The following is a 57,671-nucleotide window of genomic DNA, read 5'->3' as shown; positions in this document are numbered from 1 at the left end:
TTGAGCGATCAATCCTGTGCACAGATGGATAAAGATAATCAGGTTGCGCCCGCCAACAGCGAATATCAGCAGCGCCTGAACAAAATCGCCGCCGCGCTGGGCGACAACATCAACGGCGTACCGGCAAACTACAAGGTCTATCTGACTAAAGACGTTAACGCGTGGGCGATGGCCAACGGCTGCATCCGCGTGTACAGCGGATTGATGGATATGATGACCGACAACGAAGTCGAAGGCGTACTGGGGCATGAAATGGGCCACGTCGCGTTGGGACACACGCGCAAAGCGATGCAGGTGGCATTCGCAACGACGGCTGCCCGCACCGCTGCGGCTTCAGTTGGAGGCGTAATTGGTTCGTTGTCGCAGTCGCAGTTGGGAGAAATGGGCGAGAAATTGGTGAACGCGCAGTTCTCGCAAACGCAAGAATCGCAGGCTGATGATTACTCGTTTGATCTGATGAAGAAACGCGGCATCGATCCTATCGGCTTAGCCACCAGTTTTGAAAAACTGGCAAAACTGGAACAAGGCCGTCAAAGCTCAATGTTTGATTCGCACCCCGATTCAGAAGCGCGCGCCCAACATATTCGCGATCGCATCGCGGCAGGAAAATAATATCACTCGATCAACTCCCTCTCCCGCATGCAGGAGAGGGAATATTTAGGTGGCTGTTATATCTGCACCCTGCTCGGTCTGCCCCTTCTCCCGCTTGCGAGAGAAGGTTGGGATGAGGGGATACGAGCACACTACCGCTTAAACAAGCCATCCACCATCGCACCCAAATCCTGAGTGTTCGACGTATCCACATGTCCTTGCGGCGACAGCTTATCAATCACCTGCGGCAACAAGGCAGCCAACGTACCGGATGCGCCATTCACATCGGTGCCCAGCTTATCCGCCAGCGACTGAAGCTGATCCTGACCAAACGCATTTTGAATCTCGCCGCTATCAATCTGTTGGTTGCTGCCGTTGCTAAGCCAGCTATTCAGCACCTGCCCTAGCCCGCCCTGCTGGAACTTTTCAAACAGCACTTCCACGCCGCCCTGTTCCTGCACCCAATTCCAGATCGCCATCAGTTGCTGTAGTTGATTGCCCTGCCCGCTTCCGCCAGCACTGCCACCACCAAGTGATCCGACTAAATCGTCCAGTAAGCCCATAATGACCTCCGCAGATTAATTGACCGCCAATAAGTGTAGCGGCAAGTGGCTAGATTAACCTTTATTCGCCGCCTGCACGTGCAGCATATCCAGCGCCAGGGTCGCCGCCGCCAGTGAGGTCAAATCGGCATGATCATAACCCGGTGCTACTTCCACCAGATCCATGCCAACGATATTCATGCCCTGCAAGCCACGAATCAGCTTGGTGGCTTTATCGCTACTCAAGCCGCCAATCACTGGCGTGCCGGTGCCCGGCGCGTGTGCTGGATCGAGGCAGTCGATATCAAAGGTCAGATACACCGGCAGATCGCCAACGGTGCGTTTCACTTCCGCCAAAATATCGTCAACGCTGCGATCGTTAACCTGCGCCGCATCCAATACGTTAAAGCCGAGGCTCTTATCAAATTCAGTACGGATACCGATCTGCACGGAATGCTGCGGATCGATCAAACCTTCTTTTGGCGCGGTGAAGAACATGGTGCCGTGATCGAACGTCGGGCCGTTGGAATAGGTATCGGTATGCGCATCAAAATGCACCAGCGCCATTTTACCGAAGTGCTTAGCGTGAGCGCGCAGCAGTGGCAGCGTCACGTAATGGTCACCACCAAAGGTCAGCATGCGTTTACCGTTAGCCAGCAGCTTCTCAGCGTGCGCCTGAAGTTTGTCAGATAGATCCTGCGAGTCACCGAAGGCATACACCAGATCACCACAATCCACCACGTTCAAACGCTGACGCAGATCGAAATCCCACGGCCAGCGGCAGCCTTCCCACGCCAGATTGGTGGAGATCTGACGAATCGCACCCGGCCCTAAACGGCTGCCCGGGCGGCCTGACGTCGCCGCATCGAAAGGTACACCGGTAATCACCCACTCCGCATCGCTGTCATAAGGCTGGAAATTAACCGGGAAACGCATGAAACCGAAGGCGTTAGAAACCAGGGAGTTGTCGTACTGATTGCCCAGGGTGTTATACATAACTTGTCCTCTTGAGATCCGTGAGTCGATTAGCCTGTTAAGGTATAGATGAAAAAAATCCCCTCCGCGTCGTTAAACCCGACGAGGAAGGGATTGATTAGGCGCGATTATCGCGGAGATTGTTGCGCCCTGCAATCGACGCTTTAATGACAAGATGGATTAGAAGTGGAAGCTAAACTGTGCCACTCCGCCAATATTACGCATACGGCCAGCGATGGCGGTTAAATCGAACTGCATCGCATCAGTCGGTGTCACGCCAAGACCTGCGGTGAAGACACGGTGATCATTACCACGCATATCAACGCGATAACCCGCTCGTACTTGCACCCATTCAGCCGCACGCAGCTCGGCTCCTGCACCAATATATTGGCGCTTATCAAGATTTTCGAAACCGCTTACCGGGCTTAAATCAACATCGGAGCTCAGGGTGATCGGCCCTTTAGTCCAGGCTGTGCCCGCTGTCACCTGCGGACGAATAACAAACGCGGTGCGGGTACCATTCACTTCCTGCGAATTGACACGATTTTGAATTAGGTTCTGCGCCGAGAGAGCGACGGTCCAATCCGGAAGTAAATCAGCATAAAAACCGGCGTCAATATTGCCGCTCAGTGTTTGACGCTGCCAGTTACCGTCTTTGAAATCTGACGAATCATAATTGTTAATGCCAACATTGTAGTTCCAGGTTTCGATGCGCTGGATTTTTGGCGTCACACCGAAGGCCACTGGCACATTCGCCACGCTAAACGGATGGGCAATGGATACGCCATAATCGGTTACCAGCGCCACCATGCCTTCTGCACGCGACGTGAGCTTATCAAGATCGTCTGGCATTGGCATGATCGAACCATTACTGACACCTTCGAGATAATCCATATCACTTTGGCTTACCAAGCCACGCGCAGTCCCTTGTCCCCAACTATTGATCGATAACGCCACTGGCAGCGTTTCATCCGGCACTGCCAGCACCATGGCAACACTTAATGATGCGTTGGCACTTTTACCGGCCACGCCAGCCATAATATCGTCCAGTTCACCCGCAGCACTTGCCGCGTTACCCGCTTTAATGGCGCTATCCAGCTTATCCCAGGCCGGCTTAACATCATCAAAGATCTCGATTAGGTGGCCTTCATCGTCGGCATGCGCGCCCAGTGCAGGCGCAATTAAACTCAATTTGCCATCAGCCGGCGTTTTAGCCAGTAAGGCCGGATTAATCAGTGGTGCCGAGCCAAATTTAGCGGCCGCCACCCCGGTGTTACCCATCGCGGCAACACGCGCATCAAAACTATTGGTAGAGGCATGAACATTAGAGAGGGATGCAACAACGCCTGCCGCAATCAGGCCGCGCATAATCAAAGTGAAATTCATTATAATTCCCAGAGGTAGGTAAGAAAAAAACATCAAATAAACGAAAAGGTATTAACAGATATCACGATTAAACTATTCAGCTTAAATCGTCATTTTAAATCACCAAAACCTTATCATTATTTATCGACTTACAATCCTCTGAAAAACAACAACTAATGAAATTCATCGCCATTATAAAAAAATATCAAAACTAAATAACATCAATGCATTATCTTTATTGACAGGAATCAAGCTGGATGAGCGAATGAATAATACGTTGATATAGTGACGATAATGGCCGCTATTCTTAATATTAAAAAAATAATCCCGGCGCACAACTGTGTACGCCGGGATTATGATTTTCGTAGGATCGCCATTCATGGTGACCGACGTTTAGCTACGCAATTAACGTTCGCGCATCGCCTCTTTGGCTTTATTAAACGGTTTGATCAGATAATCCATAACGGTTTTCTCACCGGTTTTGATATCCACCGTGGAAACCATGCCGGGACTGATCGAATAGCGCTTGCCGGCTTTATTCTGCACGTAATCATGATCGGTGCGGATAAACACGCGGTAATAGTAAATCTCCGGCTTCACCTCGTCCTGAATAGTATCGGGCGAGATGCTCTCCACCACGCCGTTAAGGCCGCCGTAAATGGCGTAGTCATAGGCCGAGATCTTCACCACCGCGCGCTGGCCGGGATGAATAAAGGCGATATCGCGCGGCGACAAGCGCGCTTCAATCAACAAGCGATCGTTCATCGGCACGATGTTCATCAACTCGCCGTTTGGTGGCACCACGCCGCCCACCGTCGAGACTTTGATGTTTTTCACGATACCGCGCATCGGCGAACGAATGGTCAGACGCGTCACGGTATCTTCACGCCCTTTCACCACTTGCGCCATGCTATCGGCTTCGGCATTGGCTTTCGCCAACTCTTCACGCGCCTGCACGTAATATTGCGAGCGCATATCGGTGAGTTTCAGCTCCAGATCCGATTTGTCACGCTGCAAACGCAGCACTTCCACGCTACTTGCCGCGCCGGTTTTTGCCAGCCGTTGGGTGATGGCTAATTCACGATTCGCCAGCGCCAGCGATTGGTTGAACTGCGCGGTGGCATCACTCAACTGCGCGCGGCGGGTTTTGTACAGCCGCGCTTCTGAGGCTTCCAGATCGGGGAATTTGTCCAGCTCCGCCGGGAACTTGAGCGGCTGATCGTTAACTTCCGCCGTAAGTCGCGCTGACGCCGCCAGCGCTGCACGATAACGTGCCGCACTTTCACCGACGTTGGATTCCGAGCGTGTGGCATCCAACCGCGCCACCACTTGCCCCGCCTGCACCTGATCGCCTTCGTGCACATACAGCTCGGTGAGAATCCCGCCTTCCAGCGATTGCAGCACCTGATCGCGCGAACTGGGGATCACTTTGCCGGTGCCGGTGGAGACTTCATCCAGCACGCCAAACCACGCCCACACCAGCGTCACCAGGATCAACGCGGTGCTGATGACGATCAGCCGCACCGCGCCGGTGTAATGCGTTTCGGATCGCAATTCGCCCAACAGATCGTCGGAAGAATCGACTTCAGCGGCGGTGACCAAACGCAATCTTGCCGGTAATTGTTTCATCATGCGTTTGCCTCCGGCTGGCTGCCATTGGCCCGCGGCGCAGGCAAGGCATTCTCTTTCGGACTATCCATCACCAGTTGCCCATCCTTCAACACCAGCACGCGATCCACTAACGCGAGGATCGCCGCGCGGTGCGTGGCGACGATCAAGGTGCGACCATTCAGCCACTGGCCGAGACGTTCGATAAACTCTTTCTCGGTGTGATCGTCGAGTGCTGCCGTCGGTTCATCCAACAGGATGATGTTGGGATCGCGCAACAGCATGCGCGCCAGCAGCAGCGATTGGCGCTGACCGCCAGACAAGCCCACGCCGCCTTCCATGATCGGGTGATCGAGGCCGAGCGGCAGACGGCGAATAAAATCAGCGCCGCCGCTCACGGTCAGCGCGCCAAAGATCGCATCGTCAGTGGCATGCGCCGCGCCCATGGTGAGATTTTCGCGCAGCGTACCGTGAAACAGGCGCGCATTTTGCGTCAGCAGCCCAACGTTGCGCCGCACATCCGCCACATCAATGTGCGGCAAACTGAGGTTATCGAGACGCAGTTCACCGCCGATCAAATCTACCCCGCCGCTTAACGCTTGCAGCAAGGTCGATTTGCCGGAGCCGTTGCGCCCCAGCACCGCAATGCGCTCGCCGGGTTTGATGGTCAGGCTTTTAATGCGCAGCGCAATGGTCAGCGAATCGGTGTAATAGCGGAACATCGCGTCAGTGAATTGGTAGTGACCAAACAGCACCGGACTGTGAATGCGCGTCTCATCTTTGCTGTTTTCCACCGGCAGATTCATCAACGCATCGAGGCTGCCTTTAGCGGCTTTCACCTGCTGCCAGCGCGCCAACACGCCACACAGCGTGGCCATCGGCGCAATCATGCGTGAAGAGAGCAGCGACGCCGCGACAATCGCACCGGTAGTGATATCACCGTTGATCACCATCGGCGCACCCACCACGATCACGCTGGCATACACCAAACCTTGCACCGTTACGCCCCAGGTAATCAGCGAATGCATGACCTTGCGCATCTCAACGCCAGACTGCGCGGTGATGCGAATGTAGCTGTTCCACTGTTGCAGGAAGCGATCTTCCGCCTGCATCAACTTGATGTCTTCTAGCCCTTGCACGCTCTCCACCAGCACCGCATTACGCAGCGTCGATTCCTTCAGGTTTTGCTGCGCCAGCTTCGACAGTTTTTTCTGGCTCAAAAAACCCGGCAGCACCATCAGCAACACGGCGATCGGCGGGATCCACGCCAACTGCGGCGCAATGATCGCCATCACCAGCATGAACAACAGGAAGAACGGCATATCGACAATCGCTGTCACCGTGGTTGAGGTGACCATTTCGCGGATCGATTCCAGCTCACGCAGCTGCGAGATGAATGTCCCGGTGGAACGTGGCACCGCGCTGCTGCGCAAACGCAACGCGTGACCAAATACCCGATCGGAGACGCGCATGTCGGCGCGTTTACCCAGCAGATCGGTAACGTGATCGCGCCCGACGCGCAGTACGTAGGTGAACACCACCGAGATGATCACGCCGATATACAGCACATACAAAGTCGGATAGGACTGCGCCGGGATCACGCGGTCGTACACCTGCATCGAGAAGATAATGCCGACCAGCGCCATCAAGTTGATCAGGAATGATCCCAGCATCACGTAACCGTACGGCCGCATATCCTGCAACACCAACCTGCGCAGCCAATCCGGCTTCACCGCCGCTAAATAGCGATCGACGCGGCTATCTTTGGCCGCGGTAACCGGGCGCAGCGCGGCGGCAAAACGGATTTCCGGCAGCAGCGTATCGAGCGCAATCGGCGCAGGTTGTTCATCACCGGCAAAGTGCACACGCACCTGATCGTCGCCATCAAACTGGGTGATCACGCCGACTTGCCCATCCGCCAGTTCCACCGCCAGCGGCAAGCGCCAACTGGTGATTTCCCATTTATTTTCTTCGTACAGCTGGAGCGATAAACCGGCCTGGCGAGCCAGATGGCGCAGTGCTTTGTCGCGCGGCTGTTTGCCCTGCCATTCGGCAGCGGCCATGATCATGCCCGGCGAACAGGGCAAGCGATAATGGGTGGCAATCAGGACGATCGCGGTGGCCCATCCGTGTAAGGGCACGTAGCCACCGGCCGCGCTGTCTGGCTGGCCTTCCGGCGTATCGGGAATTTGTAACTGCGTCATGGCTGGATCTCCACGGACTGGATCCGCTGATTATTCAAAGCAAACGCCGAGCGCATTTGCCCGGTGCTGTAGAGGCAATCAAGTTGCAGGGAACGCAACTGGCTGATGGTTTGCTGGAGGGTAAATCGGGTCTGGAACACTTCCTGCTCGGCGTTGAGCACATCCAACAGCGGACGCGTGCCGAGTTGCAGATATTGATCCTGATACAGCGACTGGGTTTTCTCGCCCAGCGTTTGCTGTCGTCCCATGATGGCTAAGCTGAGCGCCAGGCTTTGCGCTTCGTTCTGCGATTCGCTTAACTGCTGACGCGCTTTAAGGCGCGCAGAGTTCACCGCCGCATTGGCCGCATTCACCGCATTGGCGGCCGCATCACGTGCTGCGGTGATGCCGCCGCCTTGGTAAATCGGCATTTCCACTTTAACGAAGGCGGAATATTGTGTGCGATCCAGTGATTCGCTGCCGGAATAGTGATTGTTGAGATAATGCGTCACCTGCGGTTCCAGCGAGATGGTGGGCATATTCTGCGCGTTGGCGTTATCCAGTTTCGCCTGCGCCTGATTGGCTTGTGCCCACGCCGCCAGCACCGCCGGATTGAGCTTGTCATCGGCTTTCGAGACCTGACACGAACGCGTGAGATTGACCGGGAAATCATCGCTGACTTTCTTTACCAGCGGCCAGCCGAGATAGGTCGCCAGCGTGGCGCGCCAGCGATCAAGGTTGGCTTGATATTGCGTTAAGGTGGTGCGCGCACCTTCAATACGCGCATCGGTTTGCGTGGCGTCGGACAACGATGCCGCGCCCTCTTCATTACGTTGCCGTGCCAGATCGCCAATTTTACTCAGCGCGTTAAGCTGCTCGCGCGCGATCTTCACCAACTGCTGATAACCCTGCACTTCCACCAGCGCGGCGGCGGTGTCGTGCGCCACGGTATCAATGCTCACCAGCACGTTAGCCTGCTCTTGCGCCACGCCCGCTTCGGCAGAACGCACCGAACTGCTGACCTTGCCAAAGTCATACAACATCTGGGAAACCGACAGCACAAACGATGGGCTGAAACCCTTTTCGGTGTAGGCGTTGCTGTAACCGTTGTTCATGCCAGCGCTGACTTGCGGATAGTATTTGGCTTTCGCCACATCAACCTGGTTGGCCTGCTCCAGCATCTTGCCGACCGCTTGCGCAATGTCGGGATGCCACTGAATCGCCCGTTGTACTGCCTGATTGATGGTTAAGAAATCGGGAACATGCGCCAGCGCCGGTTCTGCCACTTCACCGGCGAGTGAAGGGAGTTCCTGCTGCTGCGCCAAACCCGCCGAAGTAATGCTTCCGGCTTGGGTTACCGCATCACTGGCGGCGAAAAGTTGAGAACAAGGAAAAAACGCGATGCCAGCGCAAAGGACACTGAGCTTAGAGATACGGCGAGTTGTTGCGCCTGATTGCATCAAATCCATCGATAATCCACCAGTCTTAAAAGAGAAAGGGGCACATCCCTGTGCCCTACAGCATCCCTGCGTCACATAGCGATTTAAGCCGTGTGGTTTTGGTGCGGTTGTTGCAGCAGTTCCTCCAGTGAAACGTTCACACCTTCCAGCGTAATCAATTGGGTGCTGCTGTAACCCGTTCCGGTACCATCACGGTCTATTGAGACCACCGTATTGCCATCTGAAGTATGATCCACTTTCACGAAATCATTAATATTACTTGTGGAATCATTCCAACCAATTAGCAAGTTACTGACATCAATTTTGTCGCCTTGCGCAACATTGAAGTCGGTCCAGGTATCGTGACCGTTACCGCCGGTAGCATCTGCACTCGCCAACAAGTGATACACCAACGTATCCGCACCCGCGCCACTGGTGATGGTGTCGTCATAAGCACCACTGGTTAGCGTGTCAGCCCCTGCGGTGCCTGTGATGGTTGGATGGAGATCAATGGTGAACGAGTGCGTGGTGATGGTGCCATCGGTCGCCGCCAGGGTGTAACTGAACACCTCTTTATGCGTCAGCGATTGTCCATCTACGCCCGCATTCAGTGAGTAAGTGTAGTTACCGTTGGCCGCAATACTCAGCACGCCAAAATCACCGGCAATCGAGGTATTCCCCACGCTGTGAACCGTAGTAATATCACCGTGTTCATTAGTGATGCTCAAGGTTCCGGTATGGGTACCGCTCGATGTACCGTAGATGCTGCCGCTGGCATCGTGATCCGTCGTGGCTTCAGCAAACAGACTGTTTGCCGTCAGCAACGTGGTCGCCGGGCCGTTATGCAACGTCACGGTCAAGGTGGCTGAAGTCACTACGCCATGCGAATCCGTCACGGAATAAGTGAAGGTATCGGTCGTCGGCAGTGAAGAGACCGACAGCCCGGCTTTCAGCGCATAGGTGTAGTTACCGTGCGAATCGATGGTCAAGGTACCGTAGGTGGTGTTGATCACCGTGTTGCCCGACGCCGCCACGCCCTGACCAGAAACCACGCTCACCGCCGTACCGGTTGGCACCGTACCAGCCACCGAACTGGTGTCGTTGGCCAGCAAGTTGCCGGTAACGGTGGAGGCCACGGTCACTGCCGCCAAGGTGGTATCGGTAACCGTGGTGATGGTGGTGGACGGCAACAGCGCAATCCCGCCGCTCGAACCAATCACCACTGCATAGTTACCGGCTCCCAAGCCGCTGTAGCTGATGTTGGCACCGGTTTGCGTACCAATCGACAGCAAGGTGGTGGCGAGGTAGTTGTTGGTGACGCTTTTCAGCAACCACGTGCCATCAGACTGTTGTTGATAGAGGTACATCGCATAGGTGGATACCAACGCAATGCCGCCAACCGAACCATGCAGCGTGACCGAACGGGTATCGCCTGAACCGACGTTGAAGGTATAGGCGTTACCATTGGTCAGCACGCCAACACCCAGCACGGTACCGAGGTTGACGGTGGCCAGCGCAGCGTGGGAAACGCTGGTGGTGCCGTTGTTAACCGTGGCGGTGGTGGTGCTGTAATCGACTTCGCTGGCGTCGTTGGCGGCGACGATTTTAATCGCACCAATCAACGAAGCGCTGCTCGACACGTTACCCGCGCGGTCCGTTTGGGTGACTGACAGTGAAGCACCGGTGGTTTGTGCGGTACTCAGGCTCACCGACCAGCTGCCGCCGCTGCCTACAGTTGCGGTACCCAGCGCGTTACCGCCAGAATCACGCACCGTGACGGTTGCGCCCACTTCACCGCTACCGGTCACCGTAGTACCAGTGTCGTTGATCGCCAGTGCAGTGACTGCCGCCGGTGGAACGGTATCGATATTCACCGTTACCGCAGTGTTGCCGGTGCTGACGTTACCCGCCGCATCAGTCACCGTCACGCTAAGTGGATGCGCGCCGTTAGCCAGTACCGCCGTGGTGTAACTCCATGTGCCGCCTGCGCCGACCGTCACGGAACCGAGTGCCACTGCACCATCGTAGATGGTAACAATCGCGCCGACTTCCGCCGTACCGTTCAGTACTGGCGTGGTGTCGCGGGTGTACGCGCCATTGGTCAATGTCACCGGCGTGCTGCCGCTGTCATCCCTGATGGTGAGCGTACTCGCCGCCGGCGCCACAGTATCAATGGTCAAGGTGGTTGAGGCGTTCGGGCTAACGTTGCCCGCCGCATCGGTTTGCGTCACGTTCAGCGTATGCGTGCCGTTGCTCAGCGTACCGGTGATGAAGCTCCATGTGCCGTTGCTGCCCACTGTGGTGGTACCCAGCAAGGTACTGCCGTCATACACGCTGACGCGCGCCCCCGCTTCGCCGTTACCGGTCAACAGCGGTGTGCTGTCGTTGGTGACGCCGTTATTCGGGATGGTGATCGCCGTGCTGCCGTTGTTGTTGGCTGCCACCAAACTGGTGACCGCTGTCGGTGCCACGGTATCGATAATCACCGACGCCGAAGTGGTGCCGCTGACGTTACCCGCAGTATCGGTCACGGTGACGTTGATCGGATGCGTACCCTGTGTCAGCGTGGCGGTGGTGAAGGTCCACGCGCCGTTGCTGCCCGCAATCACCGTACCCAACAAGGTGCTGCCATCGTAAATCGACACGCGACTGCCCGCTTCCGCCGTTCCGCTCAGCGTTGGCGTGTTGTCGTTAGTGGAACCGCCGCTCGGCACCACGGTGTTGGTGATGTCGTTGGTGATCACCAGCGTTGAAGCATTCGGTGCCACAGTATCCACGGTGATGGAAACCGTCGCCGAGGCAGCACTGGTGTTGCCCGCTGCATCGGTCACCGTCACGCTCAGTGGATGCGTACCGTTGCTCAAGGTCGCGGTGGTGAAGGTCCACGCGCCGGTGTTGCTGGCGGTTACCGATCCCAGCACGGTGCTGCCATCGTAGATGGTAACAATCGCGTTGGCTTCAGCCGTGCCGCTCAGGGTTGGCGTGGCGTCATCGGTGACCGCACCGTTCGCCAGTGGTCCCTGAATGCTGCCGACGTCATCGGTGATCACCAGATTGTTGACCGGATTCGGTGCCACGGTATCGACGGTGAGCGTGGTCGAGGCGTTCGGGCTAACGTTGCCCGCCGCATCGGTCGCCGTCACATTGATCGTGTGCGGACCGTTAGCCAGCGTGGTAGAGACGAAGCTCCAGGTGCCGTTGCTGCCCACCGTGGTGGTGCCCAACAGGGTGGAACCGTCATACACGCTGATTTTCGCGCCAATCTCACCCGAGCCGGTCAACAGCGGCGTGTTGTCGTTGGTGACACCATTATTCGGAATGGTGACCGCCGTACTGCCGTTGTTGTTGGCGGCCACCAGATTGGTGACTGCCGCCGGAGGCGTGGTATCGATAATCACCGACGCCGAGGTGCTGCCGCTGACGTTACCGGCCGCATCGGTCACCGTGACGCTCAATGGATGCGTGCCGGTGGTCAATACTGCGGTAGTGAAGGTCCACGCACCGTTGCTGCCCGCAATCGCGGTACCCAACAGCGTGCTGCCATCGTAGATCGACACGCGACTGCCCGCTTCCGCCACACCGCTCAGGGTTGGTGTGTTGTCGTTGGTCGCGCCACCGCTCGGCACCACCGTGTTGGTGTTGTCGTTGGTGATCACCAGCGTCGAAGCATTCGGTGCCACGGTATCCACGGTGATGGAAACGGTGGCCGACGCCGCGCTGGTGTTACCGGCGGCATCTTTCACCGTGACACTCAGTGGATGCGTGCCGTTGCTCAAGGTGGCGGTGGTGAAGCTCCACGCACCGGTACCGCTGGCAGTGACCGATCCCAACACCGTGCTGCCATCGTAGATGGTGACAATGGCGTTGGCTTCTGCGGTACCGCTCAGCGTTGGTGTGGCGTCATCGGTGACAGCGCCATTGGCCAGTGGTCCCTGAATGGTGCCGACATCATCGGTAATCACCAGATTGGCAACCGGAGCCGGAGCCACCGTATCAATGGTGAAGCTGATAGAAGCATTCGGGCTGACGTTGCCCGCCGTATCCACCGCCGTCACATTGAAGGTGTGCGCACCGTCAGCAATCGTTGGTGCGGTGAAGCTCCAACTGCCGTTGCTGCCCGCCGTGACGGAACCGATGATGCTGGTGCCATCACGGATGATCACCGTGCTACCGGCTTCTGCCGTGCCGCTCAACGCAGGCGTATTGTCATTGGTGCTGCCACCCGCGGCAATCGCCACTGGCGTACTGCCGTTGTTATTGGCTGCGGCCAGGCCAGAAACCGCCACCGGCGGCACGGTATCAATAATCACCGTGGCGGCGGTGCTGCCGCTGACGTTACCCGCCGCATCCGTTGCGGTCACGCTGATAGGGTGTGAACCCTGGCTCAGCGTGGTGGTGGTGAAGGTCCATGCGCCATTGCTGCCAGCGATCGCCGTGCCCAACAGCGTGCTGCCATCGTAGATGGAAACACGGCTGCCCGCTTCCGCCACACCACTCAGGGTTGGCGTGCTGTCGTTGGTGTAACCGCCATTCGGCACCACCGTACTGGTGTTGTCGTTGGTGATCACCAGCGTTGAGGCGTTCGGCGCGACGGTATCCACGGTGATGGAAACCGGCGTGGTCGCTGCGCTGGTGTTGCCTGCCGCATCTTTAACTGTGACGCTGAGTGGATGTGTGCCGTTGCTCAAGGTAGCGGTGGTGAATGTCCAGCTACCGTTGCCCGCTGCAACCACCGAACCAATCGCCGTTGAACCGTCGAAGATGGTGACAATCGCGCCCGCTTCTGCCGTACCACTTAATGTCGGTGTGGCATCATCCGTCACTGCCCCATTCGCCAGCGGTCCATTGCTGGTGCCGACATCGTCGGTAATCACCAGATTGGTAACCGGATTCGGTGCCACGGTATCCACGGTCAAGGTCAGTGAAGCATTTGGACTGACGTTGCCCGCCGCATCTCTGGCGGTGATGTTGAAGGTGTGCACACCATCAGCCAGCGTAGGCGTTGTGAAGCTCCACGCGCCGTTGCTGCCCGCGACCACCGAACCAATAATGCCGGTGCCATCACGGATAATGACCGTGCTGCCCGCTTCGGCGGTACCGCTCAGCGCTGGTGTGTTGTCGTTGGTGCTGCCACCAGCGGCAATCGCCACAGGCGTGCTGCCGTTGTTGTTGGCTGCGGCCAATCCGCTAACCGCTACCGGTGCCACGGTATCAATAATTACCGTAGCCGCCGTGCTGCCGCTGACATTACCGGCGGCATCCGTGACCGTCACGCTGAGTGGATGCGAACCTTGCGTTAAGGTTGTAGTGGTGAAGCTCCATGCGCCGGAACCGTTGGCAATCGCGGTGCCCAGCAGCGTGCTGCCATCATAAATCGACACGCGACCGCCCGCTTCCGCCGTACCGCTCAAGGTTGGCGTGCTGTCGTTGGTGGCACCGCCGTTTGGCACTACCGCGCTGGTGACATCGTTAGTCACCACCAGCGTGGCGTTGGCCGGAGCCACAGTATCAACGTTGACGGTGAAGTTGGTCGCGGTGCTGGTGTTACCTGCGCCATCGCGCACCGTCACACTCAGCGGATGTGAGCCTTCGCTCAATGCCGCCGTGGTGAAGGTCCACGCGCCGGTGCCATCAGCCACCACCGAGCCAAGCACGGTGCTGCCTTCCGAGATCACCACCACATTACCTGCGGTGGCCGTACCGGTCAGCGTTGGGGTGTTATCATCGGTTGACGCGCCGTTGGTTAATGGCCCCTGCGTTGCGCCGACATTGTCAGACACCACCAGGTTCGCCACCGGCGTTGGTGCGGTAGTGACAATGGTCAGCGCCAGCGACGCATTCGGGCTAACGTTGCCCGCTGCATCAGTCGCAGTGACGTTGAGGGTATGCGGACCATCGGCCAGCGTGGTGGAGGTGAAGTTCCACGCGCCGTTGCTGCCCGCGGTGACAGAACCGAGCAGCGTGCTGCCATCGTAAATCTTCACGATGCTGCCCGCTTCGGCAGTACCGCTCAGCGCTGGCGTGTTGTCGTTGGTGCTGCCACCCGCGGCAATCGGTACCGGCGTGCTGCCGTTGTTGTTGGCCGCGGCCAATCCGCTAACGGCGGTCGGTGCCACGGTATCAACAATCACCGTTGCAGTGCTGGATGCCACACTGGTATTACCGGCGGCATCTGTCACGCGCACGGTCAGTGGATGGCTGCCTTCACCCAATACGCCAGTGGTGAAGCTCCATGCGCCAGAACCGTTGGCAATCGCAGTGCCCAGCAAGGTGGTGCCGTCGTAGATGCTGACCGTACCGTTAGCTTCTGCGGTACCACTCAGCGTTGGCGTGTTGTCGTTGGTGGAACCGCCGTTCGGCACTACGGTGCTGGTAACATCGTTGGTGACCACCAAGGTCGAGGCGTTTGGCGCCACAGTATCGATGGTGAGGTTAACCGCTGCCGAACGCGCGCCGACATTGCCCGCCGCATCGGTGACCGTCACGCTCAACGCATGCCCGCCCTGGCTGAGGGTTGGCGAGGTGAAGCTCCACGCGCCGGTGCCGCTGGCGGTGGTAGAGCCGATCACGGTGTTGCCATCATAAATGGTGACAATGCCATTCGGTTCAGTGGTACCGGTCAGCTGCGGCGTGCTGTCGTTGGTGCTGCCGTTATTTGCAATCGGGATCGGCGTGCTGCCATTGTTATTGGCGGCTGCCAAATCGGTTACAGCGGCTGGCGCAACGGTATCGACGTTGATGGTGATCGCTGGCGATTGCACACCATTGTTGCCTGCCGGATCGGTCACCAGTACAGAGATTGAGTGCTGACCATCAAGCAAGGTTGGCGTAAAGGTCCACTGACCATTTGCGCCCACTGTTACACTGCCGATTTCCGTCGAGCCATCGAGAATCCTGACGATATTTCCTTCAGTGGATTGCCCGCTCAGCACTGGCGTGCTGTCTTTGGTGTTCGCGCCGTTGGTCAGATTAACCAGCGTGCTACCGCTATCATCGGTAATCTCCAACGTTGAGGTTGCTGGTGGCAGATTCGCCTCGATATTTAGCGTAAACGCCGGACTCACCGAACTGACGTTACCTGCCACATCGGTGACGGTGAAGGTAAAGCTATGCACCCCGTTGGAGAGCGCAGTGCCTGGCGTGAAGCTCCAGTTGCCGCCGGTAGCGGTAACCGTACCCAACAGCGTGCTGCCATCGTAAATCGACACTTTGCTGCCCGCTTCAGCCGAGCCACCAAAGGTCGGCGTGCTGTCATCGGTGGTTGCACCTGAAAGCAGTGGACCCGTTGTGCCCCCCACATCATCCGTTGCGGTAACACCGCTCACTGGATCGGGTGCCACGGTATCAACAATCACGGTGATAGCAGACGATGCTGGTCCAGTGGTGCCCGCGGCGTTGGTCACTGACACCGTGAAGGTGTGTGAACCTTCGCCACGCACGCTGGTTTCGTAGCGCCACACGCCGTTATCCGCCACCGTAGTGGTGCCGAGCAGCGTTGAACCGTCAAAGATATTGATGGTCGTGCCCGCGACGCCGGTTCCGCGCAACACTGGCGTGTTGTCGTTGGTTTCGCCGCCGTTCGCGACCTGTACCGCCGTGGTATTGGCGTTGTTGTAGACGCCAAAGGTCAGCACCGCAGCTGGGGTTGAGGTATCAACCGTCAGCGCTATCGAGGTGTTGGAACTGACGTTGCCCGCCGGATCGGTCACTGACACATTCAAGGTATGTGCCGCGTTCGACAAGGCGGTGGTGGTGATGCTCCACGAGCCGTCACTGCCCGCGACCACCGAACCGACTGCGGTCGTGCCGTCATACACGGTGACCAGTGCGCCAGCTTCTGCCTTGCCGCTGACCACTGGCGTGCTGTCGTTAGTGATACCACCACTTGGAATGGTCACCGGCGTGCCGTTGTTGTTTTGCAGCAACAAGTCCGTGACCGGCTGCGGCGGTGTAGCATCAACGATCACCGTAAAGCTTGAGCTAGGCGCGCTGACGTTGCCAACTTCATCGGTAACGGTCGCCGTCAGCGTATGGCTACCATCGGTTAAGGCCGGAGAGCTGAAACTCCAGGTTCCGCCGGTAATCGCCGTGGTAGAACCAATAATCGTGGTGCCATCATAGATAGTGACAATGCTGCCCGCTTCGGCGGTCCCACTCAGCAACGGCGTGTTGTCGTTGGTCAGCGCACCGTTCGGCACATTGACTGGCGTACTGCCATTGTCGTTCTGCACCACCAGCGTCGCGACTGCTGGCACGGTGGTATCGACGGTGAAGCTGATTGCCGGTGACGCTGGGCTGACGTTACCCGCCGCATCCACCACGGTGGTGGTCAAGCTGTGCGGACCGTCATCCAAGGTCGGCGACATGAAGCTCCATTGCCCGTTGCTACCCACCGAGGTGCTGCCCAGTACGGTCGCGCCATCGCGGATAAACACTGTAGCGCCCGGCTCAGCATTACCGCTGAGGAATGGCGTGTTGTCATTGGTGAAGCCGTTGTTGGCAATCGCTACCGGCGAAGTGCCTTCGTCGTTGCTGACCACAATGCTGCTGGCGGCAATCGGTGCGGTGGCATCGATGACTGCGCTGATAGTGGTTGGCGCGCTGACGTTGCCGGCGCTATCGGATGCCGTGACGCTGAAGGTGTGCGTGCCATCCGTCAAAGCAGCCGGCGGCGTGAAGCTCCAGGTACCGCCAGTGCCGACGGTGACCGATCCCAGCACACCATTCTGATCAGAGATGGTGATGATGCTGCCCGCTTGTCCTGAACCACTCAGCGTTGGCGTGTTGTCGTTGGTCAGACCGCCGTTCGGAATGTTGACCGGTGAGGCGGCATTATTGTCGTTGGTCAGCGTCAGCTCAGATGCGGCTGGCGGAGCCACGGTATCCACGGTGACAGTAATGGTGCTGCTGGGTCCGCTGGTGTTACCCGCCGCATCACGTACGGTGACGCTGAGGTTATGCGTACCGTCGGTCAGCGTTGGTGAGAAGCTCCAGCTACCAGAGGCATTGGCGGTGGTGCTGCCCAACACGTTGCTGCCATCCGAGACAATCACGATGCTGTTGGCTTCCGCCGTACCGCTCAGCAACGGCGTGCTGTCGTTGGTGGTGCCGTTATTAGCAATCGGCAGCGGCGTGCTGCCGTTGTCATTGCTCAATGCCAGGCCAGTCGCCACACCCGGCGCGACGTTATCGACATTAATGGTGGTGGTTGGCGAGTTGGCGCTGGTGTTACCGGCCAAATCGCTGACGGTGACGCTCAGGTTGTGCGCGCCCTGACCCAACGTTGGCGTAGTGAAGCTCCAGTTGCCGTCGCTGCCGGTGGTCACTGAACCGAGCAAGGTGGTGCCATCGTAAACTTTCACGATGCTGCCCGCTTCGGCCGAACCGGTCAGCTGCGGCGTGGTGTCGTTGGTCGCGCCGTTATTGGCAATCGGCACCAGCGAACTGCCTTCGTTGTTGTTGACGGTCACGCCCGCAGCCGGCGCTGGCGTCACGGTATCGACGTTGATGGTGACCGCAGGCGAATTCGGGCTGACGTTACCGGCCGGATTGGTCACGGTGATGCTCAATGGGTGACTGCCATCCAGCAAGGTGTTGGTGGTGAAGCTCCATGCACCTTGCGCGTTGGTGGTCACGCTGCCAATCGCATTGACGCCATCGTAGATGGTCACCACGCTATTCGCCGTGGCGGTACCGCTCAGCGCTGGCGTGTTGTCGTTGGTGTAGCCACCGTTCGGCACCAGCACATCGGTCTGACCGTTGTTATTGTTGACGACAAAATCAGTGGTCGGCGGCACAGCGGTGTCCACTGTTACCGAAATCACGCTGCTGGCTGGCCCGACGTTGCCCGCCGCATCGGCAGCCCGCACGCTGAGGTTGTGCGCGCCATCGGTCAATGGTTGGGTGGTGAAGTTCCATGCGCCGGTGGTGGCGTTAGCCTGCACCGAACCAATTGCCGTGGTGCCATCGTAGATGGTGACAATCGCGCCCGCCTCCGCGGTACCGCTCAGGGTTGGCGTGTTGTCATTGGTCAAGCTGCCAATGGTGGTACCGGCGTCATTTTTCGCCACCAAATCAGTGACGGCAACCGGTGCGACGGTATCAACGGTAAAGGCAATCGCCGTTGAAGCCGGGCCCACGTTGCCCGCCGGATCGGTCACCGTCGCCGTCAGGCTATGGCTGCCCTCACCCAGCGCGGTGTTTGGCGTGAAGCTCCACTTGCCATCGCTGCCGACCGTAGCGGTGCCGAGAACGGTGCTGCCGTCACGAATGGTGACGGTGCTGCCCGCTTCAGCCGTGCCACCAAAGGTTGGCGTTGAGTCGTTGGTGCTGCCGCCCGCCGCAATCGCGACCGGCGAACTGCCGTTGTTGTTGTCCAGCGTAATCGCGCTTGGTGCCACCGGCGGCGTGAGATCGACGGTGAAGTTAAGCGCCGCCGATGGTGCGCTGACGTTGCCTGCGGCATCGGTGACGGTGGTGGTCAAACTGTGCGCGCCTTCACCCAATGCCGGTGAAGTGAAGCTCCATTGACCGCTGCTGCCCACCAGCACTGAACCTAGCGTGGTGCTGCCATCCGAGATGCGCACCACGCTGCCCACTTCGGCAGTACCGCTCAATACTGGCGTGGTGTCATTGGTTGATCCACCAGCGGCAATCGGCACTGGCGTGCTGCCGCTGTCATTGCTGAGTTGCAATTCAGCCGCCGCCGTTGGTGCCTGAGTATCAACGGTGAAGGTGATCGCCGTAGAGGCTGCGCTGCTGTTGCCCGCCGCATCGGTCACGGTCGCTGTCAGGCTATGCGAGCCTTGGCTGAGTGCCGGTGTAGTGAAGCTCCATGCGCCGCCGGTGCCAACAATCGCCGTACCAAGAATGGTGCTGCCATCGCGAACCGTAACGGTGCTACCCACTTCGGCGGTGCCGCTCAATACTGGCGTGGTGTCATTGGTCGCCCCACCAGATGGGATTGGCGTTGGCGTGCTGCCTTGATCGTTATTCAACACCACATCGGCAGCCACTGGCGGCGGCGTGGTATCGACGGTGAAGGCCAGCGCTGGCGAGGTTGGACTGACGTTACCTGCCGCATCGGTCACGGTGGTGGTCAAACTGTGTGGACCGCTGCCCAACGGCGTAGCTGGCGTGAAGCTCCAGTTGCCATCGGTGCCCACCGTTACGCTGCCAAGAATGTCGCCATTATCGCGTACCGTTACCACGCTGCCCGCTTCCGCTGAACCGCTTAACACCGGCGTGGTGTCGTTGGTTCTGCCATCGGCGGCAATCGCAACTGGCGTGCCGCTGCTGTCATTGCTGAGTTGCAGTCCGCTGGCTTCTGCTGGCGCAGTGGTATCTACGGTGAAGGTGATCGGGGTTGAAGCCGCGCTGCTGTTACCTGCCGGATCGGTGACGGTGGTGGTCAGACTATGGCTGCCATCGCCCAACGCCGGATTTGGCGTAAAGGTCCAGCTGCCGCCCGCGCCGACAACGGTGCTACCGAGAATGGTGGTGCCATCACGTACCGTAACGGTGCTGCCCACTTCCGCCGTACCACTGAGGGTTGGCGTGCTGTCATTGGTCAGCCCGCCCGTGGCAATCGCCGTACCGCCATCATTGCTGAGTTGCAGATCGCCGGAGGTCGCCGGAGCCTGGGTATCCACCGTGAAATTAATCGCGGTGGACGGATCGCTGACGTTGCCGGTTGGGCTCGTCACCGTGGTGGTCAAGCTGTGCGCGCCTTCGCTCAACGCAGGCGTGTTGAAACTCCAGGTGCCACCGCTGCCTACCACGACGGTGCCGAGCACGGTGCTGCCATCAAGAATAGTGACGGTGCTGCCCGCTGCGGCGGTTCCGCTGATCACCGGAGTGGTGTCGTTGGTGGCTGAACCCGAAGCGATAGGCACCGGCGTGCTGCCGTTATCGTTGTTGAGCGCCACGTTACCTGCCGCTGGCGGCTGCGTGGTGTCGATAGTGACTGCAATTGGCGTTGATGTCGGACCGACGTTGCCCGCTGCATCGGTCACCGTGGTGGTGATCGAATGCGGACCCGCGGCCAACGGATCGTTAGGTGTGAAGCTCCAACTGCCGTTGTTGCCGACGGTCACACTGCCGAGCACGGTACTGCCGTCACGCACGATAACAATACCGCCCGCTTCCGCCGTGCCGCTCAATACTGGCGTGGTGTCGTTGGTGGTACCGCCTGCGGCAATCGGCACTGGCGTGCCGCTGCTGTCATTGCTGAGTTGCAAGCCCGCCGCCGCTGCGGGTGGCGTGATATCCACCGTGACCACGATTGGCGTGGATGGCGAACTGGTGTTACCTGCAGGGCTGGTGACGGTAGCCGTCAGGCTGTGGCTGCCTTCATTCAGTGCTGGCGTAGTGAAACTCCAGCTGCCATCGGTACCGACAGTCGCGGTGCCCAGCACGGTGCCGCCATCAGAGACGGTGACGGTACTGCCTGCGGCGGCCGTGCCGCTCAATACCGGCGTGGCATCGTTGGTGGCCGTGCCGGTAATAGGCACTGGCGTACCGCTGCTGTCATTGCTGAGCTGCACGCCGGTCGGCGCTGGCGGCGCAGTGGTATCAATGGTGAAGACGATTGGCGTACTCGCGGTGCCGGTGTTGCCCGCCGCATCCGTCACGGTGGTGGTCAAGCTATGCTGACCAGCATCCAGTGTGGGTGAAGTGAAGCTCCAGTTACCGTCATTGCCGACAGTCGCAGTGCCGAGCACGGTGTTGCCGTCAGAAACGGTAACGATGCTACCCGGCTCGGCACGTCCGCTGAGCATTGGTGTGACATCATTGGTAACGCCGCCGGTAATCGGTACCGGCGTACCGCTGCCATCATTGCTAAGCACAATGCCGGTCGCGGCATCCGGTGGCGTGGTATCGACAATCACGATCACCACCGAACTGGCTGGGCCGGTATTGCCTGCCGCATCGGTCACGGTGGTGGTGAGATTGTGCTGTCCTTCCGTCAGCGGCGTGGTTGGCGTGAAGCTCCATGTGCCGTCGCTGCCCACGGTCGCCGTACCCAAGGTTGTGGTGCCATCGGTTACCGTGACGGTGCCGCCCGGTTCGCCGGTTCCGCTCAGGGTTGGCGTAGTGTCGTTGGTGCTGCCACCGGCGGCAACTGGCGTGCCGTCCTCATTGGTGATCTGTTGGTTGCCAGCCGCCGCTGGCGGTTGAGTGTCGACCGTTACGGTGACTGGCGTTGAGGCCGGTCCGGTGTTGCCCGCTGGATCGGTAACAGTAGAAGTCAGGCTGTGATTGCCATCGCTGAGCGGTGGTGTGGTGTAAGTCCAGGTGCCGTCGCTGCCGACCGTGGTGGTACCGAGCACGGTAGTGCCATCGGAAATGGTCACCGTGCTGTTTGGTTCACCGGTACCGGTCAAGGTTGGCGTGGTGTTATTGGTGCTCGCGCCATCCGGCAGCGTACCGCCGGTGCCGTCATCAATGCCGCCGATAGTCGGTGCGGCTGGCACCACGGTATCAATGGTGACATTGATAGTCGGCGAATCGGTAGTGATGTTGGTGTCTGGATTGGTAGCGGTGGCGTGGAACGCGTAATTACCATCCGCTAACGCACTTGGGGTAAAGCTCCACTGACCATTACTGCCTGCCACGGCGCTACCGATCACGTTGGTGCCATTGTAAATAGTGATCAAATAGCCCGCGCCCGCCAGCCCGCTGAGGATTGGCGTAGTGTCGTGGGTGCTGGAGTTATCAGGCAAATTAACCAGCGTGCTGCCGCTGTCGTCGGTGACCACAATCAAGCTGTTGGTGGCTGGTACGCCCGCATCGATATTCAGGTTGAATACCGGTGACGATGGACTGACGTTGCCCGCTGCATCGGTGACGGTGGTGGTCAAGGTGTGCTGGCCGTTGGTCAGCGCGTTGTCTGGCGTGAAGGTCCAACTGCCATTGCTGCCCACCGCCGCCGATCCCAGCAGCGTTGTGCCGTCATAGACGCGCACAATTGAGCCCGCTTCCGCAGTGCCGCTCAGGGTTGGCGTGCTGTCATCGGTGGTGGTGCCGGAAACCAATGGTCCGGTGCTGCTGCCGACATTATCGCTCACCACCAGGCCGCTGATGGCGGCTGGCGCGGTGGTATCGACGCTAAAGGCAATCGCAGGCGACGCCGGACTGACGTTGCCCGCGGCATCGCTCACGGTGGTGGTCAGGCTATGATTGCCCTCACCCAACGCGGGCGTGGTGAAGCTCCATTGACCGTTGCTGCCAACCGTCACGGTGCCGAGCAGCGTGGTGCCATCGTAAACCGATACTTTGCTGCCCGCTTCCGCGCTGCCGGTCAATACTGGTGTAGGATCATTGGTCGCGCTGCCTGCGGCGATCGGTTGCGTGGTGCTGCCGGTATCATTGTTCAGCTGCAATCCACTGGCGGTATCCGGCGCGATGGTATCGACAGTGATGTTGATGGTCGCTGTGTTAGTGACGTTGCCGTTGGCATCGGTAATGGTGCCATGCAAGGCGTGCGGACCATTGGATAAACCACTTAGGCGGAAAATCCATTGCCCATTGCTGTCGGCGGTGGTGCTGCCCAGTAAAGTGCTGCCGTCATACAGGGTGATGGTGTTGCCCGCACCGGCCAAGCCAGTTAATACCGGGCTGTCGTTGTTGGTGCTGCCGCCGTCGGTCAATTGCCCAACGGTGTTGCCATCCTCATCGGTAACTTCGAGCGAACTGGTGGCTGGCGGGATATCCGCTTCCACCACCACCACAATCGGTGGGCTGGCTGGGCCAACGTTGCCGGCAGTATCGGTCGCAGTAACGGTAAAGGTGTGACTGCCGTTGCTCAGCGAGGGCGAAGTGAAACTCCATGTACCATCGGTGCCCACCGTGGTATTACCGAGCAGTGTGGTGCCGTCATAAACGCTGATCAGCGCATTCGGCTCGCCGGTGCCGCTCAGCGTTGGTGTGCGATCGTCAGTGATATCGCCAGAGGTTAATGGACCCTGGCTGGCGCCAACATCATCGCTGATGACCAAATTACCAACGGCTGCCGGTGGCACAGTATCAACCGTGAAGGCAATCGCCGGTGACGCTGGGCCGGTGTTGCCAGCGGCATCGGTCACGGTGGTGGTCAGGCTGTGATTGCCTTCGCTCAACGCTGGCGTGGTGAAACTCCAGGTGCCGCCGCTGCCCACAATCGCGGTACCCAGCACGGTGGTGCCATCCAGCACGGTAACGGTGCTGCCCGGTTCAGCGGTGCCGCTCAACGCTGGCGTGTTGTCGTTAGTGGCTGCACCCGCCGCGATCGGTGTCACGGTGGTGCCGCTGTTGTTGCTGAGTTGCAGATCGCCCGCCGCCGCTGGCGCGACCGTATCAATGGTGATATTCAGCGTGACGGTGTTGGTTGGGTTGCCGCTGGTATCGGTGGTGACCGCGTGGAAAGCGTAAGTGCCGTCCGGCAATGAGGTTGGCGTGAAGCTCCATTGTCCGTCTGCGCCCGCCGTGGCCGTGCCGATCAGCGTACTGCCATTGTAGATCTGCACGGTGGCATTGGCGCTCGCCAATCCGCTGAGAACAGGCGTGACATCGTGCGTGCTTGAGCCGTCTGACAGCACTTTCAGCGTGCTGCCGCTGTCATCGGTGACTTGCAGCGAACTGGTGGTTGGCGGTAAACCGGCTTCAACGTTGACGATAAATCCGCTGGTCGCCAGGCTGACATTGCCTGCCGCATCGGTCACCGTTACGCTCAGCGTATGTGAGCCGTTGTTCAGTGCCGGTGTGGTGAAACTCCAGGTTCCATCGCTACCAACGGTGACGCTGCCCAGCAGCGTGCTGCCGTCATACACCTTGACGATGGCATTGGCTTCGCCGTTGCCGCTCAAGGTTGGCGTGTTGTCATCGGTGGTCGAGCCCGAGGCGAGTGGGCCTTGTACCGCACCAACGTTATCACTGACCACTAAATCGCTGGCACCGAGCGGTGCCTGGGTATCGACGGTGAAAGTAATCGCTGGGCTTGCCGGACCGACGTTGCCTGCCGCATCGGTCACGGTGGTGGTGATGCTGTGGCTGCCTTCCGACAGTGTCGGTGAGGTGAAGCTCCACTGGCCGTTGCTGCCAACGGTGGCGCTGCCGAGCACGAGGTTGCCATCTCGTACGGTAACGGTGCTGCCCGGTTCTGCCGTGCCGCTCAGCACCGGCGTGGTGGTATTGGTCGCGCCGCCGGAAGCAATCGGTTGAACCGTGCCGCTGTCGTTGTCGCTGAGTTGTACTCCGCCCGCCGCAGCAGGTGCCGCCGTATCCACGGTGATGGTGATAGTTGGCGTTTGAGTAACCGTGCCAGAACCATTATCGACTGACGCGTGGAAGGCGTAGGTGCCATCTGCCAGCGCTGACGGCGTGAAGTTCCATTGGCCATCGCTGCCTGCGGTAACGCTACCCAGCACCGTGCTGCCGTTATACAGGGTGATAATCGCGCCAGCTGTCGCCAGGCCGCTCAGGGTTGGCGTGGTGTCATGCGTGCTGCCGCCATTGCTGAGTTGTACCAGCGTGGTGCCGGAATCATCAGTGATTTCCAGCGAGGTGGTGGCCGGTGGCAGACCCGCCTGCACGGTGATTTCATAAGCGGAGGATGGCGGGCTGACGTTGCCTGCAGCATCGGTCAAGGTTACGGTCAAGCTGTGGCTGCCGTTGCTCAACGCTGATGTGGTGAAACTCCATGTGCCGTTGCTGCCCACCACGGCGGTGCCGAGCAAGGTAGTGCCGTCATACACGCTGACTACTGTGCCCGCTTCGCCGCTGCCGCTTAAGGTTGGCGTGTTGTCATCGGTGGTATTCCCGTTCGGCACTGTACCGGTATTTCCGCCGGAGTTATCGCTGACTAACAGATCGGTGACCGCCGCGGGTGCCTGGGTATCGACGGTGAAAGTGATGGTGGTCGGTGTGCTGCTGTTGCCCGCCGCATCGGTGGCGGTGATGCTCAGCGTGTGGCTGCCCTGGCTGAGTTCCGGACTGGTAAAGCTCCATGTGCCATTGGCACCGACTGTCACGCTGCCCAGCACGGTATCGCCATCGCGGATGGTGACGATGCTGCCGGCTTCAGCGCGGCCACTCAGCAGTGGCGTGGTGTCGTTGGTCGCGCCGCCATTGGTGATTGGCACCACGGTTGAACCGCTGTTGTTGGCCACGCTCAAGCTGCTAACGGCATCGGGCGGCACAGTATCCACGGTGAAGTTCACCGGATCAGACGCTGCGCTGGTGTTGCCCGCCGCATCGGTGGCGGTGACGGTCAGGCTATGCTGACCATCGCCAAGCGCTGGCGTGGTAAAGCTCCAGCGACCATCCGCGCCTGCGGTGACCGAACCCAGCAGCGTGCTGCCATCGTAAATACGGATAATCGCACCGGCTTCAGCGGTGCCGCTTAAGGTCGGTGTGTTGTCATCGGTAACAGCGCCCGTGGTGATCGCGCCTTGATAAGGGCCAACGTTATCGCTAACCACCAGATTGCTGACGGCGCTTGGCGGCGTGGTATCGCCACCGCCGTTATTGCCATTGTTGCCGCCGTTATTACCGCCGTTGTTGCCACCGTTATTGCCACCATTGTTGCCGCCGTCAGGATTACCCGGCGTGGCATTGCCGCCGCCACCGCCGCTGGAACCGGCAAACATCGCACCTAAACCAGCCAGTGCCGCGCCACCAATACCAAAGGCGGCGATAGTGCCGTCATTGGTGGTGTTTTCCGCTAACAAGCCTTCGGTGCTGTCGATGGAAACATACTGCATGCCTTCTGTGCCGGGATCTTCCACCCACCACATCGCACCGCGATCGTCTTGCAACACCAAATCGCTATCGCCATTGGGTGTATAAAAATTATGAATAACAACCACTTCACCAGACTTAGTGGTGACGACTAAATCATTACCATTGCGTGTGAAAGACTTAATATCAGCTTGATTAAGATGGAGCTTCACCACACTAGGAGCGGTCAAATTAACTTGATTGCCACTCAGCTCAGAAGCAACGGTTCCACCTTTAGGGGTTACTGAGATATTATTCATGTTATCGCGATCCCGCAGTTTCCATAAAAACGCCCGACATCCGCAGACACCGGCATTTACAGCGAATAATCCTTACGACTATTCACTTCTTCTCTAGATCGATTTCATACAAGCTATTGATGAAATCACGTTGAGTTCTGCTCAGCCGCCATCCTGATAACGGGTTATATTTAATCGCCGCGGGAAAAAGTGCTTTATTCTCAATCGGCCGGGCACAAATGATGTGAAACGCTTGTAACCCAGGCTTTGGCATTTTTCATTTCCCCAAGGGATAAAACTCAACCTAATACGCGTCAGGATTTCGCTAAAAAATCATCGAGATAGACGCTCTGCCATAAATAACCCTGCATACCGTAAATTGCTTTACGCGATAGCAGATCGACCTGTTGTTGATTTTCAACACCCTCAACAATCACGCCGCGGCATAATTCGTTGAGGTGGTCGAGCAGAATGTCAAAGGTGCGACCGTCGCCAAATTGCCAAAAGAATTCTTTGTCTAACTTGACGATTTCAAATATTCCGCTATCGAGCATACTGAGGTTGGAATAACCCGGACCAAAGTCGTCGAGCCATAAAGGGGCCGGCGTTACTTTCGCAACACCTTTTAAAATCAACAGATCGGCGCTATTAAACCGCGCGGTGAAGAATGCTGATATTTCCAGACGCAACAGCGTCAGTTGAGCCAGTTTTTCTTGTATTTCAGCATCTTTAAAAATGCTGGCTACGATATCTCTATCAACATTGACACTAACAATCTGGTCGAACCCTTTCTGGTAAAGCTGAATAAGTTTTTCGATCTGGTGGAGGAATAACTGCCATTTAACGTCAGCAGAAAGCTGACTGAAGAACCCAACATCCCTTTTCGGGTTACGCTTATTATTGATGTCTGCGTCGTCTGCGAGACGCGTTAACAATTCCCTGGCAATCACCTGGCCGGATAAATCGTAAACCGGCTCCAACATGAAGATTGTCTTCGGATGATTGCGCATTTCATGCTCCTTACTGCATTGACCTGACAGCCAAAACTGTCAAGATTTCTCATGTAATAAGTAAGGGAAACATTGATAAAACTTAACACCTTAACTGAAGGTTAACGTACAACTAACACTTTGAAAAATAGATTTCAGTAAAGCTTTGACCAACTTCAATTGTTTAAATCAATCAATAACGCAGGTAAATTTCTTTAAATTTCACAAAAAGATCAGATAATTCCTGGGAAAATTTAACTTAGCACCGGCCTTGACAGATTAAATATCAACGAACGCATTGAAATTTAAAGAAAATAAATTAAACAATCAAAGTTTGCGCTAGTTTTTGACTTAAAATGCCAAATCATTCATACAGAAAGCATGATTCCAAATAGAGTCAATAAATATCATTTACATTTGGTACTATTAGAATCTTAATGTTTTAATTTTAATTATACATTGCAAAGAATACATAACAGTTTGACTGGTCAATGTGCGGCAACACAAACGCTAAACTATGGATATTGCTGAAAAAAAAGAATGAGGTGGCGAGGATATATGGAAAATAATGCTGGTTATTGAAGCGGAAATTAACCTAAGCAGATTGAGGAAGCGTGGAAGAATATTTTAGGTGACTACGATCACAAATTAATTAAATGAGATCGCGAGTTGGATCTTATCTCAAATTGATTCACACCGAGCCCGACAATGCACCCGGTGTGAATAAGGGTTATGACTTATTCATCTTCAAGATAGGTATAGCCATACAGACCACTTTCGAATTCTGACAAGAACTGCGCGCGCAGCTCTTCATCAATATCGGTCTGCTGGGTTACCTGATCGCGGAACAGCGTCATCAAATCGTTAGGATTCAGCTGCACGTACTCCAGCATATCCGCCACCGTATCGCCCTCATCCGACAGCTGAACCTCCACGCTGCCATCCGGGAAGGCAAACACATCCACCGCTTCGGTATCACCGAACAGGTTATGCATGTTGCCAAGGATTTCCTGATAGGCGCCAACCATAAAGAAGCCGAGCATCGGCGGATTATCAATGTCGTATTCCGGCATCGGCATGGTGGTGGCAATGCCATCGCCATCGACGTAGTGATCGATGGTGCCATCAGAGTCACAGGTAATATCGAGCAGCACCGCGCGACGTTTCGGCATTTTGTTCAGCCCTTCCAGCGGCAACACCGGGAACAGCTGATCGATGCCCCACGCATCCGGCATTGATTGGAACAGCGAGAAGTTGACGTAAATCTTATCCGCCATGCGCTCCTGCAACTCATCAATGATCGGGCGATGCGCACGGTTGCTTGGATCAAGATGCTGCTGAATATAGTGGCAGATGCTGAGATACAGCTGCTCGGCCCACGCACGCTGACCAAGATCATAGGTGCCCGATGAGTAGCCAGTATGAATGTCGAACAGATCCATTTGGCTATCGTGCAGCCATTCACGCAGCGAACGACGCACGTTGGGTTCGTGCATCTCTTGCCAGGTATCCCACAAGCTCTGAATCGGACGCGGTGAATCCACATCCGGTGCCACCGGCGTGCTGAATTCGTTGCGCTCAACACCAATGATGTTGGAGACCAACACGGTGTGATGCGCGGTCACGGCGCGGCCAGATTCGGTGATCACGGTTGGATGTTCCAGGCCATTCTCTTCACAAGCATCGCCAATCGCCCAAATTACGTTGTTGGCGTATTCGTTCAGGCCGTAGTTAACCGAGCAATCGGATTGCGAACGCGTGCCTTCATAATCCACGCCCAAACCGCCGCCGACGTCGAAGCACTTAATGTTGACGCCGAGTTTTGCCAGCTCAACGTAGAAGCGCGCCGATTCACGTACGCCGGTAGCGATATCGCGAATGTTGGACATCTGCGAACCAAGATGGAAGTGCAGCAGTTGCAAGCTATCGAGACGACCGGCTTTGCGCATGATGTCGACCAACTGCAACACCTGCGATGCCGCCAGACCGAATTTGGACTTCTCGCCACCGCTCGATTGCCATTTGCCCGAACCCTGCGAAGCCAGACGCGCGCGGATGCCGAGGCGCGGGATCACGCTCAGGCGCTCCGCTTCTTCCAGCACCAGACGCACTTCGGTCATCTTCTCAATCACCAGATACACTTTGTGGCCGAGTTTCTCACCAATCAGCGCCAGACGAATGTATTCACGGTCTTTATAGCCGTTACACACAATCACCGAACGGGTTTTACCGGCATGCGCCAGCACCGCCATCAGCTCGGCTTTGGAACCGGCTTCAAGGCCCAACGGCTCGCCGGAGTTAACCAGAGATTCAATCACGCGCTTATGCTGGTTAACCTTGATCGGGTAAACCAAGAAGTAGTCACCTTTATAGCCGTAAGATTCACGCGCGCGTTTGAAAGCGGCGTTAATCGAACGCAGGCGATGCTGGAGAATTTGCGGGAAGCAGAACAGCGCCGGCAGACGTTGACCGTCGGCTTCGCGCTCTTTCACCAGTTTCGCTAAGTCAACGCGCACTTCCGGCTGATCCGGATCGGGACACACGCTGATGTGCCCCAGCTCGTTGACGTCGTAATAGTTATTTCCCCACCACGCAATGTTGTAGGTGCGCAGCATTCTGCTTGCTTCCTGATCGTTCATTGCTACCTCCTGCATGGAGCGGAGTACACCTTGTTCGCCAGCTGACGAACCTTTGATATTCTTCATGTCGTCAGACATCGCGAACCTCAATTTTCCGTTGAAATAAGAAACTGTTACCGAGTTTTAAGACTGTGATGCCAGCTGAAAGTTGCGTCATCCTGCTTGCTGTCCCATACACATTGCTGTGTTCTAAGTGTAAAACACCGTGCCGAAGTCGGTGAAATTAGGCCCAAAAGCCCGGGATCTTCACGGCTTAAGCAAGTGAAATGCAGTGGTAAAATTACAGGAACAAATTAGCCGGCTATCGTGTCGGTGTGATTACCGCAGCGACTAAAACTTCGAGAGAAAAGAGCTGATTTGGAATGGGAAAGGAGTGCCAGCGCGCCCGTCGAGCGCAGTGAACCGAAGAGAGAGAAAGTGTGGTTCATTACTTGTATCACCTCCAACGCTTGCGAAAAGCAGGCGAGAAACGGCTTGGGTGAAAATCAGAAAGATTCTGACGGCGCGACGCACAATGGCGTCATCCTTTATAACAGCGGCGTTTTATACCGCCAGCGAGAAAAAATTGCAAAATCTTTGTCGGCTAACTGCGGGCGCTGTCAGGAAAAATTGCCATTAACGATGTTGCTAATAATGCTGATTCGGAAAAAGCACTGGAAAAGTGCTTAATGCGTAACCTAGAATAGCCGTCCAGATGGTTTTCCATCTAAACTGATTAACATCCAGGCACTGTTAGCCTGGCGCAGCACCGACCAACTTCCTACTGCTCGTGGCTTTGCCTGAAGGGGCGTTAAGTCGGGTTCACCATTAACGCTATGCAGTCGTATTCAAACCATTTGTAAGGTAAAGAACAGAATGGCTAAACACCTATTTACTTCCGAGTCCGTATCAGAAGGACATCCTGATAAAATCGCTGACCAAATTTCCGATGCTGTGCTGGACGCCATCCTTGAACAGGATCCGAAAGCACGCGTGGCCTGCGAAACTTACGTTAAGACCGGTATGGTGCTGGTTGGCGGTGAAATCACCACCAGCGCATGGGTTGATATCGAAGAGATCACTCGTAATACCGTACGTGAAATCGGTTATGTCCATTCCGATATGGGCTTTGATGCTAACTCTTGCGCCGTATTGAGCGCGATTGGTAAACAATCTCCAGATATCAACCAAGGCGTTGACCGCAGCGATCCGCTGGAGCAAGGTGCGGGCGATCAGGGTTTGATGTTTGGTTATGCCAGCAACGAAACCGACGTGTTGATGCCTGCGCCAGTGACCTACGCGCACCGTTTGGTGCAGCGTCAGGCTGAAGTGCGTAAAAGCGGCACGCTGCCGTGGCTGCGTCCGGACGCAAAAAGCCAGATCACCTTCCAGTACGATGACGGCAAAATTGTCGGTATCGATGCGGTTGTGCTGTCAACTCAGCACGCGGAAGAAGTCTCCACTGCTGACCTGCGTGAAGCGGTAATGGAAGAGATCATCAAGCCGGTTCTGCCGACTGAGTGGATCAACGCCAACACCAAATATCACATCAACCCAACCGGCCGTTTCGTTATCGGCGGACCAATGGGCGACTGCGGTTTGACCGGACGTAAAATCATCGTTGATACCTACGGTGGCATGGCGCGTCACGGCGGCGGTGCGTTCTCAGGTAAAGATCCATCCAAAGTTGACCGTTCAGCAGCCTACGCAGCACGCTACGTGGCGAAAAACATCGTTGCAGCTGGCCTGGCCGATCGTTGCGAAATCCAGGTTTCTTACGCGATTGGCGTGGCTGAGCCAACCTCCATCATGGTGGAAACCTTTGGTACCGAGAAAGTACCAACCGAGCAACTGACCCTGCTGGTACGCGAATTCTTCGACCTGCGTCCATACGGCCTGATTCAGATGATGGATCTGCTGAAGCCGATCTACAAAGAGACTGCGGCTTACGGTCACTTTGGTCGCGAGCACTTCCCGTGGGAGCAGACTGACAAAGCGGCACAATTGCGTGAAGCAGCGGGTCTGAAATAAGTTATCCCCCAGCGGGAATGTGAAAAAGCCTGCCAGCGTGCAGGCTTTTTTGTGCCTGTTAAATGAGGTCACCATAAATGGCGACCCTACGTGTGCGGTTTGTAGGGTCGCCATTTATGGTGACCACTTATCCAACCTCTATCGGCCATGTACACATTCTCTCCCGCGTCTACACTTCAATCGCCCCATTAACAACCAAGTGTTAACGATTACATTTTGAAATCCTTTTATTATCGGCAATTTAGAGATTTTTCAGCGTAGTTATTACGGTGAAAATGCGTTATTTTCAGCGTCCTCTGATTGCCGGTATTTAGTGCGATGTCAGAAACTTAAAGGGTGCTATACCTTACTGGTTACGTAACTATTTCGGGCGGAAAATGCTGGATTGCAGGGTTTCAGCGTGTGTAACCGATTACACTGATGTGATCGCACTCACTTTTTTCCGCCGACAGGTTTCATAACATTGATAACAACAACGATGGATAAACTTTGGAGGCATCATGCCTGGTAATACTCACAAGAGCAGAACTTCAAATAAGGTCATGACCTTGTTTGTCTGCTTTTTAGCGGCTCTGGCCGGTTTGCTGTTTGGTCTGGATATCGGCGTTATCGCTGGCGCCCTGCCGTTCATCGCAAAAGATTTTAACGTCACTGCACACCAGCAAGAGTGGATCGTTAGCTCAATGATGTTTGGTGCAGCGGTCGGTGCGGTAGGTAGCGGCTGGATGTCATCGCGTCTGGGTCGTAAAAAGAGCCTGATGGCCGGTGCGATTCTGTTCGTTATCGGTTCGCTGTGGTCTGCTGGCGCAACCAGCCCGGAAATGCTGATCGCCGCGCGTGTGGTGCTCGGTTTAGCGGTGGGTGTCGCTTCTTACACCGCACCTCTGTATCTATCTGAAATCGCGCCAGAAAAAATTCGCGGCAGTATGATTTCCCTTTACCAGCTGATGATCACCATCGGTATTCTGGCGGCGTATCTGTCTGATACCGCGTTCAGCGATGCAGGCGCATGGCGCTGGATGCTGGGCATCATCACCATTCCGGCGGTGCTGCTGCTGATTGGCGTGTTCTTCCTGCCAAACAGCCCACGTTGGCTGGCGGCAAAAGGCGATTTCCGCAGTGCTGAACGGGTGTTATCACGTCTGCGTGATACCAGCGAACAAGCCAAACGCGAGCTGGATGAAATCCGCGAAAGCCTGAAGATCAAACAGTCGGGTTGGCAGTTGTTCCAGAGCAACAGCAACTTCCGCCGTGCGGTGTTCCTTGGCGTGTTGTTGCAGGTGATGCAGCAGTTCACCGGTATGAACGTCATCATGTATTACGCACCGAAAATCTTCGAAATCGCTGGCTTTGCCAACACCACGCAGCAAATGTGGGGCACGGTGATTGTCGGTCTGGTTAACGTGCTGGCGACCTTTATCGCTATCGGTCTGGTTGATCGCTGGGGCCGTAAACCGACGCTGGTGCTGGGCTTTATGGTGATGGCGATTGGTATGGGCATTCTCGGTACCATGCTGCATATCGGCATCAACTCGCCAGAAGCACAATACTTCGCGGTGGCGATGTTGCTGATGTTCATCGTTGGTTTTGCGATGTCAGCTGGCCCGCTGATTTGGGTACTGTGTTCAGAAATCCAGCCGCTGAAAGGCCGCGACTTTGGTATTACGGTTTCTACCGCCACCAACTGGATTGCTAACATGATCGTCGGTGCGACCTTCCTGACCATGTTGAACTCGCTGGGCAACGCGCCAACCTTCTGGGTTTACGCTGGTCTGAACGTGTTCTTCATTCTGCTGACGCTGGCGCTGATTCCAGAGACCAAAAACGTCTCGCTGGAGCACATCGAGCGCAATCTGATGCAGGGCAAAAAACTGCGCGATATCGGTCAGAAGTAATTCCGTTACGCGATATCAAGGGCTGCCGATGGGCGGCCCTTTTTTGTAGGGTCGCCATTTATGGTGACCAACGTGCAACGGCCTGATGTTGATTCAACCCTCGCAAACTTTTATGCTGCCCAGCATGAAAACACCTCGCCTGCCCATCGCCCTGCAACAAGCCGTTATGCGCTCGCTGCGCCATTTCTTACAGTTAGCCAACGACAAGCTGGAGCGCCGTTTTGATGAACCTAACCTGGTTTATCAACAGCGCGGCACCGCTGCGGGAACCGCGTGGCTGGAAAAATGGGAAATCCGCCTCAATCCGGTACTGCTGCTGGAGAATCAGCAAGAGTTCGTCGATGAAGTGGTGCCACATGAACTGGCGCATCTGCTGGTGTGGAAAACTTTTGGCCGCGTACCGCCGCACGGTAAAGAGTGGAAGTGGATGATGGAGAGCGTGCTTGGCGTGCCGGCGCGTCGTACACATCGCTTTGAAATCGATTCAGTGCGTAGCAACACCTTCCCCTATCGCTGCCGCTGCCAGCAACATCAACTGACTATCCGTCGCCATAATCGCGTGTTGCGCGGTGAAAGCGAGTATCGCTGTGTGCACTGCAAAGCATTGCTGCAACCCGGTGAGTTTTCAGCAACATAGTTTGTTTATCTCATTTCCCGCGCTTCGCCATTCTGTTACCCTGCCGCCCTTTTTCAGCACTAGGTTAATTTTTGGAATATGTCTCGCAAAACGCTGCTGTTACTTACCTTACTTGTTGCCCCGCTTAGTGCTTATAGCCTCAGTTTCACCAACTTTCATCAGAATAACTTTAGCCAGGCCAAAGCCTATGCAGCGCAGATCAACGCTGATGCGCCAGCCGATTTTTACTGCGGCTGCAAAATCAGCTGGCAAGGCAAAAAAGGCGTGCCGGACTTAGCCAGTTGCGGCTACAGCGTGCGCAAGAACGCCAATCGCGCGGAACGCATTGAGTGGGAACATGTGATGCCCGCGTGGGAATTCGGTCATCAGCGCCAATGCTGGCAGAACGGTGGACGCAAAAACTGCAGCAAAGATGCCGATTATCGCCGCATCGAGAGCGATCTGCACAACCTGCAACCGGCGATTGGCGAAGTGAACGGTGATCGCAATAACTTCCAGTACAGCCAATGGAACGGCGGTGAATCGCAATACGGTCAATGCGGCATGAAAGTCGATTTTAAGCAGAAACTGGCGCAGCCGCCGGAGCGCGCACGCGGTGCCATCGCTCGTACCTACTTCTATATGCGTGACCAATACCAACTGCGTCTTTCGCGTCAGCAAACCCAGCTGTTCACCGCGTGGGATAAGCAATATCCGGTCACTCAATGGGAATGCGAGCGCGATAACCGCATTGCCAAAGTGCAGGGAAATCACAATTCCTATGTACAGCAAGCTTGCCAGCGCTAAAAGCGCTACCCTACACTAACTTTTTTCGATTGGGCCGTGTCCGGTGACACGGCATAACGCTGGCAGGAACCGCATGCGTATACCTCGCATTTATCACCCCGAATCTCTCGAAGTTGACAGTGAAGTGTTTCTTGATGAAGACGCCGCTAACCACGTCGGGCGCGTACTGCGCATGACTGCCGGTCAGCAAATTGAGCTGTTTGATGGCAGTAATCTGACTTTTAGCGCCGAAATCACCCAGGCTGATAAAAAGCGTGTAAAAGTAAGAGTCCTTGCCAGTCAGGCTGATGACCGTGAATCGCCGCTGCATTTACACCTCGGTCAGGTGATGTCGCGCGGTGAAAAAATGGAATTCACTATCCAGAAATCGATCGAACTGGGCGTGAATGTGATTACGCCCTTGTTTTCTGAACGCTGCGGCGTAAAGCTGGATGCCGATCGACTGGCGAAAAAGATTCAGCAATGGCAGAAAATCGCGATTGCCGCCTGTGAACAGTGCGGCCGTAATCGTGTGCCGGAAATTCGCGAGCCGATGACATTACAAGCCTGGTGCGCCGAAGCCGATGACGGATTGAAGTTGAATTTGCATCCGCGCGCCAGCCACAGCATCAACACGCTGCCGCAGCCGGTTGAACGCCTGCGTTTGCTGATTGGGCCGGAAGGCGGTTTGACGGCGGATGAAATCGCCATGACCGCCGAACAAGGTTTCACCGATATTTTACTTGGACCACGCGTGTTGCGTACCGAAACCACCGCGCTGACCGCCATCACGGCACTTCAGGTGAGGTTTGGCGACCTCGGTTAAGCGATACTTGCGGCCGAATAGATTGCTTTCGCATGGAACGTCCCCCCTTTGAGGAGAGAAGAATGATTAAGCTTGGCATCGTTATGGACCCCATTTCGTCCATCAACATTAAAAAAGACACCAGCTTCGCCATGTTGCTGGAAGCACAGCGCCGTGGTTACGAAATTCATTACATGGAGATGAGCGATCTCTCCCTGCGCGGCGGCATAACCTATGCGCGCACGCGTCTGCTGAGCGTCGAGCAGAATTACGACAAATGGTATGAGTTCGGCAGCGAGCAAACCATTCCGCTGGCCGACCTCAACGTGGTGTTGATGCGTAAAGATCCGCCGTTCGACACCGAGTTCATCTACGCCACCTATCTGCTGGAGCGTGCGGAAGAGCAAGGCACGCTGATCGTCAACAAACCGCAGAGCCTGCGCGACTGCAACGAGAAGCTCTACACCGCATGGTTTGCTGACCTGACGCCAGATACTTTGGTAACGCGCAACAAAGAGCAACTGCGCGCCTTCTGGCAAGAGCACGGCGATGTGATCCTCAAGCCGCTGGACGGCATGGGCGGTGCGTCGATTTTCCGCGTTAAGCAAGACGATGCCAACTTCGGCGTGATCACCGAAACCCTGACCAATCACGGCCAAAATTTCTGCATGGCGCAGAACTATATTCCGGCCATTAAAGACGGTGACAAACGCGTGCTAGTGGTTGATGGCGAGCCGGTGCCGTATTGCCTGGCGCGCATCCCGCAGGGCGGTGAAACGCGTGGTAACCTGGCCGCTGGTGGCCGTGGCGAAGCGCGTCCGTTGAGCGACAGCGATTGGGAAATTGCCCGTCGCGTTGGCCCAACGTTGAAAGCTAAAGGCCTGATTTTTGTCGGCCTGGACATCATCGGTGATAAACTGACTGAAGTTAACGTAACCAGCCCAACCTGCGTACGTGAAATCGAGGCCGCGTTCCCGATATCGATCACCGGCATGCTAATGGATGCCATTGAGAAACGCCTGGGCTGATGCCGTCGGAGTGCAAGCTCCGTGAACACCTAAAACCGGCGCTGCCGCGGCTGCGCCGGTTATTTTTGGTATACGAGTGATAATGAATTTACAGCATCATTTTTTAATCGCGATGCCGTCGCTGCAGGACCCACTGTTCAAACGCTCGGTAGTGTATATCTGCGAGCACAACGAAGATGGCGCCATGGGTTTGATTGTCAATAAGCCGATGGAAAACCTGACGGTCGAAGGTATTCTTAAAAAGCTTAAAATCAGCGCATCTGAACGTGATCCTGCCATTAAACTGGACAAACCGGTGTTTGCCGGTGGCCCATTGGCGGAGGATCGTGGCTTTATCCTGCACTCCGCACAACGTATTTACTCCTCCAGCATTCGTATCTCGGATACCACGGTGATCACCACTTCGCGCGATGTGCTAGAAGCCATCGGCACCACGTCGCAGCCTGATAACGTGTTAGTGGCGTTGGGATATTGCGCGTGGGAGAAAGGTCAGCTTGAAGATGAGCTGCTGGAAAATGCCTGGCTCACCTCGCCAGCCAACACCAATATTCTGTTCCAGACGCCGATTGCTGAGCGCTGGCGTGAAGCAGCGCGCGGACTAGGCGTGGATATCCATAACATCGCCACCGATGCAGGACACGCGTGATGGCCAGCGAAACCTTATTGGGCTTTGATTTCGGCACCAAAAGCATTGGCGTCGCCGTCGGCCAGCAACTCACCGGCACCGCGCGTGCACTCACCGCGCTGAAAGCGCAGGACGGCACGCCGGACTGGAAGCTGATCGAGAAGCTGTTGAAAGAGTGGCAACCCGATTATGTGGTGGTGGGATTGCCGCTGAATATGGATGGCACCGAGCAAGAGCTGACCGCGCGTGCACGCAAATTTGCTAACCGCCTGCACGGTCGTTTTGGTGTTCGCGTCGAGTTGCAGGACGAGCGTCTCAGCACCGTAGAAGCACGCGCCGATTTGTTCGAGCGCGGCGGTTTTCGCGCGTTGCAGAAAGGCCAGGTCGATTCGCAATCCGCGGTGATTATCCTCGAAGATTGGTTCGATACGCATTAAAAACCCGGCCAGTCAGCCATATCTCACACATACCGTAGCGGCGCGGTTTATCGCGTTGTTTTGAATTTTCCCTTGGATGCAAACCGCCCATCCCAACATTGCGCAATAAATTGCGCCGCTACGGATTGTGCGACCTTCGACATAGTGATGTCGCACCAATCACTCATATCAATCCCGCCATCTGCCTCGCTTGCTCGCTCTGCGCAAAGGTCTGCATTCCCGCTTGTGCGCCGGTTTGCAGCACGCCTGGCAACTGATGCATTTTACCTTCTCGAATCAAGTTCGCCACCGCGGGCGTTGCTACCAACACTTCGAACAACCCAATGCGCCCGCCGGCTTTAGCTGGCACCAAACGCTGCGCCAGCACCGCTTTTAAACTGCCGGCTAATTGGGTGCGCACCAGATTTTTTTCCTCGGCAGGAAACACATCAACCAGCCGATCCACCGCTTGTGTCGCGCCGCGCGTATGCAAAGTTGCCAGCACCAAATGGCCGGTTTCTGCCGCCGTCAGCGCCAGACGAATGGTTTCGCTATCACGCAGTTCTCCCAACAAGATCACATCGGGATCTTCACGCAATGCCGCTTTCAGCCCGTGTTGAAACGAGGCGCAATGCGCGCCTACTTCACGCTGCTGAATCAAAGAGCATTGGCTTTGATGCACAAATTCAATCGGATCTTCCAGTGTCAAAATGTGCCGCGCCTGCTGGCGATTGAGGCTATCTACCATCGCCGCCAGCGTGGTGGATTTACCGCTGCCGGTGGCGCCAGTAATTAATATCAGCCCCTCTTCCAGTTGCAGTAAGGTATTGACCACCTCGGGCAGCTGCAACGTGGCGATATCGGGCGCACTGCTGGCAATCAGCCGTAACGCCAGCGATAGCCCCTGACGCTGCATGAACAGGTTGGCGCGCAATCGCGTACCGCTCACCAGCGTAATGGCAAAATCGACGTGACCGTTTTCATCCAACTCAGCCTGCTGCGACGCGCTGAGCCACTGCTGCATAAAGGCTTCCAACCAGCCGCCATCCAGCGCGGATTGTTGTGGAATCGGCTCCAACACGCCTTGTCGTCGCCAGTGCGGCAAATGTCCGCTGCAAAGGTGCAGATCGGCGGCGTTATGCTTTACACTAAGGCCCACAATTTCATCCAACTCCATGTAGCTTCTCCTGACTATGACTTCCATTGAGCACAACTTACAGCAAGTGCGTGAGCGTATCGCCGCTGCTGCCGCACGTTGCGGCCGCGCGCCAGAAGAAATTACCCTGCTTGCAGTCAGCAAAACTAAGCCTGCGAGCGCGATCGCAGAAGCGATCGAGGCTGGGCAACGCGCGTTCGGTGAAAATTACGTGCAAGAAGGGGTTGAAAAAGTGGCTGAACTGGCCGCACATCCTGATCTGCAATGGCACTTTATTGGCCCGCTACAATCCAACAAAAGCCGTTTGGTGGCTGAGAATTTTGCCTGGTGCCACACCGTTGACCGGCAGCGCATCGCGCAGCGCTTGAACGATCAGCGCCCCGCCACGTTGCCGCCGCTTAACGTGTTAATTCAGGTAAATATCAGTGACGAGAACAGCAAATCTGGCATCATGCTCGAGGCATTACCGGAGCTGGCGCAGCACATCGCCGCGCTGCCGCAGTTGCGTTTACGTGGGCTGATGGCGATTCCCGCGCCGGAAGCGGAATACGATCGCCAACTGGCGGTTTGTCAGCAAATGGCCGCCGCGTTTCATGCTTTGCAGCAGGATTTTCCGGACGTCGATACGCTTTCTCTGGGAATGAGCGACGATATGGATGCGGCAATCGCCGCAGGCAGCACCATGGTGCGCATTGGCACCGCCGTTTTTGGCGCGCGGGATTATGCGCGACCTTCACAACAATAATTGAGGAACCTCATGTTAACACTGACGTTTTTAGTCAAAACGCTGATCGATTTGTACGTGATGGTGTTGCTGCTGCGCATCTGGATGCAGTGGTCACGCTGTGACTTTTACAACCCGCTGGCGCAGTTTGTTGTGAAAATCACCCAACCGATTATCAAGCCGCTGCGCCGTATTATTCCCGCCATCGGCCCGATTGATACCGCCTCGCTGCTGCTGGCGTTTGTACTCACCACCATTAAATATCCGGTGCTGCTACTGATTCAGGTTGGCGTGTTCTCCGTCGACCCAACCAATCTGCTGGTCGGCTTGCTGTCGCTGGTGAAATCAGCCGGTTATCTGGTGTTCTGGGTAATCATCATTCGCTCGCTGATGAGCTGGATCAGCCAGGGTCGCGGCCCAATGGATCAGGTGCTGATCCAATTGACTGAACCGCTGATGTCGCCAATTCGCCGCATCTTGCCTGCGATGGGCGGCATTGATTTTTCTGCCATGATTGTGATTCTGGTGCTGTACGCGCTGAATTTCCTCGGCATGGACCTGTTCCCAGGTCTTTGGTATTTGCTGTAATTCGTCTATCTGGAACTGTTATGCAAAAAGTTGTTCTCGCGACCGGTAATCCGGGCAAAGTCCGCGAACTGGCCGATCTGTTAGCGGCCTTCGGGCTGGATATCGTGGCGCAAACCGAGTTAGGCGTTGAGTCGGCGGAAGAAACCGGCCTGACGTTTATTGAAAACGCCATTCTCAAAGCGCGTCATGCGGCTGAAATCACCGGCTTACCGGCGATTGCCGACGATTCGGGTTTAGCGGTTGATGCGCTCGGTGGCGCACCGGGCATTTACTCGGCGCGCTATGCTGGCGTGGATGCCAGCGATCAGCAAAATCTCGATAAATTGTTGGTAGCGTTAGAAAATGTGCCAGACGACAAACGTCAGGCGCAATTCCATTGCGTACTGGTTTACGTGCGTCACGCCGCCGATCCTACTCCGCTGGTGTTCCACGGTAGCTGGGCCGGTGAAATCACTCGCGCAGCAGCGGGAGAAGGCGGTTTTGGCTACGATCCGATCTTCTACGTCCCAGAATTAGGGAAAACGGCGGCAGAGCTGAGTAAAGACGAAAAGCGCGCCGTCTCGCACCGTGGTAAAGCATTGACGCTGCTGTTGGAAGCGATGCGCAATGCCTGAGTTTTCTGCTGAATTACCGCCGTTAAGCCTCTACATCCACATTCCGTGGTGTGTGCAGAAGTGTCCGTACTGTGATTTCAACTCTCACGCGTTAAAAGGCGAGGTGCCGCACATTGAGTATGTGCAGCACCTGCTCAACGATCTCGAACAGGACCTGCCGCTCACCGCTGGGCGCGAAGTGCGCACCATCTTTATCGGCGGTGGCACGCCAAGCCTGCTGAGCAGTAACGCAATGCAGATGTTGATGGATGGCGTGCGCGCGCGTTTACCGCTGGCGGCGGACGCGGAAATCACCATGGAAGCCAATCCAGGCACGGTGGAAGCCGAACGCTTCAGCGCTTACCAGAAAGCCGGTATTAATCGCATTTCGATTGGCGTACAAAGCTTCAGCCCGCAAAAACTTGAGCGTTTAGGCCGTATTCACGGGCCAGAAGAAGCGGTGCGCGCGGCGCAGTTGGCCGAAGGTCTAGGCCTGCGCAGCTTTAACCTCGATTTGATGCACGGCTTGCCGGATCAGTCGCTGGAGGAAGCGCTGGATGATTTGCGTAAAGCGATTGCACTCAATCCGCCGCATTTGTCGTGGTATCAGCTAACCATTGAGCCGAACACGCTGTTTGGTTCTCGTCCGCCGAAATTACCGGATGACGACGCGCTGTGGGATATTTTCGAGCAAGGCCATCACCTGTTGAGCGCCGCCGGTTATCAACAATATGAAACCTCGGCTTATGCGAAACCGGGCTATCGCTGCGAGCATAATCTCAATTATTGGCGCTTCGGTGATTATCTGGGCATTGGTTGTGGTGCACACGGCAAATTGACGCAGCCGGATGGGCGCATCGTGCGTACAGTGAAAACGCGTCATCCACGCGGCTTTATGAAAGGCAATTATCTTGATAAGCAGCACGATGTGGCTGAAAACGATAAACCGTTCGAGTTCTTTATGAACCGCTTCCGCCTGCTGGAAGCCGCGCCACGCGCTGATTTCCGTCAGTATACCGGTATGGATGAGCAAATGATTCGCCCACAAATTGATGCGGCAATTGCGGCAGGTTACGTGGTGGAAACAGCCGAACATTGGCAGATTACCGAGAAAGGTAAGCTGTTCCTCAACTCGCTGCTGGAGTTGTTCTTAAGCGAAGATGAGTGATAAAAAAGGCCGTGAAACCGGCCTTTTTTATTGAAGAAGAGAGTTAGCTTTTAACTTTCTGCATCAAGCCTTTGCGTTGTTGTTCCAGCACGGTAACGCGATTACACACTTCGTGGCCGAAGTTCTGGAAATCCTGTTCTTGATTATTCCATTCAGCCTGCACCGCTTGCTGCAAACCCCCGAGATTGCCCATGATCGCCTGCAACGGATTGCTGCCGCTCGCCGCCTGACTACTGCCCATTTCGTTAAGGCTATCCTGCATGATGCCGCCCAGCGTGCTCTGCACCAGCTTCTCGCCGTCGGCGCGCACCTGATCAATCGCCTGATGGTGGAAAGTCAAGCCATCGGGACGATGCTCAATAATGCGATTCATCTGCTGCTTAAGCTGACCATCTAGCTTGGTGAGGCGATTACGCACATTGCTGTTAGCACCAAGCTTTTCAACAATCACTTTGTCCAGCGCCACGCGGCTACGCTCCAGACGCGAGGTTGCCCCGCTATCGACCCACGGCAAATCGCGACGCAGCGAGGTTTGATAATCAATGGCTTGCTGACGCGTCGCGTTATCCATGCTGAGCTTCTGCCCATTAAACTGCACATCGCCCTGCGGCGTGATTTCGAGGTTGCCGTTGCTGCCGACCACCTGCACGCTCTGCGGTTTAATGATCACATCATCCTGCGGCTTGACGCTGCACTCGTACGCAGCCTGAGCCTGAGTTGCCGCCAGCAGCAGCGCGGCGAGAAGTGCCTTACGAACCATGAAATCTCCTGACAAGCATTAGGTATAAAAAAGGTCGCCATCAATGGCGACCCTACAACAGATTTCGTAGGGTGGCCATTATTGGCCACCAGCGCACATTAGCCGTTTAACTTAGTCCCACCAAACGTCGAAGAGTTCAGTTACCTGGATGTCCGACAACTTATGCTGCTCCAGCCACTTACGCACCAGCTCACGGTGTTCGTCGGTGCATTTGCCGGTTTCTTGCAAGCACACCAAACCTTCCCACACCAGATAGCCGCTGCCATCGTAGGCCAGGCCGTTCGGGGTGATCACTTCATTAATGAACTGATCAACAGTCGCATCAATCTGCTCTTCGCTGGTGCCTTCGGCAAAACGCCAGGCAACCGAGAAACCTAATTCCTGAAACTCATCAATATGCAGCTTTTTACGCAAACGACGGCTACGTTGTACGGCCATTATTTCACCCTCTCAAACATCAGATCCCATACGCCATGGCCTAATCGCTGCCCGCGCTGCTCAAACTTCGTTAACGGACGCGTTTCTGGACGCGGCACGTAATCGTTACTTTCCGACTGATTTTTGTATCCGTCGATGCTGCTCATCACTTCGAGCATATGCTGCGCGTATGCTTCCCAATCGGTCGCCATATGGAACACGCCGCCCAGCTTCAACTTGCGCATCACCAACTCAGCAAACGGCACCTGCACGATGCGGCGCTTATTATGGCGCGCTTTGTGCCACGGGTCCGGGAAGAACAACTGCACCATGCGCAGCGAGTTATCCGGAATCATCTTCTGTAGCACTTCAACCGCGTCGTGACACATCACGCGCAGGTTCTCAACATTGGCCTCTTTCGCCGACGCCAGACAAGCCCCGACGCCCGGCGCATGCACTTCCAGGCCGAGGAAATTCTGATGTGGATTATTTTGCGCCATGGTCACCAGCGAAGCGCCCATACCGAAACCGATCTCCAGCACCACTGGCGCATCACGGCCAAACAGCGTCACCAGATCCAACGGTTCCTGCTGGAACTCAACGCCCATCTCCGGCCACAAATTATCGAGCGCGAGCTGCTGTCCTTTCGTTAAGCGCCCCTGACGGCGCACAAAACTGCGGATACGGCGTAATGGCCGCCCGTTCTCATCAAATTCTGGGGTGATGACGTCATTGATCATGTTGAAGCCTGCTGGTTAGCCTGTTCTGGGAAACGGGCATTATGCAAAGTTAGAAAGCAGAAGCAAGCCTTTGCAATGTTCCGGTTTACACCCAGAGGTCTCTGTGCTGGAATTCCTGCCTGATTGTAGAGTAAACACGGAAAATTTCCTTCTTATGATGCAAGCGTCGACGTTCGCGCAACAAGTGCTGGATTGGTATCAACGCTTCGGCCGCAAAACCCTGCCGTGGCAGCAGGAGAAAACGCCGTACAAGGTATGGCTTTCTGAAGTGATGCTGCAACAAACGCAAGTTGCCACCGTCATTCCCTATTTTGAACGCTTTATGGCGCGCTTCCCGACAGTGGCAGATTTGGCGGCGGCCCCGCTGGATGAAGTGCTGCATCTGTGGACCGGCCTCGGTTATTACGCGCGCGCGCGCAATCTGCATAAAGCGGCAAAACAGGTGGTTGAGCAGCACGGCGGCGAGTTTCCGCGTAACTTTGATGATGTCGCGGCGCTGCCGGGCATTGGTCGTTCGACGGCTGGCGCGGTGTTGTCGTTGTCGCTTGGCCTGCACTTCCCGATTCTGGATGGCAACGTTAAACGCGTGCTGGCGCGCTGCTACGCGGTGGGCGGTTGGCCGGGTAAAAAGGACGTCGAAAAGCGCTTATGGCAGATCAGCGAAGAAGTTACGCCAGTCGCAGGCGTCAGCCAGTTTAATCAGGCGATGATGGACCTCGGCGCGTTAGTGTGTACTCGCTCGCGTCCAAAATGTGAAATCTGTCCGCTCAGCAGCGGTTGCGAGGCGTACGCCAATAATAGCTGGGCGCAATATCCCGGCAAGAAACCGAAACAGACATTGCCGGAGCGCAGCGGCTGGATGCTGATGATACAGGAAGGCGATGACGTGTGGCTGGAACAGCGTCCTCCCGTGGGATTGTGGGGCGGCTTGTTCTGCTTCCCGCAGTTTACCAGTGAGCAAGCGCTAACTGACTGGCTACACCAACGTGGCATTCACGCCAAACCGCAGCAGCTCACCGCATTTCGCCATACTTTCAGCCATTTCCACTTAGACATTGTGCCTATGTGGCTCGCATGGCCTTCTGCCGGGTCGCTGATGGATGAAGCGGGCGGTCTCTGGTATAACTTAGCGCAACCCCCGTCTGTGGGTTTGGCAGCGCCCGTTGAGCGCTTATTGCACGAATTGCGCCATCCCCAGCAGCTTATGCGTCGAACAGACGTGACCGAAGAGGAAGAGTAATGAGCCGCACCATTTTTTGTACCTATCTGCAACGCGACGCTGAAGGCCAGGACTTCCAGCTCTATCCTGGCGATCTGGGCAAGCGCATTTTCAATGAGATTTCCAAAGAAGCTTGGCAGCAGTGGATGTCCAAGCAAACCATGCTAATCAATGAAAAGAAATTGAGCATGATGAACCCGGAAGATCGCAAAGTGCTGGAGAAGGAGATGGTGAATTTCCTGTTCGAAGGCAAAGATGTGCATATTGAAGGTTACACCCCGCCAGAAAAATAACCGTTCAGGGCTTCCCTTTGAGGCCCTCTTTTTCGATTCAGGCACGCATTAACAATGAATAAAAAACTGATAGCGCTGTTGGTGATTGCACCACTTTTGGTCTCCTGCTCCGGACAAAAAAAATCGCAGTATCATGAAGAGTGGGTCAAGGACACCAACGGTTTCGATATTTTGATGGGCCAGTTCGCCCACAACATTGAAAACATTTGGGGTATCAATGAAGTTCTGATCGCCGGTCCAAAAGACTACGTTAAATACAGCGATGGCTATTACACCCGCAGTCACATCAACTTCGACAGCGGTAGCATCACTATCGAGACCATTTCCGGCACCGATCCGATGGCCAGCCTGCGCCAGGCGATCATCACCACGCTGTTAATCGGCGAAGATCCCGGCAATGTCGATCTCTACTCCGACGCCAACGATATTCAAATCAGTAAAGAGCCGCTGCTGTACGGCCAGGTGCTGGATAACACCGGACAACCGATTCGCTGGCAGGGCCGCGCCGGTAACTTTGCTGATTATCTGATTCAAAACAAACTGCAAAAACGCACGTCTGGCTTGCACGTCATCTGGTCGGTAACCATTCCGATGGTGCCAAACCACCTCGACAAACGTGCACACAAATATCTGCCGATGGTGCGTAAAGCTGCCGAGCAATATGGTGTGGATGCGTCATTGATTCTGGCGATTATGCAGATTGAATCGAGCTTCAACCCGTATGCGGTGAGCCATGCCGATGCATTGGGCTTGATGCAGGTGGTGCAGCACACTGCTGGTGTCGATGTGTTCCGCATGCAGGGCAAAGGCGGCAAACCGAGTCGTAGCTATCTGCTTGATCCTGAGAATAATATTGATGCAGGCACCGCGTATCTGTCGATTCTGCAAAGAAGTTATCTGGGCGGAATTCAGGATCCGACTTCACGGCGTTATGCGGTGATTACCGCGTATAACGGCGGTGCGGGCAGCGTGCTGCGCGTGTTCTCCAGCGATAAAGATCGCGCATTCTCGTCGATTAATGGCATGTCGCCAGCTGAGGTGTATCAGACGCTGACCACCAACCATCCGTCGGCAGAGTCGCGTCGTTATCTGTATAAAGTGAGCCAGGCGCAGCGCAGTTATCGCCGGTATTGATTAACGGTCGCCATAAATGGCGACCCTACGTCGTAGAGTGGGCATTTTTGCCCACCTTTTTGATAGCAACACCCATCTCAGACCATCATATTCGCCACTAACCGCAGCCGCCCGCTGTCATCTTCCTCGGTGTAAACCCCTTGCAGCTCTGGTGAGAAGCCCGGCAACAAATTAATCCCCTCTTCCAGTGCGAGGAAATATTGCTGCACCGCGCCGCCCCACTCTTCACCGGGTACTACGCACAGCACGCCCGGTGGATAAGGCAATGCACCTTCTGCGGCAATTCGTCCCGCGGCATCGGCAATCGGCACCAACTCCACTTCACCGCGAATATACGCCTGATGCGCATCCTGCGGATTCACCTGCACCGGTGGGAAACACTCTGCGCGGAACATCGCTTTCTGCAAATCTTTCACGTCATAGCTGACATACAGATCGTGCATCTCCTGGCACAAGCGACGCAGCGTATAACCTTTATAACGTTCGATATTCTTGCGATACACGCTCGGCAGCACTTCCGCCAGTAGCGCATCTTCACGCACATGCTGCTCAAACTGCTCCAGCATCGCCACCAAATGCGCCATTTTCTCCGGCGTTTCCGCTGGCGTCAGCAGGAACAGAATTGAGTTCAGGTCGCACTTCTCTGGCACGATGCCGTTCTCGCGCAGGTAGTTCGCCAGGATGGTGGCGGGAATACCGAAGCGGGTGTATTTGCCACTTGAAGCATCAATGCCCGGCGTGGTCAGCAACAATTTGCACGGATCAATCAGATACTGATCCTGAGCATACCCTGCAAAACCGTGCCATTTCGCGCCGGGTTCGAGGCTAAAGTAAGCCGGATCGGCAGCGATGGCTTCCGTTTCCGCCGCTTGCCACAGTTTGCCGTGCACCTTTTCCGGCAGGAATGGTTGGATCATCTCGCAACGTTCCAGAATCGCTTTGCGCGCATCAATGCCGATGGTGACGCATTCGTGCCACATGCTGCGTCCCGCTTCGCCTTTGTGCATACGCGCGTTGATATCCAGCGCGGCAAACAGCGGATAGAACGGGCTGGTTGAGGCGTGCAGCATAAACGCATTGTTCAGACGCTTGTGCGGACAGAAGCGCTTTTGCCCACGCAGGTGATTGTCTTTCTTGTGAATTTGCGACGTCTGCGAGAAGCCAGCCAACTGTTTGTGCACCGATTGGGTGACAAAAATGCCCGGATCGTTTTCGTTCAACTTCAGCGTCAGCGGCGAGCAACCGGCCATCAGTGGAATAAACTGCTCGTAACCGACCCACGCCGAATCAAACAGAATGTAGTCGCACAGATGACCAATGCGATCGACCACCTGACGCGCGTTGTACACCGTGCCATCGTAGGTGCCGAGTTGGATAATCGCCAGGCGGAACAGACGCTGATCGTGAGCGCGATGCGGCGCCACTTTCGCAACCTGCTCACGCAAATAAGCATCATCAAAACAGTGCGCATCAATGCCGCCGATAAAGCCAAACGGATTACGCGCCGCCTCGAGATAGACCGGCGTGGCACCGGCCTGTATCAGCGCGCCATGATGGTTGGATTTATGGTTGTTGCGGTCAAACAGCACCAGATCGCCGCGCGTCAGCAGCGCGTTAGTCACCACTTTATTGGCGCTGGAGGTGCCGTTCAGCACGAAATAGGTTTTGTCGGCATTAAACACTTTAGCCGCATGCTTTTGTGCATCTTTGGCTGAACCTTCATGGATCAGCAGATCGCCAAGTTTAACGTCGGCATTGCACATGTCAGAGCGGAAGATGTTTTCGCCGTAGAACTCATAGAATTGACGTCCCGCCGGATGCTTACGGAAGAATGCGCCGCCCTGATGCCCCGGACACGCGAAGGTGCTGTTCTGCATATCGACGTAACGCGTCAAGGTGTCGAAGAACGGTGGCAATAAATCCGATTCATATGCCTGCGCTGCTTCTTCCAGCGCTTCCCACTCTTGCGGTGCGCCATTGATTTCGCCGGTCACGCCCGGCAATTTCAGCACCTCTTCGTCGAACGCATTGGCGACGAAGATCGGCAAATTGAAGCCGTTTTGCCGCAATAGCGTTAGCACGCCGCTGCGCGTATCCGCCAGCGAGACGACAACCGCCGCCACATCAGTAAAATCGGTATTATCCAGCGTCACCACGTCGCGCGCGGTGTTGAGGCTCAGACTTGGGGCTACCGCTACGCTAGCAGCGATTTTCAATGGGTTCATAACACAAATCCCTGAGAGTAAGGATGAGTGGGTGCCGATGGCACAGCAATGAGGAGATTTCCTCGGCGAATACGTCAGGCGGTGGCAATCCGTAGGGCGCAATAATGTCATCTTTTTTTCGCAGGAACAACCCGCGACATAAGAATTAAAAATCACTCAATGAAATACGCAACTAATTGATAATTAATATAATTGAAATATTTAATCGCTTGGATATTTGTCTTTAATGCGGTTTTATGCAGATTATTACAAATTCCCCTCACCCCAGCCCTCTCCCACAAGTGGGAGCGGGAGAAGATCAAGCGATGTGTCAGATTGGTGTTTTACAGTGCCATTGTTTAAGCAGAATGACACGCTTGATCGGTTTGGAGAGCGTTCCTACACACCTGTTTTGGTCACCATAAATGGCGACCGCCTGCAACTCACGCACGCAGCTGAATCTGCGGCCTGCCCTTTTCTCCCTGCATCACCACATCCAATTCCGCCTGATACCAACGCGTCAACGTGCTTTCGGTCATCACATCCTGCGGTGCGCCCTGCGCCACTAATTTGCCTTGATGCAACAACAACACGCGATCTGACCACAACGAGGCCAGATTGAGATCGTGCAACACGGCACACACACTAAAGCGCCCGTTCCGCGTTAGCCGATGCAGCAAACGTAAACTGTGCTGCTGCCAGAACAGATCCAGCGCCGACGTCGGTTCATCGAGAAACAGCCAGCCGCGTGGGCCATCGTCGTGCCACAACTGCGCCAGCACGCGCGCCAGTTGCACGCGTTGCTGCTCGCCGCCAGAGAGCGATCGATAATCGCGCTGCGCCAGTTCCAGGCTGCCGGTGATGTGCATTACTTCTTCGATTACCGTTTTGGATTGCGCGGTGGGCCACGGCGCGCGACCCATCGCCACCACGTCTTGTGCCGGCAGCGGGAACGTGACGCTATTTTGCTGGCGCATCACTGCACGACGTTGCGCCAGCGGTTCACGCGGCCAGGCGTTGAGCGGACGCTCGCCAAGCCAGCATTCACCGGCTTGTGGCGTGAGAAAGCCGGTCAGCAAACGTAACAACGTGGATTTCCCGGCACCGTTTGGCCCGATTAAGCTGATCATTTCGCCGGGCGGCAAAGTGATCGAGACATCATCGATTAACGCGCGCGAACCGTGACTGAAGCACAAGCCGCGCGCCTGCATGCAATCACTCATTTATCCCCCTTTGTTGGCGCAGAATCAGCCAGAGAAACCACGGGCCGCCCAGTAAACTGGTGAGCAATCCCACCGGCATTTCCGCCGGGATCACCACGGTGCGCGCCAGCGTATCGGCCAGCAACAGCAATATCGCGCCTGCCAGCGCCGAACCCGGCAGCATCCAGCGGTGATCGCTGCCGAGGCAGAAACGCATCAGATGCGGCACCACTAAACCGACAAAACCAATAATGCCGCTCACTGAAACCGCGGTGCCGACCAGCAAGGCGCTCAGTACCAACAACTGCCGCTGCGTGCGTTTGACGTCGATGCCCATGTAATGCGCATCTTCCTCACCCAGTTGCAGCAAATTGAGACGCCGCGCGCGCAGTTGAATGGCAATCAGCGCGGGCAGAATCAACAGTGCGCACACCAGCAAACTCGGCCATTGCGCCGTACTCAAGCTGCCCATGCCCCACAACGCCAGTTGGCGCAGTTGCTGATCGTTGCTGAGCCACGACAGCACGCCAACCGCCGCGCCGCACAAGGCATTGATGGCGATGCCGACCAGCAGCAAGCGCGACAAATTACCCAGCGCCAGGCGGCTAAAGCTGAAGATCAGCAGCGTCACCAGCAAACTCCCCAGGAAGGCGGCGAGAGTTGGCAGCCACAGCGCCAGCAACGGCGGTAAACCCAGCGGGATGACGATAGCAATCGCCACCGCCAAACCCGCGCCGCTGCTGATCCCCAGCAAACCGGGATCGGCCAGCGGATTGCGAAACAATCCCTGCATCACCGCGCCAGACACCGCCAGCGCCATGCCAAGCAGCACCGCCAGCAACACGCGCGGTAAACGGATATTGATCCAGATTTGCCACGCCATATCGCTCAATGGCGCGTTTAATAATGTTCGAACGGAAAGCGGCATCGCACCGAAGTTGGCGGCCATCAGCATACAAATCACCATGCTGATGGCCATTAACAGCAGCCAGCGCATCACAACGGAATTAGTCATGCTTGGCCGCTTCAGCTGCGTGACGCAATTTAACTATTGTCTTTGGCGTATCCAGACCAAAACTCAGCAGCGCCATCTCATCCACCACCAGCAACGCGCGATGTTGACCGGCTGGCGTCAATGCTAGACCGGGCAGCGCCCACACTTTATCTTCGCCACCCAAGGTTTTTAAGCCATCTTCGCCAACCACAATCAAATCTGGCGCCGCAGCTACCACGCCTTCTTGCGAAAGCTGCTGATAATGCGGCACCGCCGCCATCGCGTTGACCAAACCGGCGCTGCGGATCGCGCCATCTGCACCGGTTTGCGTGCCCGCCGCCTGCGTACGCATGCCGCCGTGCGCCATAATAAACAGCACTTTCACCGGCAGCGCTTGCTGCGGGATCTCGGCGCGCTGTTTATTCACTTTCTCAATCAGCGCCTTGGCTTCATCTTCACGATGCAGCGCTTTGCCGATGGTGGCGATTTTCTTCGGAATAGCGTCGAGGCTGTTTTCGCCGGTGACATCCACCACTTTCACGCCAGCTTGCTCAATTTGCTGCAACACCAGCGACGGTTTCGCCAGTTCGCTACTCAGCACCAAGGTGGGTTTCAGCGCCAGAATGCCTTCGGCGTTGAGTTGGCGCATATAACCGATATCCGGCAACTTGGTGGCCTGCGCCGGATGCAGGCTGGTGCTGTCGCGCGCCACCAGATCTTGCTGCGCATCCAGCGCATAGATGATTTGCGTGACGTCGCCGCCAATCGACACCACACGCTCCGCCGCCAAGGTTGGCAGCGCCAGCGCACTAATCAGTAGCAGAAGTTTTCTCATGCCAAAGCCTCCACCTGCTCACGCCAGCGCGCCTGTTCTGGCGTGCCTTCGCTGCGTTGACCGTATAGTTGCGCGATCTGCGTGCCGTCGGCGGCAAACAGTTCCAGGCTGGTGACAAAGCCGTCGCCGCTGGGTTTGCGCGTCACCCAGCTTTCGTGGATGTGATCGGCCATTAAATGCAGCGTGAAGGTCGGATTGAAGATGTTGATCCAGTTATCCATTGGCATCAGCTTCTCAATCGCGCCGGTGAAGATCTGCGTACAGCCGCGATTACCGATAAAGATCATGATTTCGTTGCCATCCTGCTGCGCCTGATCCAGCAACTGCGCCAGCGCAGCGTTACTGACCTGACGCGCCAGATCGTCAGGCACCGCGCGAAACGCTTGCGGGCGCGAAAGGTTATGGCGCTTCAACAGACCAAAGAATTGATGCACATCGGTGATAGCACGCCATTCCGCTTCGACTTTAGCGGCATCTACCGCGCTGCTATGTTCTGGCGCATTGAACGGCTGTGGATCTAATGCATCAACCTGTTCAACCACAAACGCCGCGATCAGCGCATCCCAGGCGGCGATGTCGGTATGTTCAGTAGTGTAGATTTTCAGTACCGCATCGGCGTGGCGATCAAAAATCTGAATGCTTTGACGTTCGCCGCGCGCCGTTTGCTCGCGCAGGAAAAACGCGCTGTGCCACTGATTGGGGAACAGGCGCTGATCAAGCGCGCGCGGGTTAAGAATCAATCCGGCATGTTCGCCAAGGTGCAGGTTTTCATATTTACCCACCTGCTCATGCACCGCGTATTCATTGCGGGTGATGCTTTTGGTTTCGCCAACTGCCGCTAACGCGGCCAGCAACGCCGGGAAATCCGGCTTCAGCGCCTGCGCATCCTGACCAATGCGCGCTTCACACAGCTGCGCTTCGCCAATGCCCATTAACGCCGCGAGATCGCGCGCGTACTTTTTTGGATGTTCGCCTTTCAGCGCCAGATAGTGATCGTAACGTGGGTTCATGCGCTTGCTCCATTGAAAATGCCCTGCGTCACCGCAGGGCGAAAAGGGGTTAGAAATCGACGTTGACACCTAACTGGAAGGTGCGGCCCGGCATCACTGCCAGGTTGATGTCGTTGCGTTCCTGCTCATTGGTACTGGTCAGCGTGCGGCTGCTGGTGTAGTCCCAATATTTGCGATCGGTGATGTTGTAGATGCCGCCGCTCAGCTTGACGTTTTTCGTCGCCTGCCAATATGCGGTGGCATCCACCATGCCATAGCCCGGAACGCGCATGTATTCACTGGTGGCATCGGTGATCGCCGTTCCGGTGTTGGTGTAGCTTTCGCGGTTGGTGGCGGTGGCCTGCTTACCTTTAACGAAGGTCGCCGTTAACGCCGCACCGTAGCCGCGCGCTTTGTCATCCCACGCTAAACCGACAATCGCTTTCAACGGCGCAACGCTGTCGAGATCGATGTATTTGTCGCCAGCATAGCTCGACTTGGATTTACCCTCGTTGTAGCCCAGCGCAAAGGTGCTGCTCAGGCCATCCACTTGCGAGAACCAAGTGCCGTAGTTCACTTTGGTCGAGATCTCAGCCCCATAAATGTAGGCCTTATCGCGGTTTTCAGCCTGATAGCTGGTGTAGATGTTGCTCGGCACATTGACGAACATCTCAGGATTGGCCGAACGGCGATAACGGGTGTAAGCAATGAAGTTTTTGTATTGGTTGTAGAACACCGAAGTGTTCACCGTCACGCCTTCGGTTGCCTGGCCTTTCAAACCCCACTCGAAGTTGTTGCTGGTTTCAGTTTTCAGATCGGTGTTGCCGATTAACGCGTACTGCGCGCTACCCGCATAGCTCGATCCCAGGTTCCATGAGCCGTACAGCTGGCTGGTCGTCGGGAACTGCACGCCGCGTTTGTATTGCAGATAGGTGGTCAACGCTGGCGTGAGATCGTACTGGAAGGTCAGCGACGGCAACACTTGGGTGTCGGAGTTGGTTTTGCCGTACAGCGCCGCCACTTGCTCCTCGGTCAGCACCGCGCTGCCGGTGGTGAGATCGCCGAGATTCTCTGGCTTAGTACTTTGATACATCACGCGCACGCCGGGAATGATGGCGAAGTTGTGGCTATCAAGATCGAAATTGATCTTATCTTGCACATAACCGGCAACGGCAAACATGCGGCTGTCGGATTGCGGTTGAGTGATGACGCTGTAAGTGCTCGGCGTCGGTGCCTGGCGGAACGGACGCTCGCTATTATCGAGACGCGCATTGAAACCGGCACTCAACTCATGACGGCCCAAGGTTTTGGTGCCACGCGTGTCGAAGCCGTAAGTATCAACATTGAAATCCGAGTAAACAAAACCGTACTGGCTGGCGCTGGTCGGCAAATAAGTATTGTCGTGCGCCTGCGTTTGCTGCCAGTAAATCCGCGTGGTCAGCGTATCAATCACGTCGTTGTAGGGCGTCCACTCATCGGCCAGGTTGATGCCCCAGCGCCGGGTGTCGCTCTGCTGCTGCGCTGTGCCCCAAACGGTATTGCCGCTGGTATCCCAGGTATCGTAATGACTGTGGTTAGTTTTGTGATAGTAATCAAAGGTGGCGCTCAGCTTGTGCTGATCGTTTGGCTGCCAAATGCCTGAGGTCATAAACGCATCCGAATGCCAGTTGGCCGGATAGGCATCTTTTACGCCGCTGTTGTTCTGCGTTTCCTGACCATCGCGACGGCTGTAAACAAACAGGCCGCGCAACTCATCATCCCCGGCGGCGGCAGTAATGCCGTTGTGCCAGCTACGATTTGAGGAGTCGTAATCGCTTTGGTAACCGAAGTAGGTGTTTTTTTCGCTGCTGAGGTAATCGTCGGCGGTTTTGTTGTGGAATGAGACGTTCCCACCAATCGAAGTATTGGGCTGATCAACCGCTGTCGCGCCCTTCTCAATATCAACGCTGCCGAACATGTAGGGATCGATGTAATCGCGGCCAATGCCGAAAGTGTTGTTACCGGTGCGACTAACGTAAGGACGTCCGGTGGCATCGGGGATCGGAATGCCGTCGATATCCATGCCGACGCGGTTACTTTCCAGACCACGAATGTTATAGCCAGTGTAACCTGCGCGGTCGAAACCGCTTTTCCCCGCCGATGATCCGCCGCTGGAACCGGTAGCGCTGATTAACGGCTCGTAACGCATGATTGAACCAAAATCGTTGGCACCGCGTTTTTGCAGTTCTTGTGCAGTAATGGTGGTTTTGTTGCCGGCCTGCTGTTTTGGCGCAGTGACGGTCAGCTCGGCTTCATCGCTGGCGGCAAAGCTACACGCGGCGTGAATCGCGGAAGATAAGATGGCAACTTTAAACAGACGTTGCTGAGTGAATCCCTGAAAGAGTAAAGACATGCGCGAAATACCTGGTTAATTGTTAGTATTCGCTCACTTGCTTGCTGCCGAAAATACGGGCTTTTGTTAAAAGACCGTAGAAAAATGTGGACTTATTTTATGTAATAAATGATTTCGACAGGAATGTAATGCAAGTGGTAATCATTATCAACTAGAAGTAAGCTAAGATGTATCTTGGACAGCACATTTTGTTAATTGATTGATAAGGAACCCAACAGCCATGTCACAAAAACCCGCGATTACCATCCATTACTGCACGCAATGTAACTGGCTGCTGCGCTCCGCCTGGATGGCGCAAGAACTGCTGCATACTTTTGCCGAGGATTTAAGTGCGGTCACGCTGAAGCCTGGCACCGGCGGCGTGTTCGAGATTCGTATTGATGATTTGGTGATTTGGGAACGTAAGCAGGAAGGCGGATTCCCCGATGCCGCGGCATTGAAGCAGCGCGTGCGCGATGTGTGTTGGCCAGACCGCGCGCTGGGGCATGTGGATAAGAAGAAGAGTTAACTATCACTGCGGCCAGCGAAACGGTCACCATAAATGGCGACCCTACGGGTGGAATTTGTAGGGTCGCCATTTATGGTGACCGATGGCAAACGCTAACTTTTGGCGATTTTCTCCGCCGCTTCGTGCAGCGCATTAATCACGATTTCCAGCGCCTGCTCGGAGATATCTTCCTGCGCCAAGCGGTGGTTCAGGGTGTGCTTAATCAGATGAATCGCTTGCTCAACCTGCGGAATGCTGCGGTTATTCACCAGAATCGCCAGTGAGGTTAAGCGCTCAATGATTGCGTCAACGTTGTCACGATTCTGCGCCAGCAAAGCTGCCCCGCTGCTGTTCAACGCATAGGCTTTGCGCGATGCCTGCGCATCGACCACGCGAATCGCATCCATCTCTTCAAGCAAGGTTAAATTGGGATAAATAATGCCGGGGCTGGGGGAATATTCGCCTTTGGAGAGTTCTTCAACCGATTTGATCAGCTCATAACCGTGCGCGGAGCTAATCGCCAGAAAGTGCAGCATTAACAGGCGGATATCGCTGGCATCCAACATCCGTTCGCGACGCTTTTTGCGTGCACCCGCACAGATAGCACGCTGTGCATGTTCGGAGTGAGATGGAAAATCCCGCAGCTGTTTCATTGCCTTCCTGAGCATCAATTTAGGGAGGTTGATAGTAGTCTGCCGCCTGGCAAAATTCAACACAGGCGGCAGCGCGCGGGCGATTGTCGGTTATTTCTGATGCCAGTAAGCCACCGCACGCACGAAGTCGGTATGCGCACCACGACGCTGGGTGAAATAGTCGCTCAGCAACTTCACCGCTTCCCCTTCACCAGTCAGCCAGATGAAATACTCTTCACTCGGCAGCGAGATTTTATCCAGTTGCGCAATGATTGGGCCGAGGTTCTCCGCCTGCATGGTGCCGCTCCCCAGCCAGGTAATCTTAACGTTGTCCAACTCGCCAAGATAATCGCGGCCCGTGGCTTCATCGGCATAGACTAGCAGGTGAATTTCCTGTGCCTGCATTTCGGCATAACGGCGTTTAAAAGCCGGCAGACCGGTCTCATCGCAGACGTAAATCTGGCAGGCGTAATCCACAGGTGCGACACACGAACCGCGCGGCCCGCCCATGGCTATTTGATCGCCGACTTTGGCGTCCCGCGCCCAACTGCTGGCAACGCCACCATCGTGGATATAGAAATCCAGCGTCAGTGAATCAATGCCGTTAAATTCCAGCGGCGTGTAATCACGCGCGGC

General features: G+C 56.0%; 39 protein-coding genes (2 of these 39 only partly in view). 18 read left to right on the top strand and 21 right to left on the bottom strand.

Annotated features, from left to right (window positions below; translation table 11 throughout):
• Positions 1-612, top strand: the 3' portion of a protein-coding gene (loiP, locus tag ACPUC7_RS06675; protein ID WP_494922252.1) for a metalloprotease LoiP. 141 nt of this gene lie to the left of the window's left edge; 612 of the gene's 753 nt are visible here — the last part of the coding sequence; the start codon falls outside the window, past its left edge; its stop codon occupies positions 610-612.
• 131 nt (positions 613-743) lie between these two features.
• Here loiP and ACPUC7_RS06670 read toward each other — a convergent pair whose 3' ends face one another.
• The 9 genes from ACPUC7_RS06670 to speA all read right to left on the bottom strand — a co-directional run bounded on the left by ACPUC7_RS06670 (position 744) and on the right by speA (position 30,405).
• Entirely contained in the window at positions 744-1,154 is a 411-nt protein-coding gene (locus ACPUC7_RS06670) for a YidB family protein (RefSeq protein ID WP_494922251.1), read from the bottom strand.
• A 54-nt stretch (positions 1,155-1,208) separates the two neighbouring features.
• Positions 1,209-2,129: an agmatinase gene (gene speB, locus ACPUC7_RS06665; protein ID WP_128601689.1), complete on the bottom strand. Its 921-nt coding sequence runs from the start codon at positions 2,127-2,129 to the stop codon at positions 1,209-1,211.
• A 159-nt stretch (positions 2,130-2,288) separates the two neighbouring features.
• On the bottom strand, positions 2,289-3,494 hold the full coding sequence (locus ACPUC7_RS06660; protein WP_494922250.1) for a conjugal transfer protein TraF: 1,206 nt from the start codon (positions 3,492-3,494) through the stop codon (positions 2,289-2,291).
• Between the two features lie 384 nt (positions 3,495-3,878).
• Positions 3,879-5,102, bottom strand: a complete 1,224-nt coding sequence (locus ACPUC7_RS06655; protein WP_494922391.1) for an HlyD family type I secretion periplasmic adaptor subunit — start codon at positions 5,100-5,102, stop codon at positions 3,879-3,881.
• Entirely contained in the window at positions 5,102-7,285 is a 2,184-nt protein-coding gene (locus ACPUC7_RS06650) for a type I secretion system permease/ATPase (RefSeq protein ID WP_494922249.1), read from the bottom strand. Before ACPUC7_RS06650 ends, ACPUC7_RS06655 begins: the two co-directional genes overlap by 1 nt.
• Positions 7,282-8,733 carry a TolC family outer membrane protein gene (locus ACPUC7_RS06645; RefSeq protein ID WP_494922248.1) on the bottom strand — a complete coding sequence of 484 codons (1,452 nt, stop codon included), beginning with the start codon at positions 8,731-8,733 and terminating at the stop codon, positions 7,282-7,284. Before ACPUC7_RS06645 ends, ACPUC7_RS06650 begins: the two co-directional genes overlap by 4 nt.
• A 74-nt stretch (positions 8,734-8,807) precedes the next feature.
• Entirely contained in the window at positions 8,808-26,720 is a 17,913-nt protein-coding gene (locus ACPUC7_RS06640; protein WP_494922247.1) for an Ig-like domain-containing protein, read from the bottom strand.
• Between the two features lie 293 nt (positions 26,721-27,013).
• Positions 27,014-27,709 (bottom strand): EAL domain-containing protein, encoded by a 696-nt coding sequence (locus tag ACPUC7_RS06635; RefSeq protein ID WP_494922246.1) that lies wholly within the window; start codon positions 27,707-27,709, stop codon positions 27,014-27,016.
• 716 nt (positions 27,710-28,425) lie between these two features.
• Entirely contained in the window at positions 28,426-30,405 is a 1,980-nt protein-coding gene (speA, locus tag ACPUC7_RS06630) for a biosynthetic arginine decarboxylase (protein ID WP_494922245.1), read from the bottom strand.
• Between the two features lie 339 nt (positions 30,406-30,744).
• Here speA and ACPUC7_RS06625 point away from each other — a divergent pair, with 339 nt between their 5' ends.
• The 9 genes from ACPUC7_RS06625 (at position 30,745) to ruvX (ending at position 38,529) form a co-directional block, all read left to right on the top strand.
• The gene (locus ACPUC7_RS06625) at positions 30,745-30,996 is read left to right on the top strand and encodes a hypothetical protein (protein ID WP_494922244.1); all 252 of its coding nucleotides are present in this window, start codon (positions 30,745-30,747) and stop codon (positions 30,994-30,996) included.
• A 186-nt stretch (positions 30,997-31,182) separates the two neighbouring features.
• On the top strand, positions 31,183-32,337 hold the full coding sequence (gene metK, locus ACPUC7_RS06620; protein ID WP_494922243.1) for a methionine adenosyltransferase: 1,155 nt from the start codon (positions 31,183-31,185) through the stop codon (positions 32,335-32,337).
• Between the two features lie 500 nt (positions 32,338-32,837).
• Positions 32,838-34,232 carry a sugar porter family MFS transporter gene (locus ACPUC7_RS06615; RefSeq protein ID WP_494922242.1) on the top strand — a complete coding sequence of 465 codons (1,395 nt, stop codon included), beginning with the start codon at positions 32,838-32,840 and terminating at the stop codon, positions 34,230-34,232.
• Between the two features lie 124 nt (positions 34,233-34,356).
• Positions 34,357-34,869, top strand: coding sequence for a SprT family zinc-dependent metalloprotease (locus ACPUC7_RS06610; protein WP_494922241.1), 513 nt, complete (start codon positions 34,357-34,359; stop codon positions 34,867-34,869).
• Positions 34,870-34,947: 78 nt separating this feature from the next.
• Positions 34,948-35,655, top strand: coding sequence for a deoxyribonuclease I (gene endA, locus ACPUC7_RS06605; protein ID WP_494922240.1), 708 nt, complete (start codon positions 34,948-34,950; stop codon positions 35,653-35,655).
• Between the two features lie 73 nt (positions 35,656-35,728).
• A complete protein-coding gene (gene rsmE, locus ACPUC7_RS06600; RefSeq protein WP_494922239.1) occupies positions 35,729-36,460 on the top strand; it encodes a 16S rRNA (uracil(1498)-N(3))-methyltransferase in 732 nt (243 codons plus the stop codon).
• 62 nt (positions 36,461-36,522) lie between these two features.
• On the top strand, positions 36,523-37,467 hold the full coding sequence (gene gshB, locus ACPUC7_RS06595) for a glutathione synthase (RefSeq protein WP_494922238.1): 945 nt from the start codon (positions 36,523-36,525) through the stop codon (positions 37,465-37,467).
• Positions 37,468-37,549: 82 nt separating this feature from the next.
• Entirely contained in the window at positions 37,550-38,113 is a 564-nt protein-coding gene (locus ACPUC7_RS06590) for a YqgE/AlgH family protein (protein WP_097096099.1), read from the top strand.
• Positions 38,113-38,529 carry a Holliday junction resolvase RuvX gene (gene ruvX, locus ACPUC7_RS06585; RefSeq protein WP_061720236.1) on the top strand — a complete coding sequence of 139 codons (417 nt, stop codon included), beginning with the start codon at positions 38,113-38,115 and terminating at the stop codon, positions 38,527-38,529. Before ACPUC7_RS06590 ends, ruvX begins: the two co-directional genes overlap by 1 nt.
• A 163-nt stretch (positions 38,530-38,692) precedes the next feature.
• On the opposite strand, the gene ACPUC7_RS06580 is transcribed toward ruvX, so the two are convergent.
• The gene (locus tag ACPUC7_RS06580) at positions 38,693-39,685 is read right to left on the bottom strand and encodes a type IV pilus twitching motility protein PilT (protein ID WP_494922237.1); all 993 of its coding nucleotides are present in this window, start codon (positions 39,683-39,685) and stop codon (positions 38,693-38,695) included.
• 16 nt (positions 39,686-39,701) lie between these two features.
• Here ACPUC7_RS06580 and ACPUC7_RS06575 point away from each other — a divergent pair, with 16 nt between their 5' ends.
• Genes ACPUC7_RS06575 through hemW form a run of 4 tightly spaced genes read left to right on the top strand, consistent with a single transcriptional unit; the run spans position 39,702 to position 42,737 of the window.
• On the top strand, positions 39,702-40,409 hold the full coding sequence (locus ACPUC7_RS06575; RefSeq protein ID WP_494922236.1) for a YggS family pyridoxal phosphate-dependent enzyme: 708 nt from the start codon (positions 39,702-39,704) through the stop codon (positions 40,407-40,409).
• Between the two features lie 12 nt (positions 40,410-40,421).
• Positions 40,422-40,976, top strand: a complete 555-nt coding sequence (locus tag ACPUC7_RS06570) for a YggT family protein (RefSeq protein WP_494922235.1) — start codon at positions 40,422-40,424, stop codon at positions 40,974-40,976.
• Between the two features lie 20 nt (positions 40,977-40,996).
• Complete coding sequence (locus ACPUC7_RS06565) at positions 40,997-41,590, top strand: XTP/dITP diphosphatase (RefSeq protein WP_494922234.1); 594 nt, start codon at positions 40,997-40,999, stop codon at positions 41,588-41,590.
• Positions 41,583-42,737: a radical SAM family heme chaperone HemW gene (hemW, locus tag ACPUC7_RS06560; RefSeq protein ID WP_494922233.1), complete on the top strand. Its 1,155-nt coding sequence runs from the start codon at positions 41,583-41,585 to the stop codon at positions 42,735-42,737. The genes ACPUC7_RS06565 and hemW overlap by 8 nt, the downstream gene beginning before the upstream one ends.
• Positions 42,738-42,780: 43 nt before the next feature.
• Here hemW and ACPUC7_RS06555 read toward each other — a convergent pair whose 3' ends face one another.
• From ACPUC7_RS06555 to trmB, 3 genes are all read right to left on the bottom strand, one after another.
• On the bottom strand, positions 42,781-43,497 hold the full coding sequence (locus tag ACPUC7_RS06555) for a YggN family protein (protein ID WP_494922232.1): 717 nt from the start codon (positions 43,495-43,497) through the stop codon (positions 42,781-42,783).
• 111 nt (positions 43,498-43,608) lie between these two features.
• Positions 43,609-43,935, bottom strand: a complete 327-nt coding sequence (locus tag ACPUC7_RS06550) for a YggL family protein (protein ID WP_494922231.1) — start codon at positions 43,933-43,935, stop codon at positions 43,609-43,611.
• A complete protein-coding gene (gene trmB, locus ACPUC7_RS06545; protein WP_494922230.1) occupies positions 43,935-44,654 on the bottom strand; it encodes a tRNA (guanosine(46)-N7)-methyltransferase TrmB in 720 nt (239 codons plus the stop codon). Before trmB ends, ACPUC7_RS06550 begins: the two co-directional genes overlap by 1 nt.
• 154 nt (positions 44,655-44,808) lie before the next feature.
• Between trmB and mutY the strand changes: the two genes are divergently transcribed.
• Genes mutY through mltC form a run of 3 tightly spaced genes read left to right on the top strand, consistent with a single transcriptional unit; the run spans position 44,809 to position 47,300 of the window.
• Positions 44,809-45,894, top strand: a complete 1,086-nt coding sequence (mutY, locus tag ACPUC7_RS06540; protein WP_494922229.1) for an A/G-specific adenine glycosylase — start codon at positions 44,809-44,811, stop codon at positions 45,892-45,894.
• Positions 45,894-46,166: an oxidative damage protection protein gene (locus ACPUC7_RS06535; protein WP_494922228.1), complete on the top strand. Its 273-nt coding sequence runs from the start codon at positions 45,894-45,896 to the stop codon at positions 46,164-46,166. Before mutY ends, ACPUC7_RS06535 begins: the two co-directional genes overlap by 1 nt.
• 54 nt (positions 46,167-46,220) lie before the next feature.
• The gene (mltC, locus tag ACPUC7_RS06530) at positions 46,221-47,300 is read left to right on the top strand and encodes a membrane-bound lytic murein transglycosylase MltC (protein ID WP_343550928.1); all 1,080 of its coding nucleotides are present in this window, start codon (positions 46,221-46,223) and stop codon (positions 47,298-47,300) included.
• A gap of 77 nt (positions 47,301-47,377) precedes the next feature.
• On the opposite strand, the gene ACPUC7_RS06525 is transcribed toward mltC, so the two are convergent.
• From ACPUC7_RS06525 to ACPUC7_RS06500, 6 genes are all read right to left on the bottom strand, one after another.
• Positions 47,378-49,525, bottom strand: a complete 2,148-nt coding sequence (locus ACPUC7_RS06525) for an ornithine decarboxylase (protein WP_494922227.1) — start codon at positions 49,523-49,525, stop codon at positions 47,378-47,380.
• 422 nt (positions 49,526-49,947) lie between these two features.
• On the bottom strand, positions 49,948-50,727 hold the full coding sequence (locus ACPUC7_RS06520; protein ID WP_494922226.1) for a heme ABC transporter ATP-binding protein: 780 nt from the start codon (positions 50,725-50,727) through the stop codon (positions 49,948-49,950).
• On the bottom strand, positions 50,720-51,721 hold the full coding sequence (locus ACPUC7_RS06515) for a FecCD family ABC transporter permease (protein WP_494922225.1): 1,002 nt from the start codon (positions 51,719-51,721) through the stop codon (positions 50,720-50,722). The genes ACPUC7_RS06520 and ACPUC7_RS06515 overlap by 8 nt, the downstream gene beginning before the upstream one ends.
• Positions 51,714-52,535 carry a heme/hemin ABC transporter substrate-binding protein gene (locus ACPUC7_RS06510; protein ID WP_494922224.1) on the bottom strand — a complete coding sequence of 274 codons (822 nt, stop codon included), beginning with the start codon at positions 52,533-52,535 and terminating at the stop codon, positions 51,714-51,716. The genes ACPUC7_RS06515 and ACPUC7_RS06510 overlap by 8 nt, the downstream gene beginning before the upstream one ends.
• Positions 52,532-53,545 carry a hemin-degrading factor gene (locus tag ACPUC7_RS06505; protein WP_494922223.1) on the bottom strand — a complete coding sequence of 338 codons (1,014 nt, stop codon included), beginning with the start codon at positions 53,543-53,545 and terminating at the stop codon, positions 52,532-52,534. Before ACPUC7_RS06505 ends, ACPUC7_RS06510 begins: the two co-directional genes overlap by 4 nt.
• A gap of 49 nt (positions 53,546-53,594) precedes the next feature.
• On the bottom strand, positions 53,595-55,916 hold the full coding sequence (locus ACPUC7_RS06500; protein ID WP_494922222.1) for a TonB-dependent receptor domain-containing protein: 2,322 nt from the start codon (positions 55,914-55,916) through the stop codon (positions 53,595-53,597).
• 220 nt (positions 55,917-56,136) lie between these two features.
• On the opposite strand from ACPUC7_RS06500, the gene ACPUC7_RS06495 reads away from it, so the two are divergent.
• Positions 56,137-56,424: an Rdx family protein gene (locus tag ACPUC7_RS06495; protein WP_494922221.1), complete on the top strand. Its 288-nt coding sequence runs from the start codon at positions 56,137-56,139 to the stop codon at positions 56,422-56,424.
• A gap of 92 nt (positions 56,425-56,516) precedes the next feature.
• Here ACPUC7_RS06495 and ACPUC7_RS06490 read toward each other — a convergent pair whose 3' ends face one another.
• Entirely contained in the window at positions 56,517-57,056 is a 540-nt protein-coding gene (locus ACPUC7_RS06490; RefSeq protein WP_494922220.1) for a PadR family transcriptional regulator, read from the bottom strand.
• A 90-nt stretch (positions 57,057-57,146) separates the two neighbouring features.
• Positions 57,147-57,671: the 3' portion of a siderophore-interacting protein gene (locus tag ACPUC7_RS06485; protein WP_494922219.1), read on the bottom strand. 258 nt of this gene lie beyond the right edge of the window; only the last 525 of its 783 coding nucleotides appear in the window; the start codon falls outside the window, past its right edge; the stop codon is at positions 57,147-57,149.

It is taken from the genome of Pantoea sp. CFCC18179, assembly GCF_059412405.1.
The sequence above is the reverse complement of the archived record's forward strand: the minus strand, read 5'-3'. Positions and strand labels throughout refer to the sequence as shown.

Bases quoted from the DNA above. Each gene is read 5' to 3' on its own strand.
- ACPUC7_RS06610 (WP_494922241.1), top strand. From the start codon at position 34,357: ATGAAAACACCTCGCCTGCCCATCGCCCTGCAACAAGCCGTTATGCGC.
- ACPUC7_RS06660 (WP_494922250.1), bottom strand. From the start codon at position 3,494: ATGAATTTCACTTTGATTATGCGCGGCCTGATTGCGGCAGGCGTTGTT.
- ACPUC7_RS06510 (WP_494922224.1), bottom strand. From the start codon at position 52,535: ATGAGAAAACTTCTGCTACTGATTAGTGCGCTGGCGCTGCCAACCTTG.
- hemW (WP_494922233.1), top strand. From the start codon at position 41,583: ATGCCTGAGTTTTCTGCTGAATTACCGCCGTTAAGCCTCTACATCCAC.
- ACPUC7_RS06635 (WP_494922246.1), bottom strand. From the start codon at position 27,709: ATGCGCAATCATCCGAAGACAATCTTCATGTTGGAGCCGGTTTACGAT.
- ACPUC7_RS06615 (WP_494922242.1), top strand. From the start codon at position 32,838: ATGCCTGGTAATACTCACAAGAGCAGAACTTCAAATAAGGTCATGACC.
- ACPUC7_RS06655 (WP_494922391.1), bottom strand. From the start codon at position 5,102: ATGAAACAATTACCGGCAAGATTGCGTTTGGTCACCGCCGCTGAAGTC.
- ACPUC7_RS06505 (WP_494922223.1), bottom strand. From the start codon at position 53,545: ATGAACCCACGTTACGATCACTATCTGGCGCTGAAAGGCGAACATCCA.
- gshB (WP_494922238.1), top strand. From the start codon at position 36,523: ATGATTAAGCTTGGCATCGTTATGGACCCCATTTCGTCCATCAACATT.
- ACPUC7_RS06490 (WP_494922220.1), bottom strand. From the start codon at position 57,056: ATGAAACAGCTGCGGGATTTTCCATCTCACTCCGAACATGCACAGCGT.
- trmB (WP_494922230.1), bottom strand. From the start codon at position 44,654: ATGATCAATGACGTCATCACCCCAGAATTTGATGAGAACGGGCGGCCA.
- ACPUC7_RS06575 (WP_494922236.1), top strand. From the start codon at position 39,702: ATGACTTCCATTGAGCACAACTTACAGCAAGTGCGTGAGCGTATCGCC.
- ACPUC7_RS06645 (WP_494922248.1), bottom strand. From the start codon at position 8,733: ATGGATTTGATGCAATCAGGCGCAACAACTCGCCGTATCTCTAAGCTC.
- mltC (WP_343550928.1), top strand. From the start codon at position 46,221: ATGAATAAAAAACTGATAGCGCTGTTGGTGATTGCACCACTTTTGGTC.
- ACPUC7_RS06565 (WP_494922234.1), top strand. From the start codon at position 40,997: ATGCAAAAAGTTGTTCTCGCGACCGGTAATCCGGGCAAAGTCCGCGAA.
- ACPUC7_RS06495 (WP_494922221.1), top strand. From the start codon at position 56,137: ATGTCACAAAAACCCGCGATTACCATCCATTACTGCACGCAATGTAAC.
- speB (WP_128601689.1), bottom strand. From the start codon at position 2,129: ATGTATAACACCCTGGGCAATCAGTACGACAACTCCCTGGTTTCTAAC.
- ACPUC7_RS06550 (WP_494922231.1), bottom strand. From the start codon at position 43,935: ATGGCCGTACAACGTAGCCGTCGTTTGCGTAAAAAGCTGCATATTGAT.
- ACPUC7_RS06535 (WP_494922228.1), top strand. From the start codon at position 45,894: ATGAGCCGCACCATTTTTTGTACCTATCTGCAACGCGACGCTGAAGGC.
- ACPUC7_RS06500 (WP_494922222.1), bottom strand. From the start codon at position 55,916: ATGTCTTTACTCTTTCAGGGATTCACTCAGCAACGTCTGTTTAAAGTT.
- ACPUC7_RS06520 (WP_494922226.1), bottom strand. From the start codon at position 50,727: ATGAGTGATTGCATGCAGGCGCGCGGCTTGTGCTTCAGTCACGGTTCG.
- ACPUC7_RS06555 (WP_494922232.1), bottom strand. From the start codon at position 43,497: ATGGTTCGTAAGGCACTTCTCGCCGCGCTGCTGCTGGCGGCAACTCAG.
- ACPUC7_RS06570 (WP_494922235.1), top strand. From the start codon at position 40,422: ATGTTAACACTGACGTTTTTAGTCAAAACGCTGATCGATTTGTACGTG.
- ACPUC7_RS06525 (WP_494922227.1), bottom strand. From the start codon at position 49,525: ATGAACCCATTGAAAATCGCTGCTAGCGTAGCGGTAGCCCCAAGTCTG.
- ACPUC7_RS06590 (WP_097096099.1), top strand. From the start codon at position 37,550: ATGAATTTACAGCATCATTTTTTAATCGCGATGCCGTCGCTGCAGGAC.
- endA (WP_494922240.1), top strand. From the start codon at position 34,948: ATGTCTCGCAAAACGCTGCTGTTACTTACCTTACTTGTTGCCCCGCTT.
- ACPUC7_RS06640 (WP_494922247.1), bottom strand. From the start codon at position 26,720: ATGAATAATATCTCAGTAACCCCTAAAGGTGGAACCGTTGCTTCTGAG.
- mutY (WP_494922229.1), top strand. From the start codon at position 44,809: ATGATGCAAGCGTCGACGTTCGCGCAACAAGTGCTGGATTGGTATCAA.
- ACPUC7_RS06580 (WP_494922237.1), bottom strand. From the start codon at position 39,685: ATGGAGTTGGATGAAATTGTGGGCCTTAGTGTAAAGCATAACGCCGCC.
- metK (WP_494922243.1), top strand. From the start codon at position 31,183: ATGGCTAAACACCTATTTACTTCCGAGTCCGTATCAGAAGGACATCCT.
- ACPUC7_RS06515 (WP_494922225.1), bottom strand. From the start codon at position 51,721: ATGACTAATTCCGTTGTGATGCGCTGGCTGCTGTTAATGGCCATCAGC.
- ACPUC7_RS06650 (WP_494922249.1), bottom strand. From the start codon at position 7,285: ATGACGCAGTTACAAATTCCCGATACGCCGGAAGGCCAGCCAGACAGC.
- ACPUC7_RS06670 (WP_494922251.1), bottom strand. From the start codon at position 1,154: ATGGGCTTACTGGACGATTTAGTCGGATCACTTGGTGGTGGCAGTGCT.
- speA (WP_494922245.1), bottom strand. From the start codon at position 30,405: ATGTCTGACGACATGAAGAATATCAAAGGTTCGTCAGCTGGCGAACAA.
- ruvX (WP_061720236.1), top strand. From the start codon at position 38,113: ATGGCCAGCGAAACCTTATTGGGCTTTGATTTCGGCACCAAAAGCATT.
- rsmE (WP_494922239.1), top strand. From the start codon at position 35,729: ATGCGTATACCTCGCATTTATCACCCCGAATCTCTCGAAGTTGACAGT.